This is a genomic window from Nonomuraea sp. NPDC049695 (assembly GCF_040674955.1).
GTDB classification, from domain to species: domain Bacteria; phylum Actinomycetota; class Actinomycetes; order Streptosporangiales; family Streptosporangiaceae; genus Nonomuraea; species Nonomuraea helvata.
The window spans coordinates 55607-112162 of sequence record NZ_JBFANV010000028.1; the positions used below are offsets into that span (position 1 = coordinate 55607).

Sequence of the window (56556 nt, forward strand, 5' to 3'; positions counted from 1 at the left end):
CCGGCCGGATGGTTCAGGACCGCCTGTTGGGATTGACGGTGAAGACCGGGCTGAAGTCGATCTTGTCGGGCACCTCCAAGAGCTTGCGCACCAGCTTCCCGGTGAAGTCGACCACCTGGACCTCGTCGTTGGTGCCGTTGTCCTGCTCCCAGCAGTAGAGGTGGGTCTCGTCGTAGAAGCCGAGGACCTTGTCGCAGTCGGAGGAGAACTTGCGCACCCGCTCGCCCGACCTGGAGTCCCAGACGCAGTGGTCGCCGTCGCCCCCGTTGGGGCAGTTGGTGACGAACGTCTTACCCGAGGGCGAGAAGATGTCCTGCGTGCCGGCGGACAGCGTGCCGATGCCCGTCGTGGAGTGCGTGGCCTTGCCCTCCGAGTCGAAGAAGCGCAGGCTGCGGTTCTTCTCGCTGCCGTAGACGTTGACCGCGCCGTCCTCGGCGCCGTCGAAGCCGAAGGCCGTCTGGCGCACCGAGGTGTCGGAGACGTTCACGGTGGTGGCGTGTTTCCTGGCCACGTCGATCAGGACGAATCCGAGGTAGTTCCAGTCGTCGCCGATCTTCTTCTCGACGTTGAGCAGGATCTTGGAGCCGTCCTTCGACCAGGCCCTGATGCTGCTGATCAGCGGCTCCTTGACGGTCTTGATCGTCGTACGGTCGCCGCTCTGCCTGTCGGTGATGACGACGAAGTCGAAGTCGTCCGAGCTGTAGCTCCTGCCCCTTGTCGCGAGATAGCGGCCGTCGGGGGAGACCATGGACTCCCAGTTGCCGGCGTACTTCGTGTACGACCCGTGCAGGGAGCCCCTGGCGAAGTCGATCCAGTCGTCCTTCTTCTTGTCGTAGACCTCATAGGACGTCAGGACGACGGCGTCGCGCGGATCCTCGTAGAGGTACATGCCGCTCGCGCCCGGGATCGACACCCTGTCGCCCGTCGCCGGCACGGCCGGCTGGCTGGGCGACTGGCTGGTGGTCGTCTTGGACCTGGTCGGGCCGGGTGCCGGGGTGCGCGCGGGGTCGGCCAGCGTGCCCTTGTCGGCCTGGATGTACACGATCACACCCGCCAGGATCAGCAGCGCGACCGCCACCGTGATGCCGGCGATGAGCGGGCCCCGGCTTTTCTTCCGCGGCGGGCGCGGCTGCTCCATCCAGCTCGGATGGGTGGGCTGCTGCCCGTAGGGGCCCGGAGGTTGCCACGAGGGCTGGGCGGACGGCGCGACGGAGCCCGTGTGCGGGACCGGGCCCGAGTACGGGTTGGGGCCGGACGGCGGTCCCAGCGGATAGGGGCCGGACGGCGGACCCGCGTACGGTCCCGACATGGGTCCTGACACGGGTCCTGACGGTGCGGAGAAGGGGGGCGCGGGCGTGGGGGCGGCCTCGGCCGCGGCCTGCGCGAGGATGCCGGGGTTCGGCGCGGAGCTCGGTGCGGAGCCGGGCGCGGGGTGCCGCAGCAGCCGCATGATGACCTGCTCGGCCGTCGGCCGCTGCGCCGGGTCCTTGGCCAGGCACGCGGCCGCCACGTCACGCAGCTGGCCGTCCAGCACGCTCAGGTCGGGATGGTGGTTGAGCACGCGGTTGATCACCGCGGGCATCGTGTCGCTGCCGAACGGCGCCTGACCGGAGGCGGCGAAGATCATAGTGCTGGCCCACGCGAACATGTCGGAGGCCGGACCGACCGTGTGGCCCATGATCTGCTCGGGCGACATGTACGCCGGCGTGCCCACGACCATGCTGCTGATCGTCGCGGTGGCGTTCAGCGCCCGCGCGATGCCGAAGTCGATCACTCGGGGGCCGTCGGCGCCGATGATCACGTTGGCCGGCTTGAAGTCGCGGTGCACGATGCCCGCCTGGTGGATCGCGGCGAGCGCGGTGGCGGTGCCGATGGCCAACCGGTGCAGGACGGAGCCCGTGCGCGGCCCCTCTTCCTGCACGACCCGGTGTAAGGAGGGCCCCTCGATGAACTCGCTGATGATGTACGGCCGATCCTGCTCGGCCCCGGTGCCGAGGACGGCCGCGGTGCAGAACGGCGCCACCTGCTGGGCCACCTGGACCTCGCGCAGGAACCTCTCGACGCTCACCTGGTCGCCCGACAGGTCGGGCCGTAGCCACTTGACCGCAACCCGTGAGTCATTGTGGCCTTTGGCCAGGTAGACGACGCCTTGACCGCCCTCGCCCAGCCGGCCGAGGAGATCCAGGCCCCCTAGCCGCTGTGGATCTCCTGGGCGTAGCGGAGCGAAGGTTGCCATGTAGGGATTCTGGCCCTACGGCGCGCATCCGCAAAAACTACCCGCCGGTAGCCGGGCGGAATATCCTTCTGCCATGCACGTGACGTCCAGCGGTAGGACACGGCACATCATCGCCCCCTTTACCGGCGAAACCCTCGCCGAGCTGCCCATATCGGACGTTGACGACGTCCGCCGGGCGTACGAGAAAGCCAGGGCGGCCCAGGCCGACTGGGCGGCCAGGCCCGCGGCGGAACGGGCGAAACCGTTCCTGCGGCTGCACGACGCGATCCTGGACCGGAGGGACGAGATCCTCGACATCGTCCAGAACGAGACCGGCAAGGCCCGCAAGCACGCCTTCGAGGAGGTGCTCGACGTCGCGGGCTGCAGCCTCTACTACGCCCGCCGCGCGCCCGGCCTGCTCGCCCCGCGCGCCCGCAAGGGCATCTTCCCCGTGGCCACCCGCGTGTCGGAGCTGCGCCGGCCCAAGGGCGTGGTCGCACTGATCTCCCCGTGGAACTACCCGCTCGCGCTCGGTGTCACCGACGCGGTGCCCGCGCTGCTGGCCGGGAACGCGATCGTGCACAAACCGGACACGCAGACCGCCCTGTCCGCGCTGTGGACCATCGACCTGCTGGCCGAGCTCGGCATGCCGCGCGACATCTGGCAGGTGGTGCTCGGCGAGCCGGCCGAGATCGGCGACGCGCTGCTCGACGACGCCGACTACGTGGGGTTCACGGGCTCGACGCGCGGCGGCAGGAAGATCGCCGAGGAGGCGGCCAAGCGGCTCATCGGCTGCTCGCTCGAACTGGGCGGCAAGAACCCGATGGTGGTGCTCGACGACGCGGACCTGGACGTGGCCGTACAGGGTGCCATCCGGGCCTGCTTCACGAACGCCGGCCAGCTCTGCCTGTCGATCGAGCGCCTGTACGTGCACGCGTCCGTGTTCGACGCGTTCGCCGAGCGCTTCGTCGCCCAGGCCAGGCAGCTCAAGCTGGGCGCGGGCCACGACTGGTCGGTGCAGATGGGCTCGCTGACCTCGCAGCGTCAGCTCGACACGGTCACCGCCCACGTCGAGGACGCCCTGGCCAAGGGCGCGACCCTGCTGACAGGCGGCAAGGCCAGGCCCGACCTGGGCCCGCTGTTCTACGAGCCGACCGTGCTCACCGGGGTCGGTGAGGACATGGAGCTGTGCCGCAACGAGACGTTCGGGCCGGTGGTGGCGCTCTATCCGTTCTCCACCGACGACGAGGTGGTCGAGCTGGCCAACGACACCATCTACGGCCTGAACGCCTCCATCTGGACCTCCAGCCTCTCGCGCGGCCGGGCGCTCGCCGCCCGCGTCAGAGCCGGCACGGTCAACATCAACGAGGGGTACGCCTCGGCCTACGCCTCCTACGACGCTCCCATGGGCGGCATGAAGGCCTCCGGTCTTGGCCGCCGGCACGGCGCGGAGGGGCTGCTGCGTTACACCGAGTCCAAGACGGTGGCCTCGCAGGCGGGCTGGCTGGGGTTCGAGCCGCCGTTCGGGCTGCCGTACGAGAAGTGGGCCGCCACCTTGGCCACCACGCTCAAGGCGATGCGGCGGCTCCACCTGAAGTGACGTCTGCGTGGAATAACCGGCCAGGGCCCGGTGTCGTTCACGACCATGGAGATTCGTTACGTCGGAGGGCCCACGGCGGTCCTGGAGCTCGGCGGGGTGCGCCTGCTGACCGACCCCACGTTCGACGCGCCCGGCGACTACCCGATCGGCAACAGGGCGCTCACCAAGACCGCGGGGCCTGCCGTGGAGCTCTCCTCGCTCGGTCCGGTGGACGCCGTGCTGCTCTCGCACGACCAGCACCCGGACAACCTCGACAAGACCGGACGGGAGTACCTGGCGTCCGTGCCGCTGATCCTGTCCACGCAGTCGGCGGCCACGCGGCTGGGCGGCTCGGTGCGTGCCCTGCCCAACTGGACGTCTGTCACGCTGGGCGACGGGCTGACGGTGACCGGGGTCCCGGCGCAGCACGGGCCGGACGGGACCGAGCACCTGGTGGGCGAGGTCACGGGGTTCGTGCTCAGCGGCGAGGGGCTGCCGACCGTCTACGTGAGCGGGGACAACGCCTCGCTCGACGTCGTACGGGAGGTCGCCGGGCGGGTCGGTCCGGTGGACGTGGCGCTGCTGTTCGCGGGCGGGGCCCGTACCCCGCTGGTGGATGGGTTCCTGACGCTCAGCAGCGATGACGCGGTCACGGCCGCCGAGATCCTGGGCGCGCGGTACGTGGTGCCGCTGCACTTCGAGCACTGGGCGCACTTCACCCAGGGGCGGGAGACGGTGGAGAAGGCGTTCGCCGGCTTCGGTGACCGACTGCGGCTGCCGGCTCCCGGCGAGACCATCCGCCTGCCCTGACGGCGCAGCCGGGCCGGTGCGTCACCAGGCGACGGGCAGTTCGTGCACCCCGTACGTGGCCAGGCCGTGCCTGAACCTGATCTGCTCGATCGGTGCCGCCGGCCGCAGATTCGGCAGCCTGCGCAGCAGCGTGGGCAGCGCGACCTGCAGCTCCACCCGGGCCAGCGCCTGCCCCGGGCACTGGTGGATGCCGTAGCCGAAGGCGACGTGCGTGCGGGCGTTGGCGCGGTCGATGTCGAGGGCGTCGGCCTGGGCGAAGACGGCCGCGTCCCGGTTGTCGGCGGGCAGGCTGACGATCAGCCCTTCCCCGGCCCGCACCAGCTGCCCGCCGATCTGTCGTGGCGGTGACGCTAGCACAACTGGCAGAGGACTGCCACTTGCTATCATGTGGTGGTGACCACCGACGCATCGCCGCGGCTGCGCGCCGACGCCGCGCGCAACGCCGAGCGCATCCTGCGCGCCGCCCGCGAGGTCTACGCCGACCTCGGCCCCGACGCGTCATTGGAGGAGATCGCCCGCCGCGCCGCCGTCGGCGCCAGAACGCTCTACCGCCGCTTCCCCACCAAGGCAGACCTCGTCCGCGCCGTCCTCGACCAGACCCTCGCCGAGGAGATCTCCCCGGCCATCGAGCAAGCGCTGAACGACGAGAACCCCAAACGTGGCCTGGCCACCTTGCTGGAAGCGGCACTGTCACTGGCGGCGCGCGAGCGCAACACCCTGGCCGCCGCGAAGCACTCCGGCGCCATCACCGCGGAGGTCAACGCCCCCTTTCACGAATCACTGACCCTGCTCATGCACCGCGGGCAGCAGGCCGGTCTCATCCGCGCCGATCTCGTCCCCGATGACATCACCAGGATGCTGGGGATGCTGGTCAGCGTGGTGTGGACCGTCGAGCCCGGAAGCGACGGCTGGCGGCGCTACGTCACCCTGACCCTGGACGCCCTGTCGCCAACCGGAGCCAGTCCCCTTCCGCCCGCGACTCCCCTGGGGCGGGTGCAGCAGCCCGACAACTGGCCCATCTGACGCATCGGCCCAGCGGTGCCGAGCCCCTGTGTCCAGCCAGACTCTGTGGCTCGGCTCATGGCGAAACGGGGCTGTCCGTCCGGCCAACGCCTGGCAGGGTGAAGGCGTGAGTTGGAACGCGCGAGCGCTCGACGTGCTGGCGGCGGGGGAGCCCACCCCGCTGATCGACTTCCCGGTGCAGGCGCCCGGGATCAGGCTGCTGCTGAAGGACGAGTCGGCGCAGCCCACCGGGAGCCTGCGGCATCGGCATGCCAGGGCGCTGTTCCGCCGGGCGATCCTCGACGGGCTGGTCGCCGAGGGCACGACCGTGGTCGAGGCGACCGGAGGCAACGCGGCAGTGGCGCAGGCGTGGTTCGCCCGGCGGCTCGGGCTGCCGTACATCGTGGTCATGCCGGGCGAGCGGAGCGAGGCGCGCGCCCGGGCGGTGGAGGCGCTGGGCGGGGAGTGCAGGTTCGTGACGCCGCCGCTGGCGATCTACGACGCGGCGCGCGGGATCCCGGGCCATTTCCTCGACCAGTTCGGGCGTGCGGCCGAGCACGACCTGGGGGAGGAGCTGTTCGGACAGGTGCGGCCCGACTGGGTGGTGACGGGGGCGGGCACGGGCGCCACGTCCGCGACGCTCGGCCGCTGGATCCGCGCCCACGATGGGGAGTGCCAGGTCGCGGTGGCAGATCCTGATAATTCGGCGTATTTCCCGGGGTGGACCCTCGACGTGCCCGACTACGCGACCGGGATGCCGTCGCGGATCGAGGGCATCGGACGGCCCCGCGTCGAGCCCGGGTTCCGGCCTGACCTCGTCGACCTCGTCATTCCCGTGCCCGACGCGGCGAGCGTGGCGGCGGCCAGGCACATCAGGGAGGTCACGGGGCTGCCGGTGGGCGGCTCGTCGGGCACGGCGCTTTGGGCGGCGCTGGAGCTGGTCGAGCGCATGCGCGCCAGGGGTGAGACCGGCACGGTGGTGTCGGTGCTCGGGGATGCCGCTGACCGTCATCTGGCGACATATCACGATGATGCCTGGGCCGCCGGAAAGGGACTGGACGCCGGGCAGTACGCGGAGGAGCTGCGGAGCCGTACCGGTGTCTGAAAGCTCACGCCAGGGGGTGGCTGACCCAGACGTTCGGCTCCACGTACACCGCGTGGTCGTGCTCCACGTCGCAGTGCACCGGGGTGAGCGCGCCCGGCACCTCCAGCGGCCCCGAGCGGTCGAACGGCAGGTTCGTCCACTTCCGCCACTCCGCCAGCGTGCCCGCCACCACCATCGAGCGGGGCGCGACCTTGATGATCTTTCCGCCCGCCCGTACGTGCACCCGTAACCAGGCGTCATGGGGCAGGCCGTCGGCGCGGTTTCTGTAGGCGTACTCGGACATGGGGGTGTGCGGTTCGAGATGCTTCCTGTTCGGCCGGACGGGCGCCACGAGCTCGGGGTAGCCGAGGCGGGCGGCGTGGTCGCGCATGCCCGCCAGCATCACCGAGGACAGGCCCGTCCCCTGCAGGTCGCGGCGGACGCTGATCTCCAGGGCGGAGATGCTGTCAGGTCGCGTGCCGCGCTCGCGGGCCAGCCAGCCCGACCTGATCACGCCGTCCCATCCGTCGTCGGGCAGCTCGGCGTCCTCCGAGAGGAACGGGATCATGCAGCCCCGCGCCACCAGCCGTCCCGGATCCGCCTCGTCGTCGGCCACCAGCACGTACTCGGCATAGGTCGTGGCAGCGAAGGGATAGAACAGGTCCGCGATCGGGTCCTGCAGCACGAACTCCTGCCACGTATGGTCCATCTCGAACAGCGACGACGCGAATTCCGGACGCTCCGCGAGCGTCGTGATCTTGATAGCCATGCGGATCATTTTCACATTACGGCCGACCGGTACGCGCACCAATAAACCGGGCGAGAAAGCGTGCGCTACCGTCGGCCGCATGACAGAACTTGACGCCAGGCTGCGAGCCATCACCGACCTGATCGTGGCCGAGGCGCGCGAGGGCGGCGGCAGGCACGAGTACGACGGCCGGATCCAGGACCTCTCACCCGAGGGCGTGCGGTCCGGGCTGGAACGGCTCGGCCAGGGGCCCGCGCCCGAGGACGCGCATGACGCCGAACACCTACAGGTGTTCGAGGAGAGCCTGCGTACTCAGTTCGGCGAGCTGGAGCTGCACCGCAAGAACCCGCTGATCCACCTCTCGAACCTCGACCTCGCCTGCTACGACCGCGACTACGCCCCCGAGGCGGAGCGCGTCGCGGCCAAGGCGGCCCACCTCGGGCTCTGGCCCGAGGCCGTGGACCAGGCGATCGCCTCGCTCGACCAGGTCCCGGCCCCCGTCGCGAAGTCCCTGCTCGCGGCGGTCAAGGGCCTGGCCGCCGGCGTCACGGACGAGGCCGCGCTCGAGGCCCACGGACGGCTCGTCGCACACGTCGAGCGGGCCGCCGCCGAGGGCGACCCCGACGCCGCGCTCGGCGGCGAGGCGCTGGCCAGGCTCATGGGTACGGCCGAGGGCCTGCCGGTCGACCTGGGCAGGCTGGCCGAGCGGGCCGACGCCGAGCGGGACCGGCTGATGGCGCTGCTCGCCGAGTCCTGCGCCAAGCTGGGAGAGACGGACCGGGCCCCGCTGGACGTCGTACGCGAGCTGGTCAAGGACCACCCCGACGCGGACGGCGTGATCGAGGCGGCGCGGATCGGCACGGAGAAGGCCATCGCGTTCACCCGCGAGAAGGATCTCGTGCCCTACCACGACGGCGAGTGCCTGGTGGGGCTGGCGCCCGAGTCGCGGCGCTGGGCGATGGCCATGATGGCGTGGAACTCGCCCGGCGAGCCCGAGGGACCGTCCTGGTACTACATCACGCCGCCGGACACCTCCTGGCCCGAGCAGGACCAGGAGGAGTGGCTGGAGGTCTTCAGCCGGACGACGCTGCCGGCGATCAACGTGCACGAGGTCGCGCCCGGTCACTTCTCGCACGCCCGCGCGCTGCGGCGGGCGAAGTCCGACGTGCGCAGGCTGCTGCAGTCGATGGCGTTCATCGAGGGGTGGGCGCATTACGCCGAGGAGCTCTGCGTGGAGGAGGGCTTCGAGGCGGACGACCCGCGGTTCGAGATCGGCGTGTGGGTGGAGGCGCTGATCCGTGTCACGCGGCTCGCCTGCGCGATCGGCGTGCACACCGGGCAGATGACGGTCGAGGAGGGGGCCAGGCGCTTCGAGGCCGACACGCATCTGGCCGGGCCCGCGGCGCTCTCGGAGGCCAGGCGGGCGTCGTTCGACCCGACGTACGGGCGTTACACCTGGGGCAAGCTGCTCATCCTCGACCTGCGGGAGCGGGCACGTAAGGAGTGGGGCGCGGGCTTCAGCCTGCAGCGCTTCCACAAGGAGCTGCTCGACCTCGGCTCGCCGCCCCTGGGCCTGATCGACCGCATCCTGTAGGGCCGCCGGAGAGCTCCCGCGCCGCGCGGTCGCATTCCCTGGAACGGCGACCACACCTCCGGTAGCGTCGGTCGCGAGCGAGGGAGGTCGGTCCTGTGCGGGAGCTCTCTGGCAAGACTGCCGTGGTGACGGGCGCGGCCAGCGGTATCGGGCGGGCGCTGGCGCTCAGGTTCGCGGCCGAGGGCATGACGCTGATGCTCGCCGACGTCGATCCCGGCGGCCTCGCGGAGACGGCCGCCCAGGCAGGCGACGGCAAGGTGTTCACGCAGATCACCGATGTCTCCGACGCGGCGGCCGTACGACACCTGGCCAACCGCTGCTTCGGCGAGCTCGGCGCCGTGCACGTGCTCTGCAACAACGCTGGCGTCTTCCAGGGCGGTCGCATGTGGACCCGCGGCGAGGAGGACTTCGCCTGGCTGCTCGGCGTGAACCTGTGGGGCGTGCTGCACGCCGTCCACGAGTTCGTGCCGCGCATGATCGAGCAGGACACCGAGGGGCACATCGTCAACACGGTGTCGGTGGCCGGGCTGTTCGCCACACCGGGGGCCGGCGGGTACGCGGTCACCAAGTACGCCGCGCTGGCCGCGTCCCAGGCTCTCGCCCAGGACCTGGCCGCCGCGGGCGCCAAGCTCCGCGTGACCGCGCTCTGCCCCGGCGCGGTCAGGACGCGCATCGCCGACTCGGCGCGCGTGCGCCCGTCCACCCTGGTCAGCACCCCCACCCAGGACGAGGTGGAGGTCCAGGAGGCCGTCAGCAGGTCGGCGGAGCGCGGCATCGAGCCGTCCCAGGTGGCCGACCTGGTCGTGGAGGCCATCAGGGAGGAGCGGTTCCTGGTGATGACCGATCCCCGGTACGCCGCTCGGCTGCGCCTGCAGACCGAGACACTGCTCAGCGGCAACCTGCCGTCCTACCAGTGACGTTCGTGGCCCAGCACCCGCTTCACCCTGCCGGTACGCGGCTTGACCAGCAGCCGGACGAAGTCACCCGGCAGCACGTCGTGGTAGACGCCCTCCTTGACCAGGTATGACGTGGCCTTCTCCGAGCTGCCGTCGTGGAGGGCGAGGTAGTGGCAGCGCCTGCTGCTCATCGAGCCGGGGTCCATGTCGATGACGGCCCAGCGCTTGACGACGTAACCGGAGACCTCCTGCCGGCCGGGAACGGGACCGGACGAGCCGGGATCCTCGATCTCGATGCCGCGCCAGCCGCTGCCGGTGTAGATCCACTCCTGCGCGGGGTCCATCGGCGCGCCCTCGGACCCGGCGATCTCCCGCCCGGCCTCGGTCAGCAGGAAGCCCCTTCCGGCCGTGAGCAGGCTCATGCCGGCCACGAACGACACCACTGTCGAGATCATCCCTGGCCACGACAGCCCGGCCGCCGAGAGGGTGGCGTACCAGGGGACCGCGAGCCCGACGGCCAGGAGCAGCGGCACGATCATGGTCCGCCAGCGCCTGCGCGCCAGGCCGAGCTCGATGGCCGTGCGCTGGACGAGCGGGACGAGGTCGCCGTCCAGGTCGGCCCCTTCGGGCATGACAGCCATCACCGGCGCGTACGGCCTGCCACCCAGGCGGGCGGCCACCCGTTCCAGGACCCACCCTTCGTAAGGGCGGAGCGGCTCCGGCCTTCTCGGCGCCATGGAGAGACGCTCGCCCTCGACCGTGACCCATCCGCGGCCCGCCAGGTCGAGCAGCGCCGAATGGAACACCTCCTGAGACCGCATCCCGCGTAAAAGCTCGGCCACGGGCGCGGGCACCTCGTACCGGGGCGCTTCCCGGGGTCGTTCGCGGCTGGACGCCTTGAAGGCGGCGACCAGCGCGGTCACCCACAGGGCCCACGCGGTCACCGGCCAGACAAGATCCATCGTTCTGTGTTAGCACGAGTGCCGCCTGCAGGCCAGGTGTAATGCACAGGGCCGATAGACTGTGGTCACCGCATTTCGCCTTTGGGGGGTTTCTCACGGTGTCTGAATTCGACACAGTGCTGGTGGTCGACTTCGGCGCGCAGTACGCGCAGCTGATCGCCAGGCGCGTGCGCGAGTGCCACGTCTACTCCGAGATCGTCCCCTCGACGATGCCGGTCGAGGAGATGATGGCGAAGAACCCCAAGGCGATCATCCTGTCCGGCGGCCCCTCCTCGGTCTACGCCGAGGACGCGCCGCCCGCGCCGCACGGGCTGTTCGACACGGGCGTCCCCACGTTCGGCATCTGTTACGGCTTCCAGGCCATGGCGCAGGCGCTGGGCGGCGAGGTGGCCCGCACGGGCGTCGCCGAATACGGCGGCACCGCGCTCGAGGTGCTCAACGAGGGCGTGATCTTCGCCGGCCTGCCGGGCGCCCAGACGGTCTGGATGTCACACGGCGACAGCGTCTCGGCCGCCCCCGAGGGCTTCACGGTGACCGCCTCGACGCGCGAGACGCCGGTCGCCGCCTTCGAGCACCCTGGTCGCGGTCTGTACGGCGTGCAGTTCCACCCCGAGGTGCTCCACTCCGAGCACGGCCAGACGGTGCTCAAGCACTTCCTCGACGCGGCCGGCTGCCGCCCGTCGTGGACGATGCTCAACATCGTCGAAGACTCCGTCGAGGCCGTACGCCGCCAGGTCGGCGACGGCCGCGCGATCTGCGCGCTGTCGGGCGGCGTCGACTCCGCGGTGGCCGCCGCGATCGTGCAGCGGGCCATCGGCGACCGGCTGACCTGCGTCTTCGTCGACCACGGCCTGCTGCGCAAGGGCGAGGCCGAGCAGGTGGAGCGCGACTTCGTGGCCGTCACGGGCGTGAAGCTCCGCGTGGTCGACGCCGCCGACCGCTTCATCAAGGCCCTCGACGGTGTCTCCGACCCGGAGGAGAAGCGGAAGATCATCGGCCGCGAGTTCATCCGCGTCTTCGAGGACGAGCAGCGCGCCATCATGGCCGACGGCCCGGTCGAGTTCCTGGTCCAGGGCACGCTCTACCCCGACGTGGTGGAGTCGGGCGGCGGCACCGGCACCGCCAACATCAAGTCGCACCACAACGTCGGCGGCCTGCCGGAGGATCTCCAGTTCAAGCTGGTGGAGCCGCTCAGGGCGCTGTTCAAGGACGAGGTCCGCCGGGCGGGCGAGGAGCTCGGGCTGCCGGCCGCCATGGTCTGGCGCCAGCCGTTCCCCGGCCCCGGCCTCGGCATCCGCATCGTCGGCGAGGTCACCCGCGAGCGCCTCGACATCCTGCGCGAGGCCGACGCGATCGCCCGCGAGGAGCTGTCCCGGGCCGGCCTCGACCGGCAGATCTGGCAGTGCCCGGTGGTGCTGCTGGCGGACGTGCGCTCGGTGGGCGTGCAGGGAGACGGGCGCACGTACGGGCACCCGGTGGTGCTGCGGCCGGTGACGTCGGAGGACGCGATGACAGCCGACTGGGCGCGGGTGCCCTATGACGTGCTGTCGCGCATCTCGACCCGGATCACCAACGAGGTCCGCGAGATCAACCGCGTGGTCGTCGACGTGACCAGCAAGCCCCCCGGCACCATCGAGTGGGAGTAACCCGGCTACCGGTGTGGTGCGGCCCGTAAGGGTGGCTCGTCGCCCGGGACGTCCACATGCTGGCCGATCAGGGGGACGAAGCGGGCGGGCGTCAGCAGGCGCTCCTGCACCAGGCGGCCGCGCCGCTTGCCGAAGAGCGTGACGATCTCGTTCAGGCCCTCCTGGATCGGCATGACCAGTCGCCCGCCTTCGGCCAGTTGGCCGGCGAGCGGGGCGGGCACCGTACGGGCCGTGGCGGACACGACGACGGCGTCGAAGGGCGCGTGTTCCGGCAGGCCGGCGGTGCCGTCACCGACCACGACCTCGGCGTTGGCCACCCCTGCCGAGGCGAGGTTGGCCCGTGCGTGCTCGGCCAGGTCGGCGTGGCGCTCCATCGAATACACCTGGCGGGCCAGGCGGGCCAGCAGGGCGGTCTGGTACCCGTACCCGGTGCCGATCTCCAGGACCGTCTCGGTGCCCGACAGCCTGAGGGCGTCGATCATCTGCGCGATCAGGGACGGCTGTGACGTGGGCTGCCCGTGGCCGATGGGGATGGGCTCGTCGCACGGAGCACGCGCGGCATAGCGTGGCGGCACGAACCGGTCACGTGGCGTGGTGGCGATGGCGGCCAGCAGTCGCGGATCATCGACCCCGGACCACTGGGCGGCCTCCACCAGCGGGTCGTACTCCATCAGCGGTCACCGGCCGCAGGCCCCCGTCGGCATGCTTCTCCGAGCCATGCCCACCTGCTTCCCCGCCGGACGGGGTTCGATGCCGCCTCGATGAGCATGGCTTTCGAGGCGGCACCGACGGGTGTCAGCAGTTCCTGCCGCTGTTGATGCAGCGGACGACGGTGCTCATGAGCTTCTCCGACATCACCCCGATGGAGCCGGCGTGGTCGGTGCCCGGGTCGTGCTGTTCGCTGGCGAACGCGTCCACCGCGAAGGGGACGTCCGCCGTGCTGGGCACGTTCTCGTAGGTCAGCGTCATCCGGAGCTGCGGTACGGCCTCGGTGCCGCTCGGGCAGGCGCCGGTCTCGTCAGGGAAGACGAGGTGCGTACGGTGGTTGGCGCTGTCGAGGTTCTGGCCGTCCCAGCAGCTCGGCATGTCGAAGACGCGGACCAGGTCGCTGCCGGAGGGGCAGATCGGATACTTGTCGGTCAGCCGGTCGGTGAAACCCGTGCAGGTCCACGTCGGCCGGGCGTTGGCGCCGCCGTTGGTGACCGCCCTGGCGTCGCCGGAGACCATCCTGAGGAACCTCGGTGCGGCCGTGACCTCCGATGTGAGGTTGCCGCGGTATTCGAGCCTGACCGACGACGGCTGTACGGGGGTGCCGACGTTGTTCGAGCCGGTCTCGTCATCGGACCCGCGTACGCGCAGGGTCGGCCAGAAGTAGGCGGACCGGTCGGCGGACGTGCGGCAGCTGGTGTCCGCTTCGGCCAGGGTCTCGTTGGTCGAGAAGGCGTCGGTGGACATGTTGCCCACGTAGTCCAGCTGGAGCTGGGCCCCGTCCGACATGCCCGGGGCGAGGATGAGGTCGTCGGCGTTGGAATGGCCTGAGCCGGTCGTGCCGCATTGAGAGACGAACGTGCCTGTTGAGCCGCTCTCGTCCGCCTGCGGCTGCTCTGCCTCGGGGACCTTTCGGATGTCGACGAAGTCGTCGGCCGAGGGGCCGACGTCCTGCGCTGAAGAGCCGCCGAGTGCGCAGGTGGCGAGCGCGTTCAGGCCGGTGGGGCGTTGGGCGACGCGCCCGATGGCTATGGCGATGCGGTCGAGGGTGGCGGCGCGTTTGTCGGCGAGTGGGCCGAGGATGGCGTTCTGGACGAAGTTGGGGCCGCCTTGTCCTGTTGATCGGGCGAGTCGGTTGTTGGCTTCCTGGAGTTGTTTGTCGAGTAGTGCGAGGTTCCGGTCGACTTCGGCCTTGGCGGCTGCGGGGATCTCGGGCAGCTTCCCGGCCACGCTGGGGCAGACGATGGACTGCGCCGCCGGATCCTGGCTCTCGCCGGGGTCCGCCGTGGGGGTGGCCTCGCTGGGCGGCGGGGTGGTCTCGGTGGGTGGTGGGGTGGTTTCGGCGGGCGCCGGGGTGTCGGTGTCGCCGAGTGTGCAGGTGGCGAGTTGGTTGAGGCCGGTGGGGCGTTGGGCGACGCGCCCGATGGCTATGGCGATGCGGTCGAGGGTGGAGGCGCGTTTGTCGGCGAGTGGGCCGAGGATGGCGTTCTGGACGAAGTTGGGGCCGCCTTGTCCTGTTGATCGGGCGAGTCGGTTGTTGGCTTCCTGGAGTTGTTTGTCGAGTAGTGCGAGGTTCCGGTCGACTTCGGCCTTGGCGGCTGCGGGGACCTCGGGCAGCTTCCCGGCCACGCTGGGGCAGACGATGGTCTGCGCCGCGGCCGTACCGAGGTAGACGTTCACCGTGCCTGCCTGCGCGGACAGCGGAGATCCCCACAGGACGACGGCGATGCTCCCGCCTAGGGAGGCAGCCCCCAACCAGGGTCTGAATCGTCTTCCCCCCGATGGACTTCGCATGCGACCACTCCCTCCGGTCTCGTGATGTGGGCAAGGAGTCCGATCTTCGAGAGGTACGCGGGTCCGAAGCGGGGGGTTCATCCGGCGGTGGTCGACTCGGACGCAGGGCGGCGGACGGGCCGCTCCTGACCAGCATGAATGCGTATTTATACACATTCGAGGATTGAACCCGGCGCGAGACGCGGGTCGTACAACCGTGCGACGAACACCGCTACCGAAAGGGTTGATCATGACGAAGCGCATCCTCACCGTCCCCGGCCTCGCGCTCGCCGCCACGCTGGTCGCCGCCTCCTTCAGCCCCGCCATGGCGCAGGCGGAGACGGGCACCGACGTGTACCTGGCGGCGACGCTGCTGGGCAGGAACGAAGTGCCGGCCCCTGGTGCCAAGGTCGGCGACAGGAACGGCAGCGCGATCGCCGTGTTCCGCATCCATGGGCAGCAGGTCGACTACGCGATCCGGTGGCAGAAGGTGGCCGCTCCGACCGCGTTCCACATCCACCAGGGCAAGGCCGGCAAGAACGGCGACGTCAGGATCCCGTTCTTCGGCGAGGCGCTGCCCGGCTCGCTCGACGCCGTCAAGGGCACCGTCACGGTCAAGGATTCGGGCCTGCTCGGCAGGATCGCGAACAACCCGATGCGCTGGTACGCCAACCTGCACACCGGCGAGTTCCCCGGCGGCGCCGTCCGTGCCCAGCTGTACCGGATCCACCCCGTGTCACTGGAGTCGGTGCTGGCCGGCGGCTCGCACAGCACACTCACCGCTCCGGCCGACGGCCGCCAGGAGGTGCCCGCGCCCGGTACGAAGGTCGGCGACAAGGACGGGCGGGCCGCCTGGCTCGTCTGGGTGCAAGGCACCAAGGTCCACTTCGCCACCGCCTGGAAGCGGATCGCCCAGCCGACCAACGGCCACATCCACCGCGGCGTGAAGGGCAAGAACGGCCCGGTGGTCGTCGACTTCTTCGCCGCCAAGAACGGCCTGCCCGCCGGCGTCAACGGCATCGCCGGCACCGGCACCACCACGGCCAAGGTCGCCGACGGCATCAGGCACAACCCCAAGGGCTGGTACGTCAACCTGCACACGAGCGAGTTCCCCGGCGGCGCGGTCCGCGGCCAGCTGCACCGGGGCGGCTGGTAACGCGTCAAGTCGCCGTACGGGGTTGCCGCACCCCGTACGGCGGCTCGGCGTGTGACGGGCAGTACCTACGTAGTCCGAAATAGGTACCTAAATGGGGATTTTTCACCTCTCATCCGGGGGTTCGCTGAGGCATTCTCAAGGTGTGAGCAATCCACGCTCACCTGCAGAGGGGACAGCAGGAACCGAAAGGCAGCATCAAGTCCTCAGCTGCCACTCGGGGTGCAGGACAATGAACAGGGTTTCGTGGAACAGGATCTGGACAGCGGCGACTGGCCGTCGCCCGGTGGCGGGCCGGACGGCCTCGTGGTGGCTGCCCGCTGACGACCTCGGCTCAGTGCGCAGCGCGCGCCGGCTCACCCGCGACAAGCTCGCCGACTGGGGCTTCAAGGCCCAGACGGAGGTCGCGGAGCTGCTCGTCAGCGAGTTGGTCACCAACGCCCTGGAGCACGCGTACGGACAGGTCCGCCTCAGCTTCTTCACCGAGGACGGCCTGCTGCGGTGCGAGGTCGAGGACGAGAATCCCGAGCTCCCGCACATGCGTACTGCCAACCCGGACGCGGAGAGCGGCCGCGGGCTGTTCCTGGTCGACGCGCTCTCCTGCTGCTGGGGCGGTGTCCGCACACCTCGCGGCAAGGCCATCTGGTTCGAACTGCCGACGTTCGCCCACGCCGAGGCCTGCCCCCTGAACGCTCTGGCGTTCGCCGCGTGAGCCCTGGCTGCTAGCTCTGATCGCCCCCCGGCCCGTCCGGATCGCCTGGCTCCTCCTGCGCCTGATCATTCGGTACGGTGTCGTCCGGCTCAGAACGTACGCGCCCGCCCCGCCGTACCGACGCCACCACCAGTCGCCCCACGCTCCCCAGGAGCAGCGGCACCAGCAGCACCCCGATGAAGATCGGCGAGGCCATGTACCGGAAGTCCTGCGCCGAGATGTTGGCCAGGATGGCCAGCTGCTGCCCGGCCACCACGGCGGCCACGCCCAGTACGTACCGGTTCCGCAGGGCCCAGGCCGCCAGCCCCACGGCCAGATACGAGAGGTACGCCCACAGCGCCCCCCGCCACAGCAGCCAGTCGTACTGCGGCGCCAGCGCGCCGGCCAGCCACGGGTCGGCTACCCGGTTCAGCTCCCACGACAGTGGGCGCAGCGAGTAGACCCAGCGCCCGGGGAAGTCGGGCACCTTGTTCGGCCCCACGTACGTGTCGGCGTTGGGCCGTCGCGAGAACCGGTAGGTCATCCCCCCGATCGTGAGATCGTCCTGCACGGGCCTCCAGGCGATCGCTCCCCGGCACAGGCGGGTGTCCAGGATCATGCGCGGCTCGGAGAGCAGCAGCCGCTTCCACAGGTCGAGCAGTTGGGAGGCGTGCGCGTCGGCCTGCTGCCAGCTGAAGTCCCGCCGCCAGATGAGCGGGTTGATCGTGGAGCAGGTCCCGCCCTCCTGCCACCGCGTCAGGGGCGCCACCGACGCCATCAGCGTCCTGTCCTGTTCGCTGAACAGCTCGGGATGGTCCCGGTACGCCACCGCGATGTCGCCGAACGCCGTGTGGTACACGTACGTCTTGGACGGGGCCACGATGCCGAAGTTCGGGAACACCAGGTTGGTGAGCACGAGCGGGAGGGCGGCGGCGAAGGTGCCGGCCAGGAGCAGTCGCACGCGCATGGTCCTGACGATCACCAGCAGCGCGACGACGGCGACGCCCACGACGAGGAAGCCGTTCGCCCGGAACAGGCCGAGCAGCGTGAAGAGCACGCCGAGTCCCGCCAGCGCGGGCACGGTGACAGCGCGCGTGGCCGCTATCCGCGCGCACACGCCCGCGATGGCGATCGCGCAGATTGTGAACGGCACGTCCTTCCACAACGTCACCGAGAACGCGCCCACGGGCGGCGCCAGCGGCATCAGCATCGCGACGAGAGTGGTCGGCAGGCGGGGCGCGCCGAGCGCCTTCAGAGACTGCGCCAGATACGTCAGCGCCGCCGCCATGGCGGTGGTCTGCGCGAACGTGACGGCGCCCAGGTCACCGGTCTTGGTGAAGCTCAGCCACACCAGCGCGTCGTAGAGCACCGAGTGGTCGCTCACCCAGGGCCCGACGACGGTGTGGCTGAGGTACAGGACCGAGTCGCGGCTGAACAGGCCCGGATAGAAAGCCGCCCACCAGCATCCGAGGACGGCCTGAACGACCACGAAAGTCGCGAGCGCGACCCATCGCCTCCGCTTACCCATGATCCTGATCAGGGGTAGCTGACTCCCGGCTTCGGTCCCTTGCCGCGTAGCAGCGTCGGGACCGTGACGAGGTGGTAGCCGCGTTTCTTGAGCTCCTTGAGGATCTCGGGCATGACCTTCACGGTCGCGGGGACCACGTCGTGCATGAGGATCACGCCGTCGCGCTTGGCCAGCCTGAGCACGGTGGCCTTGATCTTCTTGGTGTCACGCAGCTTCCAGTCGAGCGTCGTGCCCGTCCAGAGCACCTGCGCCAGGTCCAGCTCGTCGGCCAGCCCGAGCACGCGCTCGTCGGTCTCCCCGTAGGGCGGCCGGAACATCTTCGGCCGCACCCCCGTGGCCTGCTGGATCGCGCTCTGGGTGGTCTTGATCTCGTCGAGGATCTGTTCGTCCGACAGGGACGGCAGCGAGGCGTGGGAGTAGGTGTGGTTGCCGATCGCGTGCCCCTCCGCGAGCTCCTGCCTGGCCACCTGCGGGCGCTTCTCCACCTGCTTGCCGACCAGGAAGAACGTGGCCTTGGCCCCTGCCTGTCTGAGCGCCTTGAGCAGGGCGGGCGTGTTCGGGCCCGGGCCGTCGTCGAAGGTCAGGGCCAGGCATTTGACCCGGGCGCAGTCGACCGTTGTCGCCTGGGCGGGCAGCGAGGTCATGGCCAGCGTCACCGCGAGCAGGGCATGAAACACCACGGATCACAGCCTAGGGCCAATATCCCCAGACCGCGCATGCCAGCGCGTCTCGTTCTGAATACGCCCATCTCGCGAGCCAGGCCCGTGGGAACGGCGTCATCTGATGACGGTCACCAGTCGCGTGAACTCGGCAGGGAGATCGAACCCGTCCCACACCCGGTGGAAGCTCAACGCGCTCCCGACCGGCACCATGCGATCGACCCCGCGCCCGGCCAGCTTTCTGGCCAGCCTCTCCAGCTCGTCCTTGGCGAACCCGAAGTGCGTCATCGTCTGGTCCCGCCGCTCGACCAGCGTGACCAGCTCCGCCAGCGACCCGAGCCTCGCGTGCGCGAACGTTCCCGCCCCCAGCCACTGCCTCGGCGCCGTGGCCGCCGCCGCCAGCGTCACGTTGGCCAGCGCGTTCCCCCGGAACTCGATGCTCTCCGCCAGCCCGTCGGCGGCCAGGCCGTAGGTGGAGACCCGCTTCTCCACGGCCATCGCCGCATCGACCCCCCACCCGCGTACGGTGACCACCCGCGCCACGTGCTCGCAGAAGTCGGCCCGTGCCGTGTCGCAGTCGCCCTCCGCGCCCACCCAGAACACGGTCCTGGGCGAGGAGCAGGCGGCCTGGTCGAACCAGTAGGTGTCGTTGACGAACCCCTCGGCCACGGTGACCCGCGCCGCCCTCGGCGCGCACAGCCAGGCCGCCGCGCGCACGACGGCGAACGAGGAACGGTCGGGGAAGACCAGGTCGCGGGCGTGCGGGGCGAGCGGGTGGCGCCGCATCTCGCGTACGGTGCTGTCGCCGCCCCACACCACCCGCAGGTCGCAGGCGGCGGAGAGCGCGGCGGTGATGCCGTCGCTGCGGCCGTAGGAGACGATGCGCTGGGTGGCCGCTATCACCGGATCGGCGTCGGTCAGGGCCTCGTGCAGGGTGTCCAGGATGACCTCGGCGACCGCGCCGGAGCGGGGCGACAGGCGCACGATGTTGCGGTTGCCCATCAGGGCCGACAGGGCCCAGGAGTAGACGAAGACGGTGTCGACGTTCGCGGGCGGGATGTGGAAGACCAGACCGCGCGGCACGCGTACGTGCTCGGTCCCGAGGCTCTCCACGGTGCGGGCCAGCTCGCTGGGCCGCAGGAAGAAGCCGAGCGAGCCCAGCTCGGGGTGGCGCCGCGCCAGCGTGGGCCGCAGCAGCCGCCTGCCGAAGGCCGAGAGGAACTCGCGGACCCGCTCGTCACCCACGTCGAGCCCGCCGCCCAGCTCCCCGAGCAGCCCTTCGACCGGTATGTGGGCCCCGGCGGGGAAGCGCACATCGAGCTTCGGGTCGTCCAGCATCAGCCCTGCCCCATGGTGTCGCTGCAGCCGCGTGCCTCCGCCCTGGGCAGCCTGCCCAGGACCTCGAACCGCTTTCCCGGCCAGTGCCCGTCATCGACGCCCCGGACCACGCCCAGGTCCTCGGTCAGCAGCACGTGGCCGGGATACGACGTGGGCAGCGTGCTGACGACCTCGATCAGCCCCGGCTCGCCGACGGGCGCCTCCTGCCAGCTCTCCGGATCACGGATCACGACATCGGCGAAATCGGGGCAGTAGAGCCCATCGCCCTCGGGGCCTTCCAGGAAGACGGTGCCGATCTGCTCGACCATCCCGTAGAAGTTGTGGATCCGGCTCAGCCCGCACTCGGCCGCCAGCCGCCTCCGGAACTCGGCGTTGTCCACCGCCTGCTCGGCCAGCCGCTTCCACCCGCCGGAGTGGATCAGCACCCCCTGTGACAGGTCCACCCCGAGACCGCGCAGGTGGAGCCAGACCATGAACGTGAACCCGAAGACCAGGAACCGTTCGCCTCCATGACGCGCCAGGAACGCCTCGACCGCCTCCGCGTCCACCCCGCCCCTGTCGTCGAGCACGAACGTGTGGTCCCTGCCGAAGTTCATCATCCCGAGCACACCGGCGCCCCGGGCGCTCAGCGTGGGGTCGCGTACGACGGAGCGGCTGTCCACGATCAGCATCGGCAGCCGCCGCTCGCCGAGCACCTCCCTGAGCGTCGCCGCCAGCATCCGCGTCTGCGCCGCGGCCGCCTCGCGATCGAGATAGACCCGGCTGGGCTGCTGCCCGGTGGTCCCGCTGGAGGTCAGCACCCTGAACACCTGGTCCTCCCGCACGCTGCGCAGCTCGTGCGTCTTGAACAGCCGCACGGGCAGCCAGGGCAGCTCGACCAGCCGCTCGTACGGGGGCCGCGCGGCGATGGCGTCGAGGATCCTCCGGTACGGCGGGCATGCCTGCCTGTGCCGCTCGGTGAGCGCCGCCAGCTCGCTCGCCAGGGCCGCCTCCCGCTCGCGCTCGGCCAAGCTGAAAACGCTCACCCGCCCCCCTCCACCGCACCCCGGATTCGCACACCCGTCCCGGCCCACCGGCCCAGGGCGAACCCACCCACGCACCGCGCCCGCCATCCGGCCGCGCGCCCCGCCCGGCACCCGGCCACGTGGCGTCTGTCTGGCGCCGTGCGGCCGTTCACGTCGCGGGCGGTGCGGCGGCCGTTCACGACGTGTGCGGGCCGGCCGTCCGCGTCGTGTGACGTCCGGTGCGGGGTGCCCCGCGCCCCACGGTGAGCCCCGGGGCGCTCGCCGGACGTCATGTGCGCGACTCCAGCGCCCGGTAGTCCACCTTGCCGGTGGACAGCAGGGGCAGGCTGTCGATGCCGCGGACGTCGAACCCGCTCCAATGGACCCTCAGCTCGACCCCCAGCCGCCGCGCCAGACCCGCGCAGCCGGCCGCGTCGAGGCCCTCGGCCCACACCGTCACCCGGTCGTCTCCGCTGGTGGCCGCCACCGGGACCGGGCCGCGCAGCAGGCGCTCGACGTCGTCGAGGTTGACCCGCACGCCGAAGACCTTGGCGATCCGCTTGAGCCGCCCCGTGATGTAGAGGAACCCCTCGGCGTCGAGCCGCCCCAGGTCGCCCGTACGCAGGACGCCGCCCAGGTCGTCGCCCCTGGCCAGGTCGGCGGCCGTCTCCGCGTAGCCCATCATGACGTTGGGCCCGTGGTAGACGATCTCGCCCTCGTCGACGGTCAGCCGCCCGCCGGGGATGGCCGCCCCGGCGGAGCCCGGCTTGTCGGCCAGGCGGTCGGGAGGCAGGACGGCGATGCGGGCCGTGGCCTCCGTCTGCCCGTACATCACGAAGAACCGGTCGGCCTTGCCCGCGAACTCCGTGACCAGCTCCGGGCTGAGCCGCCCCCCGGCCTGGGTGAGGGTGGCGAGCGTCGGGTGCTCGGACCGCTCGTAGCGCAGCCGCCGCAGCATCTCGTACTGGTACGGTACGGCGGCCAGGGACGTGCACCGGTGCGCGTCGAGATGCGTCCAGAACGACCGTTCGAGCAGCCCGGCCTCCGTCAGCATCACGGTCGCCCCCGCCGCCAGATGGCTGTTGAGCACCGACAGCCCGTAGCTGTAGTGCAGCGGCAGGCTGGTGGGCGCGATCTCGTCGGGAGTGATGGACAGCGCCGCGGCGATGGCGGCGGCGTTGGCCTGCACAGCCTGGCGCGACAGGCGTACGAGCTTGGGATTGCCCGTCGAGCCGGAGGTGGCGAGGAGCACGGCCAGGTCGGGATGGGGCTCCGGGGCGTCGTGGCGTGGCGGCGGCGAGCCGTCGGCCGCGTGTGTGAAGCCGAGCAGCGCCGTCGGCCGGAACCGGCCCACCAGCTCGGCCAGCGCCCCCGGCGACAGGTCGGGATCGAGCAGCGCGACCGGCCGGCCCGACCGCCACGCGGCGAGATAGCGCAGGACCGACGTGAGGTTGTTGCGCATGCCGCAGAACAGCGGCCCGGGCCGCAGCCGGGCCAGGGCCTCCGCGGTGCGGTTGACGTGGTGCAGCAGCTCGTCGCCGCCCAGGCTCGCCGGCTCGCCCGCGACGACGAGGCGGGCCTGTGGGTGCGGGAACATCACAGCACCAACCCGCCGTCCACGCCGATGACCTGGCCGGTGATGAAGGCGGCGGCCGGCGCGAGCAGGAACGCGACGGCGCCGGCGACGTCGGCCGGCGTGCCGAGCCGCCCGAGCGGGGTCGCGGCCACGGTGGCGGCGCGGGCCTCCTCGTCGAGCGTGGCGAGCATGTCGGTCTTGATGTAGCCGGGGGCCACGGCGTTGACCCGGATGCCGGTGGGCCCCAGCTCCTTGGCCGCGGCCAGGGTCAGGCCGATCAGGGCCGCCTTGGTGGCGGAGTAGACCGCCTGGCCCGCTCCGCCCATGCGGCCCATCATCGACGAGACCAGCACCACGGCCGGCGAGGTGCCGCGGCGCAGCAGCCTGAGCGAGGACTGCAGCGTGTACGTCGCCCCCACGGCGTTGACCTGGAAGAGCCGGTCGACCGTGTCGTGGCGGGTCATGCCGAGCGGGCCGCCGGCGTGCACCCCTGCGTTGACCACGAGCGCGTCGAGACGGCCGTGCCGCTGGTAGATCTGCCGCATCACGGCCGACACGGCCCCGGCGTCGGCCACGTCGCAGGCGACCGAGTCGGTGACCCCGCCGGTCTCCGCGGCGACCTCGGCGGCGGCCTTGGCGGCCCGCTCCTGGTCGCGCCCGTGGAGCACGACGTCGTGGCCGGTCGCGGCCAGCGTGGCCGCGACGGCTCGGCCGATGCCCGCCGTCGAGCCGGTGACGAGGACGACCCTGCGCTCAGACGGTGGCGCCGACGCCATGCTTCTCCAGCAGCTCGGCCGCCTTGGCGAACGAGCTCATGTCGATCATTTCGTCAGTGTCGATCATGATGGAGAACTCGTCCTCCATCGCGGCGATCAGTGCCATGTGGGCCAGTGAGTCCCACTGGGGGATGGCGCGGTATTCGAGCCCGTCGACGTCGGCGTCGGCCGGGAGGTTGAGCGCGCCGCGGAAGACGGCCCGCAGGCGGTCGAGATGACTCATGATCACTCACTCTCTGTCCTCAAGCCGCGACACAGTGTAGCGGGATCTGCGGGATGAGGAAAAACCAAGCCCCCGTCTCCAGTAATGGAACCGTATAACGGCGGGTGGCGCCCGTTGAGGACTGGGAATGTCGGACGGACACGGTCCACCGTACGGGGGGAATGATGGACGAATCCAATCACTGGTACGGCCACTCGCGCATACTCAGCAGATACTGCGGCCTGCCGGAAGAGTCGCCGAAACGCATCCAGGGTTTCCTCCAGCACGGCTGGAACTATCTCCACGGATTTCCGCCCGACGACCACTGGTGCAGCCCCGGATATCCCCGTTTCATCTGGTCTGACGTGCTGCGCCGCCGGGGCTGGTCCATGGGCCGCAGGGGACACTACCTCATCGGCGCTCCCTGGATTTACCTGCTCCACCTGGAGCCTGAGTTGGGCACGGTGCCCGAGCGCAAGGGTACGATCTGGTATCCCTTTCATGGCTGGGAAAAGCATTCCGTCATTGGCGACCATGCCCGGCTGGCCGACGAAATCCGAAATGTCGAGACCGGGCAGGTCACGGTCTGCCTTTATTGGTTGGAATTCGCGAATCCGGACATTCGGCGAGCGTACGAATCGAGGGGGTTCCGGGTCATCTGCCACGGCGAGCGCGGTTCCCGCTGGGAGGGAAAGGGCCGCGACTTCCTGCGCAAGCAGCTGGTCCAGTTGCGGCGCCACCACAGGGTGGCCTCCAACCGGCTCGGCAGCGCGCTGTTCTACGGCGCCTCGGTGGGGTGCGAGGTGGCCGTGTACGGGGATCCGATGCAGTTCGAGGACGAACGTCCCGAGTACGGCGGGACGGCGCGCCGCATGCGCCTCTGGCCCGAACTGCACGGCACGCACGTCGACCGCGAGCTGGCGGCGGAGGTGGCGCGGCGCGAGCTGGGATTCGAATATCAGGCGACACCGGAGGAGCTACTGCGAATGTTCGGATGGAAGCGGGCGCGGGCTGTATGAACACGACTGATTCGCCCGAGAATGTTCGGTTGATCGGCGGCGAGATGCTGCTGTGGTCCGACATGTCCAACATGGGCGGCATCACGGACTGGCGGGGCGCGGCGCTCGAGCTGATCAGGCGGCTCATCCCGGCGAGCGGCCGGGTGCTGCTGGTCGGGCCGCATCCACAGGGGCTGGTGGACGAGGTGGTCTCCCAGGCCCCGTCGGCCGCCGTGCTGCTGCGCTCCTACCCCGACGCCTGCGCTCTCGGCGAACGGCATCCGGGGCTGGCGGTCTACTGCGGGCGGCTGGAGGTGTTCGCCGCGGACGAGCCGTACGACCTGGTGCTGGCGCTGGACGGGCTGCTGCGCACGCACTCCGCCGAGGCGCCCGCGGCGGCCTGGCGCGAGTCGCTCGGGGCGCTGGCCGGGTTGATCGCGCCCGGGGGCCGGCTGGTGCTCGGCGTACGCAATGACCTGGGCGTCGATCGGTTCCTCGAGGCCAGGCCGGCGGACCGGGAGGGCGGCGACGACCAGTGGGCGCCGCACGGCTTCGACCCGACCTACCCCAGCGGTCCCGCGGCTCTCGACAGGGGGCTGGAGTCGGCGGGGCTGAGCGTGCGGCGGTGCTACGCGGCGTATCCGGCCAGGCAGGCGCCCCGCGCGCTGCTGTCCCGCGAGGCGCTGGCCGCCGACCTCCCGGACGCGCTCACGTTCCCGCTGAGCGCGCGGGTCGGCGAGCGCATGCTGGTGGCCGACCCGCTCCAGCTGACCCGCCTGGTGTTCCGGCACCGCCTGGGGGAGGAGCTCGCACCGCTGTGGCTCGCGGTGGCGACACGCCTGCCGGATGACGCCGAAACGGTGGCGACCCGCCCGCCGCATGACGCCGAGGCCGCCACCGTGGCGACACGCCTGCCGCATCATGACGCCGAGGAGCTGCCGCTCGGGCTCGTCGAGGAGGGCGCCGCGCTGTACGAGCTCACCGGCGACGGCGCCAGGCGCCTCCCGGACGGCGAGGAGCGCCCCATCCCGGCGGGCCGCGTCGTGGAGGAGATCCTCGTCGAGGCCTGCGCCCGCGAGGACGTCCGGGCCGTACGCGAGCTGCTGCGCGAGCTGGCCGCATGGCTGGAGGCGGGCGGCGACGTGTCGGCCGCGACGGACAGCCTGGTGTACGACGGCGAGCGGTTCGCGGCCACCAGCCCGGCCGCGGGCCCGTCCACCCCGCCCGAGCCGAAGATCATCCTGTGCAGGATCCTGTGGCGGTTCGCGGTCAGGCTGCTGGCGGCCGGCCATCACCACCCGTGGCCGTGGCCGCTGGAGGCCGACCAGCTCGCGCTGACCCTGTGCGGCATGGCGGAGCGTCCCTGCGGCCAGGGCGACCTCGACCGCGCCCGCAAGCTGGACGCCGAGCTGGGCTGCCCCGGCGAGGAGCACGTGCCCACGTACCGGGACCTGCTCGGCGTCCGCGACCGCCTGGCCGACCAGCTCACCGGGGCCCTGGCCAGGATCTCGCGCCTGGAGACCAAGCTCTCCTACCGGGAGCGTGAGCTGGTGCGGGCGAAGGCCAAGCTGCGCAGGAGCCAGCGCAAGGCCTCCGCCTACCGCAAGACGCTCGGATACCGCCTCTCCCGCCGCCTGGCCCGCCCACGCAAGGTCGCCCGCAGGGTCATCCGGCTGCTGTCCGGATAGCCATGGAGAAACGGATAACCACCCAGAAAGAGGAGAGCGTGTGCCGGTTCTTTCGGTGATAGTCCCGTTCCACAACGTCGAGAGGTACATCGGGCCCTGCCTGGACTCCATCGCCGCCCAGACGCTGGACGACCTGGAGGTCATCTGCGTCGACGACGGCAGCCGCGACGGTGGCGCGGCCGTCGTCGGGTCCAGGCTGGCCGATGACCACCGGATCAGCCTCATCAGGCAGGACAACCAGGGCGTGGGCCGCGCCCGCAACGTCGGGGTGGGCCGGGCGACCGGCCGCTACCTGGCCTTCGTGGACGGCGACGACACCGTGCCGCGCGACGCGTTCAAACGCATGGTGTCCTCGCTCGAGTCCACGGGCTCCGACCTGGCCTGCGGAAACGTCATGCGTCTCTACCGCAACCTGCTCATGCCGTCGTGGGCCCACAGGGAGGCGTTCGCCCGGCCGATCAGAGGCACCCACATCACGCGCCACCCGCTGCTGGTCCGCGACCGCATGCTGTGGAACAAGGTCTATCGCCGCTCGTTCTGGGACCGCCTCGGCCTGAGCTTCCCCGAGCGCATGTACGAGGACCAGCCTGTCGCCATGGCGGCCCACGTGGGGGCGGAGAAGGTGGACGTGCTGGCCGCGATCGTCTACCACTGGCGGCAGCGCGACGAGGAGGCCGCCTCCATCACCCAGCGCCGCCTGGAGCCCGGCAACCTGCGCGACCGCCTCCTTTCCGTGCTGGAGACCGCCGCCCTGCTGGATAGGGGGGCGCCGGGCCTCAAGACGGACTTCGACCGCGACACGCTGGACATCGACATGTCCGTCGCCGTGGAGGCCATGGCCGCCATGGGCGCGGCGGCGGACCCGGCCCTGCTGGACCTGGCCGCCCGATACCTCGACGGCGTGTCGCGCGAGGCCTGGCGGAGCATCCCGTACCCGCTGCGCCTCCAGGTCCACCTGCTGCACCAGCGCCGCCTGTCCGAGCTGGCGTACGTCTTCGCCCAGGCCCGCTGCGGGCACCTGCAGCCCCGGGTGGGCTCGGCCGGGCTGCTGCGCAAGCGCTGGTACGGCAGGCACCCGATGATGCCGGAGCGCCTGTCGGAGGTCTCAGAAGAGCTGGCCGTGACCGCCAGGCTGGTCAGTCTCGACTGGCGCGACGGCGTGCTCCACGGCGTGGGCCGCGTCGGGTTGGGCAGGTTCGAGGTGGGAGAGCTGCGCCGGATGCGGGTCAAGGTCTGGCTGGAGGAGCGCAGGACCGGCGAGAAGGTGCTGCTCTCCGACAAGGAGAGCGTGCCGACCTGGGAGAGCGTCGCGCAGGAGGACGGCGGCCCGCTGCCGGAGCACGCGTTCCCGTTCAGGTTCGCGTTCGACCCGGCCGCGCTGACGCCCGCGCAGCTGGCCAGGCATGGCCGCTGGGACCTGTGCGTGCGCCTCCGGGGCCACGGGCTGAAGCTCGACGGCCGGGTGGCGGGGCCGCGCTGGCTGCCGCCGCTGATCCCCGCGCCGCGCCTCAGCAGGGGCGTGTGGCTGGTGCCGGTACGCAGCCCCAGGGGCGCGTGGGGCCTGCGTCTTCGCACGGCGGAGGCGATCATCCGCGAGTGCCGGGTGGACGGCGGCGACCTGGTGTTCTCGGGGCAGCTGTCCGACCTGGGAGACGGGGAGCCGGTGGTCAGGCTGCGGCGCAGGAGCGACGGCGAGGAGATGTACTTCCCTGTGACGCTCGCGGGCCAGGACTTCGAGGCGCGGGTGCCGCTGGCCGACATCGACGAGTGCGTCGGCCACGAGTCGTGGTGGGAGGTCGTCATCGACCAGGGCAGACCCATCCGGCCGCTCGTACGGACCAGGCAGCGGCCCGTCGCGACCGTCGCGGACAGGCGCTTCCTCGTCGACCGGGGCGAGGACGGCTGCCTGCTGCTGGCCGAGCGCTGAGTCAGGCGGCGCCGGTCAGGTGAGGATGCCGGCGAGCGTCTCCACGACCCGGTCCTGCTGGGCGTCGGTCAGATCGGGGAACAGCGGCAGCGACAGCTGCTCGGCGTAGTAGGCCTCGGCCTGGGGGCAGAGCCCGCGCCGGTAGCCGAGGTCCGCGAACACCGGGTGCCAGTACACCGGCAGGTAGTTGACCTGCACGCCGATGCCGGCGGCCCGCATGCGCTCGTAGACCTCGCGACGGCGGCCGTCCTGGACCCTGACCGGGTAGAGGTGCCAGCTCGGCCGCACGTACGCGCGCTGGGCCGGCAGCGTCAGCCCCGGCACGTCACGCAGCAGCGCGTTGTAGCGCGCGACCAGCTCCCACCGCCGCTCGCGGAAGGCCACGAGACGCCCGAGCTGGCTGAGCCCGAGAGCGCACAGCACGTCGGGCAGGCGGTAGTTCAGCCCGAACTCGTGCACCTCCTGATGCCATCCGCCCACGTCCGGCTCGCGCTGGCCGGCCGGGTCCCTGACCAGGCCGTGGTTCCTGAAGCGGTCGGCCCGCAGCAGCAGCGTGGGGTCGGCCGCCGCGACCGCGCCGCCCTCGGCGGTCGTCACGGTCTTGGTGGGGAAGAAGGAGAACGTGGTCAGGTCGGCGAGCGCGCCCACGGGCCGGTCCTTGTACGCGGCCCCGATCGAATGCGCGGCGTCGCCCACCAGCACCGCCCCGGCCGAGTCGGCGACCGCGCGCAGCTCGTCGTAGTCGGCCGGATGGCCCGCGTAGTCCACCGCCGTGACCGCCCGCGTCCTGCCGCCGACCAGCGCGGCGACGGCGTCGGGATCGAGGTTGCCCGTGTCGGGCTGCACGTCGGCGAAGAGCACCCGCGCGCCCAGCAGCACGGCCGTGGCCGCCGTGGCCACGAACGTCAGCGGCGACGTGACCACCTCGTCGCCCGCCCGCACCCCGGCCGCCACGTAGGCGACGTGCAGCGCGGCCGTCCCCGACGTGACGGACACGCACGGCACGCCGCCCGTCCAGCGGGCCAGCTCCGCCTCGAACCGGCCGACGGCGGGCCCGGTGGTCAGCCAGTCGCCGCGCAGCACCTCGGCGACGGCCTCGACGTCGGAATCGGCGATCGACTGCCGCCCGTAGGGGAGCATCAGCCGGCCGCCATGGCGCGCAGGTCGGCGACCGAGAGCCACCGGTCGTTGGTGTCGGAGCGGTAGGTGAACCCCTCCGGCAGCACCTCTCCGCCCGGCGGCGTGTAGCCCCAGGTGGCGATCGTGGGCTGGACGATGTACCGGTCGGGCAGGCGCAGCGTCCTGCGGCCGTCGTCGGGCGCGATCATCTCCTCGTGCAGCTTCTCGCCGGGCCGGATGCCGATCTCGTAGATCGTGCTGTCGGGCGCCAGCGCCTCGGCCAGGTCGGTGATGCGCATGCTCGGGATGCGCGGCACGTAGAGCTCGCCGCCCCGCATGAGATCGAACGAGTCCACCACGAACCTGACGGCCTGGTCGAGCGTGATCCAGAACCTGGTCATGCGCTTGTCGGTGATCGGCAGGCTGGCGCCCTGCTCCGCCAGGCGCAGGAAGAACGGCACCACCGAGCCCCTGCTGCCGATCACGTTGCCGTAGCGGACGACGGAGAAGCGCGTCTCGTGGGCGGCGGCGTAGTGGTTGGCCGAGACGAAGAGCTTGTCGGCGACCAGCTTCGTGGCCCCGTACAGGTTGACCGGGCTGGAGGCCTTGTCGGTGGAGAGCGCGACCACCTTGCGCACGCCGCAGTCGATGGCGGCCTCGACGACGTTCTGGGATCCGGCGACGTTGGTGCGGACGTACTCGAACGGGTTGTACTCGGCCGTGTCCACCTGCTTGAGCGCCGCCGCGTGGACCACGTGGTCGATGCCGTGCATGGCGCGGGTCAGCCGCTCGCGGTCCCTGACGTCGCCGATGAACCAGCGCAGGCGGTCGTCGTCGCTGAAGAGCTGCCTGAGCTCGTACTGCTTGAGCTCGTCGCGGGAGAAGACCACCAGGCGGCGCACCCCCAGCGAGTCGAGTGCGTGGCGGATGAACGCCTTGCCGAAGGACCCCGTGCCTCCGGTGATCAAAATCGACGATCCACTGAGAATGCTCACGTGGCCCCCTGAAATCGCGCTGACGCGCTGTAGTCGTTCGAGCAGTTCGGTAGCATAGCGCGATCGATTGATCACGCAGAGGCACACGGGGGAATGGGGCTTCGATGCGTATTGTCGGGATTGTCCAGGCACGCATGGGCTCGACCCGCCTGCCGGGCAAGGTGCTGCGGGAGCTGGGCGGCAGGTCGGTGCTGGGGTGGGTGGTCCGCGCCGTACGCGAGGCCGGCGCGCTCGACGATCTCGTGGTGGCCACCACGACCGAGGAGGCCGACGACGCGGTGGTCGCCGAGTGCCGCCGTCTCGGCGTGGCGTGGCACCGTGGGCCCGTGGACGACGTGCTGACGAGGTTCATGGAGGCGCTGGCGGGGCGGCGCGGGGACGCGGTGATGAGATTCACGGCGGACTGCCCGCTGCTGGACCCCGCCGTGATCAGGGAGGCGGCTCTGGTGTTCCGCGCCGTGCGCGGGCTCGGCTACCTGAGCACGAGTCTGGCGCGCACGCTGCCGCGCGGGCTCGACGTGGAGATCGTGAGCAGGGCCGCGCTCGAGCGGGCCGACGCCGAGGCCGCGGGGTTCCACCGCACGCACGTGACCTCCTACGTCTACTCGCACCCGGGCGAGGCGCGGCTGCTCGGGCTCGCCTACCAGCCGGTCGCCGACGACCTGCGGATCACGCTCGACACGGAGGACGACTGGCGGCTCATCTCCCGGGTGGTGGACGCGCTGGGCGACCGGTGCCTGCCGTTCGGGACGGTGGTGGGCTGGCTGCGCGAGCGGCCGGAGGTGTGCGGGCTCAACGCCCACGTACGGCAGAAGGCCCTCCAGGACGCGTGAGCGGGGTCGGCTTCCGGTGCGACGCCGGCGTCAGGAGCGGCGTCGGCCACCTGGTGAGGTGCGTGGCGCTGGCCGAGGAGCTGTGCGCGCGGGGCGTGCCGGTGGTGTTCCTCGGCGAGGTGCGCGGCTCGGACTGGGCGCGGGCGCAGCTCAGCGAGCGTGGGCTGCCGCTGGTGCCCGCTCCGGGGCAGCCGGCACGTCTGGCGGGGCTGGCCCGCGAGCTCTGTCTGGATGCCGTGGTCCTTGACTCGTACGAGCTGCCGGACGGCACGGGGGCGGCGCTCAGGGAGGCGGGTCCGCGCGTGCTGGCGATCGTGGACGGCGACCCGCTGGGCCAGGAGGCCGATCTCTACCTCGACCAGAACCTCGGCGCCGAGCACCGCCACTTCCCCCGGCCCGCCCCGCGCCTGGCCGGGGCGCGCTACGTGCTCCTGCGGGACAGCGTGCGGCGGCGCAGGCGGACCAGGAGTGCCGGTCCGGTGCCGCGCGTGCTCTGCTTCTTCGGCGGCACCGACAGCGCGGGAGTGGCCTCTGCCTGGGCCGGGGCCCTGCGAGCGACCGGGGCGGCGTTCGAGGCCACGGTCGTCAGCCCGGAGCCGTTCGAGGCGGACGGGCCGATCACCGTGATCCCGCCGACCGACCGGCTGCCGGACCTCATGGCCGAGGCCGATCTCGTGGTCACCGCCGCCGGGTCGGCCATCTGGGAGCTGCTCTACCTCGGCGTGCCCACCGCCCTGAGCTGGGTGGCCGACAACCAGCTCATCGGCTATGAGGAGCTGGTGGGCCGCGGCGTCGCGGCCGGGCTCGGGCGCGTGGCCGACGCACGGGCCGTCGGCGTGCTGGCCCGCCTGCTCACCGACCCCGCCGCCCGCGAGGAGCACGGGCGGCGGGGCAGCGGACTCGTGGACGGCCGGGGCAGGGAACGCGTCGCGGACGCCCTCCTCAGATCAGCTCCCAGCTGAGCGGCGTGCCGAACGGGACATCGCGGGTGAAGTGCCGCCCCATCACCTGTCCGGCCGTGTCGGGAGGCAGGCCGCCCGCGGGCCGGATCGAGCGGACGTTCTCCGGGGTCACCTCGTCGTCCGCGCGCACGTCACGCACCACGTACAGCGATCGGCGGAACCGCAGCCCTTCTTGCTCGGACGGCCGGGGCCCGATGCCCACGCCCCCCAGCGACTGCCACGCCCGCTCGCTCTCCACCACGAGCGCGGCCAGCTCGGCGGGCTCCAGCGAGAAGGCCGCGTCCACCCCGCCCTCGGCACGCGACAGGGTGACGTGCTTCTCGATCAGGCGCGCCCCCAGCGCCACCGCCGCCAGCGGCACCCCGATGCCCGGCGTGTGGTCGGAGACCCCGACCACCGCGCCCGTGAGCGCCTCCAGCCGCGGCAGTGACCGCAGGTTGCTCTCGGAGGGAGGGGCCGGGTAGGAGGCCGTGCAGGACAGCACGGCGAGCTCGGTGCAGCCCGCCTCCCGGGCGGCGTCCAGCGCGGCCTGGATCTCGCGCATCGTCGCCATCCCCGTGGAGATGATCAGGGGCTTGCCGGTGGCGGCCGCGAGCCGGATCAGCGGCAGGTCCACGATCTCCGAGGAAGCGATCTTGTACGCCGGCACGCCCAGCTCCTCCAGGAACTCGACGGCCGTGGGGTCGAAGGGCGAGGAGAACGCGATGAGCCTGTGCTCGCGGGCCCGCTCGAAGATCGGCTCGTGCCACTCCCAGGGCGTGTGGGCGCGTTCGAATAGCTGGTAGAGGGTCTCGCCGCCCCACAGCTCGTGCCCGTCGCCCACGCGGAAGGCGGGCCCGTCGCAGTCGATGGTCAGCGTGTCGGGCCGGTAGGTCTGCAGCTTCAGCGCGTGCGCCCCACTGGCCGCCACCGCGTCCACGATGGCCAGCGCCCGCTCCAGGCTCCCGTTGTGGTTGCCGGACAGCTCGGCGACGACGAACGGCGGTTGATCGGCCCCGATCAACCGTCCCGCGATGGAGATCATGCGTGCTCCTTCCTGAGCCTGATGGTCACAACGTCTCGCGGCACGCCGTCGACGTCCCGCCGGTAGGCCCCGGCCTCCACGAACCCGAACCGCCTGTGCAGCCGCCTGGCCGCCTCGTTGCAGGCCAGCACCTCGCCGCGGAGCGTCGTCAGCCCGAGCGGCCCGAAGGCGTACTCGATGGCCGCCTGCTCCAGGCCGACCCACACCCGAAGCAGCGCCCCCGACTGATCCAGCCCGTCAAGGTCGAGGTAGAAGCCCCAGGTGGCGCTCTCGGACGACAGGCCCGAGTAGGTGACCACGCCCGCGGCCGCCTCCTCGTGGTCGTAGATCAGCACAAGCTTGCGCGCGTCGGCGCGGGTGGTCTCCCACCAGCGGGCGTGCTCGTCCTCGGAGATCTCGTGCGTGGTGAAGCTGGCCGCCCGCACGCGTGGATGGTTGCGCCATCGGCGCATGACCGGCAGATCGTCGTCCCGGACGCTTCTCAGCACCACTCCCCCTACCGCTCGTGCTCGACTCACTGCACAACGTAGCGGATTATGCGTCCGGTAAAGAGCTGATCAGGGCTGCGGAATCCGCCGGGCGGCCGGGGCATGCTGCCCCTGAACCCGTCCCGAGAGCCAAGGAGCAATTCGGAATGATCCCCCTGCTCAGCGTGGTCGTCCCGGTCTACAACGTGGAGCCGTACATCACGGAATGCCTGAAGTCGCTGGCCGCGCAGACGCTGGACGACATCGAGGTCGTCCTGGTGGACGACGGATCCTCCGACGGCAGCAGGCGCATCGCCGAGGACTTCGCCGCGAAGGACGACCGCTTCGTCCTGCTCGGCCAGCGGAACCTGGGGCCGGGGCCGGCCCGCAACGCGGGGCTCAGGCAGGCCCGGGGCACGTACCTGGCCTTCGCCGACAGCGACGACGTCGTGCCGCCCGACGCGTACCGGCGGCTCGTGGACACGCTCGCGGAGACCGGCTCGGACCTCGCGTGCGGCGCGGTGGGGCGGCTCGTGGACGGCGTGCTGGAGGAGTCGATCCTGCACGAGAAGGCGTTCAGGCGGCCGGAGCTGTGCACGCACATCACCGACAAGCAGGTCCTCATCAGGGACCGCACGGTCTGGAACAAGGTCTACCGGCGCGACTTCTGGGAGCGCGGCGGCCTGGTGTTCGCCCCGGGCATCTACGAGGACGTGCCCGTCGCCATGCAGGCGCACGTCCTCGCCACCAGCGTGGACATGATCGGCGACGTGGTCTACCACTGGCGCAAGCGCGACGCGGGGGAGACCTCGATCACGCAGCGCCGGGCCGAGCTGCCCAACCTGTACGAGCGGCTGGCGGCCATCCGCGCGGTCCGCGCCTTCCTCGACGAGCGGGCGCCCGAGCTGCTCGACGGCTTCGACGCGCTGGTGCTGGAGAAGGACATCATCTTCCTGTTCCAGGCGCTGGAGGCGGGCGAGGAGAGCGGGCTGCTGCTGCAGCTGGCCGACGCGTGGCTGACCACGCTGAGCCCGAAGGCGCTGGCCACCGCGCCGTCGCTGCGCCGCCTGGAGCTGCACCTGATCAGGCGCGGCATGGTGGACGAGCTGCGCCAGGTGCGAGAGTTCCGGCGCGCCTGCGAGGACGGCACCCGCATCGTTCCGCGCGGCCGGCGCACCACGAACTGGTACGGCGACTACCCGTTCTTCCGCAAACGCCGCCGGCTCCGCATCCCCGACGAGGTGTTCGACGCCCGCGACGAGATCAGGCTGGTCGCCAGGGTCGAGGAGTGCACCTGGACCGGCGCCGAGTACCACCTGCGCGGCCAGGTCGCCTTCCACCGGGTCGACCGCAAGGTGAGCAAGGTCGACCTGTGGCTCAGCGACGGCCGTCGCCGGGTGCCGCTGGAGGTGCGCCGGACGGGCCGCCACGGCATGGCCGCGACCGTCGATCCCGAGCGGCTCCAGGGCGGCGGGCCGAGTTGGCGCCTCCAGGTGCGCGGCGAGGTCCGCGGCCTCGTGCTCAAGAGCTGGGCCAGGGACGGCGACGCGAACTCCGCGTGGCGGCTGTCCGTGCCGGGTTGGTCAAGAAGCGGCATGGACATGCCCCAGTAGTTCCAGAGAGTAATCACTCCGGCGCGTCGCGTGGTCATGCTTGGGTCCATGAGGACCTATTCGCTCGATGACGTCTACGAGACACGCAAGCGGAGAGACTCCTGGTGGACCGTGTATTTCGTCGATCCGGTCGCCTGCCGGGTCGCCCTCCAGGTCGCCAACCACACCCGGCTGACGCCCAACGGCCTCACCGTGTTCTCGCTGGTCCTCGGCGCTGTGTCGGCCGCCTGTTTCGCGACGAACCAGCTCATAGCGGGCGCCATCGTCTTCTATCTGAGCTTCATGATCGACTGCGTGGACGGCAAAATCGCCCGGCTCAAGGGCACGGGCACGCCGTTCGGCCTCTGGCTCGACTATGTGGGGGATCGGGTCAGGGTGATCCTGTGTGCCGGGGGGCTGGCATACGGGCAGTACGCCCTCACCTCGGATGTGCGTCACATCCTGCTCGGGGCGGGCGTCGCCGTGCTGGACCTGTTCAGGTACGTCAACGCGCCGCAGATGAAGCGCGTACGCGAGGTCGTCAGGGAGGAACGGGGGGAGCGGGAGCCCGACGAGGACCTCATCGAACCCCTGGAGCGGGTGCCGCTCGCCGAGAGGACGCGGCGGCCGCGCAGTTTCCCCAGGCGGTTCAACAGGTTCCTGGCGCGGCACCGGGTCCGCTCGCACCTGATCAGCGGCATCGAGTTCCATGCGGCGGTGTTCGTGGTCGCGCCCCTTGCGGGGGCATGGGCGCTGATCCCGCTCGCCGCGCTCGCCGGGGCGCTGCTGCTGGTCAACGAGGTCTTCCTGGTCTACCGGCTGTGGCGCTTCACGCGCAGGCACGACGTCGCCTCCGCTCAGGAGAGCCGAGAGCACGTTCTCGTCTAAGTTTTCGGGGGTTACTACGAAATGTCCGACCGTCCAGTCTTCGTCATCGGATGTCCGCGGTCCGGCACCACGATGCTCCAGCTCATGCTCCACTCGCACCCCCGCATGGCGGTGCCACCGGAGACGCGCTTCCTCATTCCCGCCTACTACCGCCGCCGCACGTGGGGCGACCTGAGGGTCGTCTCCCGCCGCCGCGCGCTCGCGCAGTGGATCGCGACCGACCGCAGCACGAAGTTCCGCGAGCTCAAGATCGACAAGGACGAGTTCGTCCGGCAGGTCGTCGAGGGGCCCGGCTCGCTGGGCTCGGTGTTCGGGACGGCCTTCCGCATGTACGCCGACCGGTTCGACAAGATCCGCTGGGGCGACAAGCGGCCCAGCTACGTCAAGCAGGTGGACCTGCTGCTCAGGCTCTTCCCCGACGCGCAGTTCGTCCACCTCATCAGGGACGGCCGCGACTGCGTGGCCTCGCTGAAGGAGATGCCCTGGTACACGCTCGACTCCTTCCACGCCATCTCCACCTGGGCCGAGGCCATCGACGCGGGCGGCCGGCTCAGGCGCACGCTGAGCGATGACACGTACTACGAACTGCGCTACGAGGACCTCACCGACGATCCGGCGACCGAGCTGAAGAAGCTCTGCCACTTCCTGGACGAGGACTACTCGCCCGCGATGATCTCGCCGCGCGAGGCCGCCGTCGTGGCGGTGCCGCAGCACAAGGTCTGGCACAGCAACACCCACGGCGAGGTCACCCGCAGCCGCGTGGGGAGCTGGGCCACGCGGCTGGACGACTGGGAGATCGCGCTCGCCGAGCACATGCTCGGCGACCGCCTGGAGTCCATGGGGTACGAGCTCACCGGCGCCCCCAGGCCGAGCAAGGAGCACGTGACGGCCTGCCAGAAGACGATGCAGAAGCGCAAGGCGAGCCGCCTGCGCAAGCACATGCGCGACCGGCTGAACCGGCTGCGCGAGCCCAGCCCCGTGGCCGCGATGCTCACCTCGGGCCAGCGGTCCCTGGCGGGCGTGCCCCAGCAGCGCACGGAGCTGACGGAGACCGTCTGACTAGCGCTCGATGTGGGCGAACAGCCGCTCCCAGCCGTCCAGCACGTGGTCGAGGCGGAACGCCTCGGCCCGTGCGCGCGCGTCGGCCCCCAGCCGCCGCCGCTCGCCCAGGGAGCCGGCCAGTTCGGCCAGCACGGCGGCGAACGCGTCCACATCCCCTGGCGGCACCAGCACGGGCCCCGCGCGGCGCACGCCGCCCGACACGTCGAACGCCACCGACGGCACTCCGTGCGCGGCCGACTCCAGCAGCACAATGGGCAGGCCCTCGTGCTCGCTGGTCAGGCCCAGGACGGAGGCGTCCAGGTATTCGGCGGGCATCCGGGCCGCCGCCACCGGCCCCCTGAAGACCACCCGGTCTCCGACGCCCTCCCGGCGCGCGTGCTCGCGCAGCCGACCCAGTTCGCCGCCGTCGCCGATGAGGTGGAGCTCCCACGGTGGCGGCATGCGCGAGCGGGCGAACGCGCTGATCAGCCGGTCGAACCGCTTGACCCCTTCCAGGCGGCCCACGCCGAGCACGCGGGGCGCGGTGAGCGTGGAGAGCCGCTCCGGCCACCAGGGCAGGGGGTTCGGCAGCGTCCAGGCGTTGGGCAGTAGCGCGTGCTCGGAGAAGAGCCGGGCGTCGTCCTCGGTGAGGAAGACCGCCTGGTCGAGGTGGAGGTAGTGGCGCCTGATCGAGGCGAGGTGCCAGCAGCCGCGGGCGTGGTCGTACGAGCCGTGGTACTGCCCGATCGGCCGGAACTCCGGGGGCAGCAGCTCCGACAGCCGGGCCACCACGGACGGCGAGGTCATGACGGCGTAGCCCGGCTCGATCGCGCCCAGCAGCCTCCTCAGCCGCCGCCCCGCCCCGATCACATGGCGGTGGTACAGCGGCCGGTCCACGTAACGGAACGGCGAGCGGGACCGCTCCAGCCCGATCACGTGCACCTCGTGCCCGCGCCCGGCCAGCCCCTGGGCGAGCGTGTGGGTCACCTGCTGCACGCCGCCCAGGGTGTCGGCGTCCAAGCAGGCGAACACAACACTCATGAGAAGAAGTCCTCCACGATGCGCGCGGACGCGTCGCCGCGCTCGTCGGCGCACCACAGGGCGCGGAAGGCCGCGTACCGTCCGGCGTAGGCCCGGTGGGTCTCGGGCAGCCGCCTGATCGCGGCCACCAGCTCCTCGGTGGTCGTGACGCACGGCCCGGGGGCGATGGCGGGCAGGTCGTGGTAGACGCCGCGTTCCGACAGCCGGTAGTCGTCCCAGTCGTCGATGAAGAACACCATCGGCTTGCCGGTGATCGCGTAGTCGCACATCACCGACGAGTAGTCGGTCAGCAGCGCGTCCGAGGCCAGCATCAGGTCGTTGATCTCGGGATACGACCCGGCGTCCCGTACGAAGTGCTTGAGATGCTCGGGCGGGGACCAGCGCTCGACCGGATGCGTACGCAGCACCAGCACCCATTCGCCGGCCAGCTCGGCGGCCAGCAGCTCCAGATCCACCCGGACGGAGGTGCCGCCGCCCATCTCCCGATCCCGGTACGTGGGCGCATAGAGCAGGATCTTCCGCCCTCGCGGGATCTCCAGCAGCTTCCGGACATCACCGGTCGTCTCGCCCTTGACCAGCGCGTCGCAGCGCGGCGTCCCGTACCGGTAGACCTTGCCCGTGTAGCCGTTGGCGGGCAGGAACAGCCGCGAGAACTCCGCGCTCGGCGCGACCAGCGCGTCCCACCGTGCGACGGCGGCCCGCCACTGCGCGCGCGGCCGGTCGAAGTCGGCACGCAGGTCGGGCGCGTCGAACCCGATCGACTTGATGCCCTGCCCGTGCCAGGTCTGCAGGTAACGGGTGCCGCGCGGCTTCGGGTGGTCGAGCGGGAAGCCGTGGCTGTCCACCCAGATCCCGGCCCTGGCCATCGTCCAGATGTAGGCCCAGCTGCCCCTGCGTACGGGCCGCGCGCCGGGCGGAAGGGCGCCGCGCCCCTTGGCCACCGACCAGACCACGTCGATCGGCAGCCCGCGTCGCCGCAGCTCCTCGTAGACGGCCCGCGGGCTGCCGCCGCAGCTTTTGCCGACGTCCGACTCGAACAGCGCGAGGTTCCGCCGCGGCGGCAGCACCTTGATGAGCAGCTTGTAGGCACGCAGCTTGTTCTCCGGCGTGCTGAACCGCCTCATCAGCGCCCGCGCGGCCCGCCGCAGGAGCGGGCGGGGGCCGGGCCGCACGCACAGGTACCCGGCGTACCCCTCGACCGCCACCGTGCATCCGGGCAGCTCGATGGGCTCGGTACGCGGATCGGCGATGATCCGGTCCGTCGTGGTGTGCCCGTCGGAGGCTCTGGTGAAGCCGACGCGCGGCTCGCACTTGCCCGTAGGGGTGAAGACGACCTCGCCGACGTACCCGCCCTCGCCTGACGGCTCCAGCCTCATCGGGATCTTCCGGGTTCCGAGCTGGAGGAACGCCGTCCAGTCCAGCGGCAGCGCCCCGAACGGGTCATAGGTACGCACGACCATCCGCACCCGCTCGCCGTCCGAGGACAGGTCCGACGCCTCGTGCCGCAGCCTTGACTCGGAGAAGGGCAGCTCGGCCAGGCGCAGCTTCGTGATGTCCATGCCGGGCGAGACCGACGTCCCCCAGTACGTACGCCCGTTGAGCTGCACCGCCGCCCGCGGCGCGGCCCTCGTCCCGGTGAGCGAGCCCGCCGCCACCAGCAGCTCCTCGGCCCGGTCCGCCAGGATGAGCCGGCAGCAGACCCGGTCCAGCGGCTCCATCCCGCCCAGCACGCGGCCGGGGATCTCCTCCAGGTACGGCCGCACGATCGAGGCGAACTCCTTGACCCACACCAGATCCCGCGCGGGCAGCGGATTGAGATAGACCCGCAGGTCCTGCCGGAGGAAGCGGCGCTGCCTGTGCGGCACCAGGTCCGCGGCCCCGCGTTCCCGCAGGATGTCGTCGCTCAGCCGGGCGGCGAGGACCCGCTGCCGCACGTTGTCCAGGTCGTCGACGCGCTGCGAGATCGAGTCGCTCACCGGTGCCCGGCGCCAGTGGTAGACCACCCAGGGCACGATCGCGAACCTGCGCGCGACCGCGTACAGCTCGGCCGTGAAGACGTGGTCCTCGTAGAGGATGTCCTCGGGGAAGCGCACGGCGTGCTCCCGCAGCAGGCGCGTGTCGTAGAGCTTGTTCGTGCTGAAGCAGTCGAGGAAGAGCTCGGGCTCCCGGCGGATGCCCGCCACCACCCGCCGCGGGGCGAAGAGCGAGGGATAGTACGGCTTCAGCCGCCCGTCCGGCTCGATCAGCCGCGAGATCTGCCCCGACACGAAGCCGGCCCCGGTCCGCTCGATCTCGGTGAGCAGGCTCTTGCACGCGTGCCTGGGCAGCTCGTCGTCGCTGTCGAGGAACATCACGTACGGCGAGGCCGCGGCGTCGAGCCCGTCGTTCCTGGGCGCGCCGCAGCCCCCGCTGTTGGCGAACCTGCGCAGGTACCGGACTCGGCGATCGCGCACCATGAGCCCGGCGACCACGTCCGGCGTGCCGTCCGTGCTGGCGTCGTCGACGACGATCACCTCGAGGTCGCGCAGCGACTGCCCGAGCACGGAACGCACGGCTCTGGGCAGGCGGGCCGCGTCGTTGTAGGAGATCACGACAACGGTGCAGTCCGGCATCCCAACCTCCCGCGGCTCCATTCACCTGCGGGAATGGCACTTCCCCCAGGCCGGGGGAAGTGTCCGGACTTGATGGACTTTTGTCCGAAAATCAGCGTGCCGGAAAATCAGCGCATAAGTCGACGAATCACCCAAGCGATGACAACCAGGGCGGCGAGCGCGCCCGCGATGGGCGCCAGGCGCTTCAGCAGCGGCTGGCCCGCGACCTCCAGCAGGTCGAGCGCCTCCTCCTCGGGCGTGAGCGAGGTGCGTAGCGTGCCCGCGGGCCGCGACTCCTGCTCGGGCGGCGGCACCGCGCTCAGGTGCCGTTCCTCCTCGTGGCTCGCCGCGAGGGCGGGGGCGGGCTCGGGCTCGGACAGCGACCCCGCGGGGGCGGGCTCGGGCGCGGACAGCGGCCCGGCCGGGGCGGGCTCGACCGTGGACTCGGAGAGCAGCCCGGCCAGGTTGGCCGCGAACTTGTCGATGAGCTTGCCGCCGACCTCGGCCATCACGCCGCGCCCGAACTGGGCCGGTCGCCCGGTCACGTTGAACGTCGTCTCCACGGTCACCGTCGTGTCCTCGTCGCTCGGCGTCAGCCGCGCCTTGACCGTGGCCGAGGCCGTGCCGGAACCCCTGGCCTCCTTGCCCGACGCCTGGATGGTGAGCGAGAAGGAGTCCTTGTCCACGTCCTCGAACCTGGCCGAGCCCTTGTACGTCACCATGATCGGGCCGACCTTGACCTTCATCCTGCCGGTGAACTCGTCGCCCTCGAAGATGTCCAGCGTCGCCCCCGGCAGGCACGGCGCGACCCGCTCGACGTCGAGCAGCACCGCCCACGCCTGCTCGATCGGGACTGGAACAGTGAACTCGTGCTCGAACCGCATCGCCATCGATACGCTCCTTCCCGGTGGTTGCGACACTATGTCCGGTCGGGGGCGCCCCGGAAGAGGCGCCCCCTCTTACCGGCTCAGGGTGTTCCGGCCGCGGCGCGTACGGCTCGGTGGGTCAGGACCTTGGCCAGGTGCCGGCGGTAGTCGGGCTGGGCGTGCAGGTCGGCCGGGGGCGAGGCGCCGGCGGCGGCCTCCTGGCACGCCTGGCGTACCTGGTCGCCCAGCTCCACGCCCTCCAGCGCGACCTCGGCTGCGCGGGCGCGCAGCGGCGTCGGGCCCATGTTCGTCAGCCCGATCCTGGCCTCGGCGATCGACCCGTTGGAGCGCTTGACGGCGGCGGCCACGCCGACGATGGCCCACGCCTGCGCGGTCCTGTGGAACTTCTCGTAGTGGAAGCCCCAGCCCGCGCCCAGCTTCGGGATCTTCACCCCGACCAGGATCTCCCCGGCGTCCAGCGACGACTCCAGGTAGTCGACGAAGAACTCGGCGGCCGGGATCTCCCGCTCGCCCCGTTCCGACCTGGCCACGAACACGCCGTCCAGCGCCAGCACCACAGCGGGCAGGTCGCCCGCCGGGTCCGCGTGGGCCAGCGAGCCGCCGAGCGTGCCCCGGTGCCTGATCGCCGGATCCGCCACCGTGGCGGCGGCCATCGCCACCAGCGGGCAGTCGGCCCGCACCACGCCGGAGCGCACGACCTCGTCGTGCGTGGTCATCGCGCCGATGAAGACGTGGTCGCCGCGGTCGTGGATGCCCTTCAGCTCGGGCAGCCGGCCCACGTCGACCAGCGTCGACGGGTACGCCAGCCGCAGCCGCAGCAGCGGCAGCATGGACTGGCCGCCCGCCAGCACCTTGGCCTCCTCGTCGGAGGCGAGCGCCCGGCAGGCCTCGTCCAGCGAGTCCGGACGCACGTAGTCGAACTGCGCGGGGATCATTGCCGCACCCCTTCCTGTGCCCGCTCCTGCAGGGCCCGCCAGACGCGTTCGGGCGTGCACGGCATCTCGACGTCGTGGACGCCGTGCGGGCGCAGGGCGTCCACGATGGCGTTCACGACGGCCGGGGTCGAGGCGATGGTGCCCGCCTCGCCCACCCCCTTGGCGCCCAGCGGGTTGCTGGTCGCCGGGGACTCGGTCCTGTCGAGGTTGAACGTCGGCAGGTCCGCCGCCGACGGCATCAGGTAGTCGGCCATCGTGGTGGTCAGCAGGTTGCCCTCGGCGTCGTAGACGGCCTCCTCGAACAGCGCCTGCGCGATGCCCTGCGCGATGCCGCCGTGCACCTGCCCCTCGACGATCAGCGGGTTGACGACCCTGCCGACGTCGTCCACCGCCACGTACGAGCGGATCTTGACCATGCCCGTCTCGGTGTCCACCTCGACCGCGCACAGGTGGGTGCCGTGCGGGAAGGAGTAGTTCTCCGGGTCGAACGTGGCGTCGGAGTCGAGCCGCGCCTCCACGCCCTCCGGGAGGTCGTGCGCCGTGAACGCGGCGTAGGCCAGCTCCTGGATGGTCTTCTGCTGGTCCGTGCCCCGCACTTTGAACGCCCCGGCCGCGAACTCCAGGTCGTCGGGCGAGCACTCCAGCACGTGCGCGGCCAGCTTGCGGGCCTTCTCCTTGACCTTGTCGCACGCCTTGAGCACGGCCACGCCGCCGACGACCAGCGAGCGGGAGCCGTACGTGTCCATGCCCTTGTGCGCGATGGCCGTGTCGCCGTGGAGCACCGTGACGTCCTCGAACGGCACGCCGAGCGCGTCCGCCGCGATCTGGCTCCACGAGGTCACGTGCCCCTGCCCGTGCGGCGAGGTGCCGGTGATGACCTCGACCTTGCCGGTGGGCAGCATGCGTACCGAGCCGTGCTCCCAGCCGCCCGCGCCGTAGTTGGACTCGCCGAGCATCCTGGACGGCGCCAGGCCGCACATCTCCGTGTACGTGCTGACCCCGAGGCCGAGCTGCACCGGGTCGCCCCTGTCACGCCGGTCGGCCTGCTCCGCGCGGAGCTTGTCGTAGCCGAACAGCGCCAGCGCCTTCTCCGTGGCCGCCTCGTAGTTGCCCGAGTCGTACGTCAGGCCCGAGATCGTGGTGTACGGGAACTCGTCGTGCTTGATCCAGTTGCGCCTGCGCACCTCCACCGGGTCCATCTTCAGCTCGGCGGCCAGCTCGTCCATCACGCGCTCGATGCCGAACGTGGCCTCGGGGCGGCCCGCGCCCCGGTAGGCGTCCGTGGGCATCTTGGTGGTGAACACGCCCGTGCAGCCGAACTCGTACGCGTCCATCTTGTAGATCGCGTTGAACATCGACGCGCCGAGCAGCGGGATGCCCGGCGTCACCAGCATCAGGTACGCGCCCATGTCGGCCAGCAGGTCGACCTGCAGCCCGCGGACGCGTCCGTCGGCGTCGGCGGCCAGCCGGATGTGCTGGATCTGGTCGCGGCCGTGGTGCACCGTCAGGTTGCCCTCGGAGCGGGACTCGGTCCACTTGACCGGTCTGCCGAGCTTGCGGGCGAGCAGCAGGCAGAGCACCTCTTCCGCGGTGACCTGCAGCTTCGAGCCGAACCCGCCGCCCACGTCGGGGGCGATCACCCGGAGCCTGTGCTCGGGGATGCCGGTCACCACCGCCAGCATGACCCGCAGCACGTGCGGGATTTGGGTGGACGACCAGATCGTGAACGCCTCGCCGTCGGTGTCGGCCAGCACCGCCCGCGGCTCCATCGCGCTGGGGATGAGCCGCTGCTGCCGGTACGTACGGTCGATGACGACGGGAGCGTCCCTGAACGCGGCCTCGATGTCACCAGAGTTGATCTTGACGCTGAACGCCTTGTTGCCCGCCTCGTGCACCTTCGGGCTGCCCTCGGCCAGCGCCTCGTTCATGTCGAGGATCGCGGGCAGCTGCTCGTACTCGACGTCGATCGCCTCAAGGGCGTCGGCCGCGCGGTAGCGGTCGGTCGCGATCACACAGGCCACGGCCTCGCCGACGTACCGGACCTCGGACACCGCCATCGGCGGGTGGTCGGGGATGACGACGTCCTCGCTCACCGGCCACGCGCACGGCAGGCTGCCCTGCTCGGCGGCGAAGTCCTGCCCGCTGAACGCCGCCACGACCCCGGGCAGATCGCGCGCCCCCGACACGTCGACCCTGGCGATCCTGGCGTGCGCCATCGGGCTGCGCAGGAACATCACGTGCAGCGTGCCCGGGCGGGAGAGGTTGTCCGTCCACTGGGTACGCCCCGTCAGCAGCCTGGCGTCCTCCTTGCGGCGACGCGGCCTGCCCACCTCGGACGTGGCCGCGGGCTCGTGGAGCTGATCGCTCTCCGCTATCCGCTCGGCCACCATGCCGACGTCTAGCTCGCTCATGGCGTGGTCACCGCCCGCCCCATCTCCTGCGCGCCCCGGCGTACGGCCTTGACGATGTTGCAGTAGCCGGTGCAGCGGCAGAGATTGCCTTCCAAGCCCTCCCTGATCGCCTCCTCCGACGGCTCGGGATTCTCCCTGAGCAGGTCTATCGCGGCCATGACCATGCCCGGCGTGCAGTAGCCGCACTGCAGGGCGTGCTCTTCGTGGAAGGCCCGCTGCATCGGGTGCATCGACCCGTTGGCGCCCAGGCCCTCGATCGTGACGACGTCGCAGCCGTCGGCCTGCACAGCGAGCACGGAGCAGCTCTTGACGCTCTTGCCGTCGAGCATGACCGTGCAGGCGCCGCAGTTGCTGGTGTCGCAGCCGACCGGTGTGCCGGTCTTGCCCAGCCGCTCTCGTAGCAGGTGGACGAGGAGGAGCCGCGGCTCCACATCCTCCTCGTAATTGATCCCGTCGACGGTGACGGTGATTCGGGGCATACGTCCTCCCTCAGGAGCAGGGGATCGGCGGACACACCCGAACCTACGCCGGTGTTTATCCCGGTCAAGGGTTACTTACCGCGGAACACCCTCGCGATGATCGCCACCAGCCCGGCGAACGCCAACCCCAGCACCAACACCCCGAGCAGGACCAGCGGATCCGTGATCGCGCGTGTCACAATCAGGATGCCCAGAACGACGAAGAGCACACCGCTGAGCAGGGCCATCCAGTCGGTCCGGTGAAGGCGTCGCGTCCTTTCGACGTCACGCGGCACGCCGCACCTCCATGTCGCTGAGGCCGCCGCGCAGGTTGAGCACGATGGTGGAGACCTTCTCGTCCGGCCTGACCTCGGGCTCCAGGACCTTGTCGCAGCGCACGTCCACGCCGCCCTTCACCGAGTGGTCGAGCTTGATGTCGCCGACCTTGTTGGTCGCGTGCACCTCCACCCGTGCCGTCGGCGGCACGATCACCACCAGTTCGCCCACCGTGACCGACGCCTTGAACGTGACCGTGCTCCCCGGGTTCAGCGGCAGGTCAGACAGGTCCAGCCGGCCATCGCCGACGCCCACGTCGTACAGCATGCTCGCCTCCGCCACGCTGGTCGGGGCCCATGCCGACTCGCCGACGTTCCGGGGCACGCCGCCGAGCATCAGGCCGACGGCCACGATGACCGCGACCATGGTGCCCCAGGCCACCAGACCGGCGCCGCGTCCCCACCAGGCGGCGATCAGCAGCCCGGCGCCGATCGTGATGAGCATGGCGCCGCCGACGATGGTCGGGCTCACTCCGGCGGCCGACCTGGCTTGGACCGCCACGACGATCCCTCCAATGATGAATGCCAGCAGGATGGTGATGCCGCCGATGAACGACCTCGGGCGCGGCTTCCGCTCCGTCTTGGGGATCGGGCGGCCGTACAGAGCGGGGTCGTACGGCGAGTGGCCGGCCCGCTTGGCCGGGTCGAGCGGCCGGTAGGGGCCGTTCGGCGCGAAGGGCTCGCCGTACGGGGTGTAGTCGACGCGGGTCCTGGGCTGCGGCCGGTACGGCGGGACGGGGTGCTGGGCGGTCGCCTTGACGTCCTCGTCCGCCTTCACGTCGGCGGCTCTTGCTTCTGCGGCCCTTGCTTCGGAGGCTCTTGCTTTGGAGGCTCTTGCTTCGGCGGCGTGCGCTTGTTCGGTGGCCTCGTCCACCCCGATCGGCGGCTCCTGGGCCTGGGCGGGGCTCTCAGCCCGCTCGACCCGCTCCTCGACCCGCTCCTCGACTGGGTTCTGGGCCGGCTCGGGTGCCCTGACCGGCGGCGCCTCCGAGGCGGAAGCGCTCGCGGGGGCACTCGCAGCGGTGCTGACAGAGGTGGTGCGTCTCCGGCTCAGGCGTTCGGGCATCGAGCGGGCCAGCCCCAGCAGATCCACTCCGTTCGAGTGGGCGGCGAGCAGGGAGACGGCCAGGAAGACGCCCACCACCAGGGTGCCGGTGTCGAGCCAGACCGTGGCCAGGTTGAGCGCCAGCCCGAACGCCAGCACCGCCGTCAGCAGCGCCATCACGGCCTCGGCATCGAAGTCGCGGCGCGTCCACTGCTCGATGATCCCCGGCTTGCCGTTCGGCTCCTTCATCAGCAGGAACGCCGCCAGGTAGAGGAACAGCCCGATGCCGGAGCCGACCAGGAGCACGACGAAGCCCACACGGAACACCACGGGGTCGATCCCCGTGTGCCGCCCGAGACCGGCGCAGACGCCCATGAGGAAGCGCCCCTCGCTGCTGCGTCGCAGCGCCCGGGGCGGGGCGGCCGGTTCTCTGGGTGGAGCCTCTGTCATGGAACCATCGTGGACCCACGCGTGGTGTGCTCGCATCCGGGACACCCCTGACCCGACCCGGGGGTTGTTCCCTGATGCCCGCACTGGCCCCGACATGTGACTATGGCCATGTTATGGCTGACCAGAAGACTCTCGCCGAGCCGACCGGCGACGCGCCTTACCGGCGCATGTTGCGCCCCATGGAGGGCCGCCTGCTCGGCGGTGTCGCCCAAGGGCTGGCCGCGCAGCTCTCGCTCGATCCCGTGGTGATCAGGCTGATGTTCGTGCTGCTCAGCGTGGTCGACGGCGTCGGCGTGGTGGCATACGCCGTGCTGTGGATGATCACGCCGCGGCAGCCGTACGAGGGGCAGCCGCCGCAGCGGGACTGGAGCCAGCTCGCCGCCTTCAGCGCGATCGGGGTGGCGCTGTTCGCGTTCGGCTGGCTCACGGGGGCCTCCAAGGGCGGGATCGGCATGCTGCCGTTCGCCGTGGGCGGCATCGGCGCGTTGATCCTCTGGCAGCAGGCAGATCCTGAACGCCGCAAGAACTGGGTCCGCGGGGCCACCACGAGCATCAGGAAGAACCGGGTTCGCACGCTGCTCGGCGTGGCGCTCGTGGTGATCGGCGCGGCCGGCTTCCTGTACGTCCAGGGCGAGCTGGCCCAGGCGAAGCCCGGTCTGCTCTTCACCGCCGTGGTGGTCGGCGGCCTGGCGGTCATCGCCGCGCCCTGGCTCGCCGGTCTGTGGAAAGAGCTGCAGCTGGAGCGGCGTGAGCGCATCAGGCAGGAGGAGCGGGCCGAGGTGGCCGCCATGGTGCACGACTCGGTGCTGCACACGCTCACCCTCATCCAGCGCGTCGCCCACGACCCGCGTGAGGTCGCCAGGCTGGCCCGTTCGCAGGAGCGCGAGCTGCGCAACTGGCTCTACCAGCCCGCCCAGGACGCCGACGCCACGGTGGCGGCCGCCGTACGCAGGATCGCGGCCGAGGAGGAGGACGCGCACGGGGTGCCCATCGAGGTCGTCTGCGTGGGGGACATCGACCTGGATTCGACCGGCAGGCTGGCCGCCATGCTCAAGGCGTCGCGGCAGGCGATGGTCAACGCGGCCAAATACTCTGAGAGTCCTTCCATTTCCGTCTATGCGGAAGTAGAGGGTGAAGAAGTCACGATTTTCGTGAAGGATCGGGGCAAGGGCTTCGACCTCGAGGCGGTGCCGCTCGACAGGATGGGCATCAGGGAGTCCATCATCGGGAGAATGGAGCGTCACGGGGGCGTGGCAAGGGTGCGCACCTCGGTCGGCGAGGGCACCGAAGTGATGTTGACGATGAAGGTGGAGAAGGCATGACGCGCGTGTTGATCGTCGACGATCACCGGCTGTTCCGTTCGGGCGTACGCGCGGAGCTGGGCGACTCGATCGAGGTGGTCGGCGAGGCCGAGGACGTGGAGACGGCCGTCAAGGCGATCGCCGAGCACCAGCCCGACGTGGTCCTGCTGGACGTGCACATGCCTGGGGGCGGGGGCCAGGAGGTCCTGCGCCGGGTGCTGGGCGCGGGCTCCCAGGTGCGCTTCCTCGCCCTGTCGGTCTCGGACGCCGCCGAGGACGTCATCGGCGTGATCCGGGGCGGGGCCCGGGGCTACGTGACCAAGAACATCAGCGGCAAGGAGCTCACGGACGCCATCCGGCGGGTGGCCGAGGGCGACGCGGTCTTCTCGCCGCGGCTGGCGGGTTTCGTCCTGGACGCGTTCGCCTCGTCGGAGGCGCCGTCCATCGATCCGGAGCTCGACTCGCTGACGCAGCGGGAACGCGAGGTGCTGCGGTTGATCGCGCGCGGGTACGCGTACAAGGAGATCGCCAAGGAGCTCTTCATCTCGGTCAAGACCGTGGAGACCCACGTCTCGTCGGTCCTCCGCAAGCTCCAGCTCTCCAACCGCCACGAACTCTCCCGCTGGGCCACCGCCCGCCGCCTGGTCTGACCCCCGTTTCCCTTTTGGGCGGTCGGTCACCCATGTGGAGAGTGGAACGTTACGCGATAGTTATCACTGATCCGCCCACAAAACTCCTGTCTCAGTTGTCACACATGAAGGAGAAAAACTCATAGTCCAGGAGTGCCCCCTTGAATCGCGTCCCCCGGATGCTGCCGGCCCTGGTCGCATTGGCCGCTCTGACGGCATGTGCGGCCGAAAGCGGCCACGTCCCGCAAGTGCAAGCCCCGGTGGTGAAAGCCGTCGGTGCGGCAGGCGTCACGGCACCGGCGAAGAAGATCAAGCTTGATATAGCCGACATAACCCCGATGGGGGAGAAGTCCGAGAAGGTAGGCGTCGGCTTCCCGATCATCGTCACGTTCGACCACGACGTCGAAGACAAGGCGGCCGTGGAGGGCCTGCTGGAGGTCCAGGCGGAGAGGCCGACCGAGGGCGCGTGGCGCTGGGTGTCGGCCCGCAAGGTCATCTACCGTACGAAGACGTACTGGAAGCCCCACCAGAACGTGCTCTTCACCGCCCGCCTGTCGCAGCTCCCCGGCAACACCGGCGCCAAGGACGTGTCCCGTCGCTTCGCCGTCGGCACGAAGAACATCTCCGTCGTCAACACCCGCAGCCACCAGATGAAGGTGTACCGCGACGGCAAGCTGGCCAAGAAGATCCCGATCAGCGCCGGCCGGGGCGGGTTGGTCAGGAACGGCGTGGACGTCTACCTCACCACCAGCGGCGTCCACCTCACCATGGGCAAGAAGCCCATGGAGACCATGACCTCCTCCTGGATGGGCGTGACGGATCCCAAGGACCCGCGCTACTACAAGGAGGAGATCCCGTGGGCGGTACGCATCTCCGACAGCGGTGAGTACGTCCACCAGAGCGCCGGCTACTACCAGTTCCTGGGCCGCTCCAACCAGAGCCACGGCTGCGTGCGCGCCACCCCGGCCGGGGCCAAGTGGTTCTACGGCATCGCCCAGCGCGGCGACGTCGTCAAGATCACCGGAACGAAGCGCAAGCTGCAGTGGAACAACGGCTGGAGCTACTGGCAGCTCAACTGGACCGAGTGGAAGAAGGGCAGCGCGCTGAAGAGCTGACCTCACCGGCCCACCATGCCCCGCCCCCTCCCTCCCGGGGGCGGGGCACGAAGGGTCAGAGCTTCTCGAGCGGGGCGTACGCCAGCAGCAGCGTCTTCTCCCCGCCACCGCCAAAGTCGATCTTCACCTTGGTCTTCTCCGCCACCCCGTCCACGGACACCACCGTGCCCAGGCCGAACGCGTCGTGCGTCACCCGGTCGCCGGGGGCCAGCGAGGGCACCTTGCGCCCACCGCTCTTGGCTGGGGCGGGGCGGGCGGCGGGCTCCCGTCGGGTGGCCGCGCTCCAGGCGGACTTCTCCGGGTCCGTACGCCAGTCGATGAGCTGCCCCGGCACCTCGTTGACGAACCGCGAGGCCGGGTTGAACGAGGGCGCCCCCCAGGAGCTGCGCACGGCCGCCCGCGTGATGTAGAGCCGCTGCTGCGCCCGGGTGATCCCGACGTACGCCAGCCGCCGCTCCTCCTCCAGCTCCTTGGGCTCCCCGAGTGAGCGGATGTGCGGGAACACCCCGTCCTCCATGGCCGTCAGGAAGACGACCGGGAACTCCAGCCCCTTGGCCGTGTGCAGGGTCATCAGGGTGACCACCCCCTGCCCGCCGTCCGCCTCGGGGATCTGGTCGGCGTCGGCCACGAGCGACACCTGCTCCAGGAACTCCACCAGCGTCCCCTCCGGATTGGCCTCCTCGAACTCGGAGGCGACGGAGATGAGCTCGTTGAGGTTTTCCAGCCGCGACTCGTCCTGCGGATCCTCGGACGCCTCCAGCTCGGCGCGGTAGCCGGTGGCCACCAGCACCTCCTCGGCCAGCGCCGACGGCGGCACGCCCGCGCCCTTGGCGATCAGCTCCTCGATCAGCGCGACGAACTCGCGTACCGCGTTGAGCGAACGCGTGGCCATCCCGTACGCCTCGTCGGCCCGGCGCAGCGCGTCCCAGAACGAGATGCGCTCGCGCGACGACAGCGCCTCGATCATCGCCTCGGCGCGCTCGCCGATGCCGCGCTTGGGCACGTTGAGAATGCGGCGCAGCGACACCACGTCGGCCGGGTTGGCGAGCACCCGCAGGTAGGCCAGCAGGTCCTTGACCTCCTTGCGCTCGTAGAAGCGCACGCCCCCGACCACCTTGTACGGCAGCCCGGTGCGGATGAAGATCTCCTCGAACACGCGGGAGGCGGCGTTGGTGCGGTAGAAGACGGCGACGTCGCCCGGCCTGACGTCTTCCTCGTCGCTGAGCCGGTCGACCTCCTGGGCCACGAACATGGCCTCGTCGTGCTCGTTGTCGGCGACGTATCCGACGATCTTGGGCCCGTCGCCCTGGTCGGACCAGAGGTTCTTGGGCTTGCGCGACTCGTTGCGGGCGATGACCGCGTTGGCGGCGGCCAGGATGTTCTGGGTTGAGCGGTAGTTCTGCTCCAGCAGGATCGTGCGCGCGTCGGGGTAGTCGCGCTCGAACTCCAGGATGTTGCGGATCGTCGCGCCGCGGAAGGCGTAAATGGACTGGTCGGCGTCGCCCACCACGCACAGCTCGGACATGTCGGCACCCGACCGGACCAGCTCGCCGTCGGTCGTGCGCAGCTCGGGATGCCCGACCAGCTCCCTGATCAGGATGTACTGGGCGTGGTTGGTGTCCTGGTACTCGTCCACCAGCACGTGCCTGAACCGCATCCGGTAGTGCTCGGCCACGTCGGGGAAGAGCTGGAACAACGTCACCGTGTTCATGATGATGTCGTCGAAGTCCATCGCGCCGGCCTCGGTCAGCTTGAGCTGATAGGCCTTGTACGCCTGCGCGAGCGTCTTCTCCAGGTGCGAGCCCGCCTTGTCGAGCGCGGTCTCGTAGTCGATCAGCTCGTTCTTGAAGTTGCTGACCTGGGCCGAGAACGAGCGCGGCGGGTAGCGCTTGGGGTCGAGCTCCATCTCCCTGCAGACCATCGCCATGAGCCGCTGCGAGTCGGCCTGGTCGTAGATCGAGAAGCTCGACGGGAACCCCAGCCGCTTGGCCTCCCGCCGCAGGATGCGCATGCAGGCGCTGTGGAACGTCATCACCCACATCGCCTTGGAGCGCGGCCCGACCAGCTTGTCGATGCGCTCCTTCATCTCGCGGGCGGCCTTGTTGGTGAACGTGATCGCCAGGATCTCACCCGGATGCACGTCGCGCTCGGCCAGCAGGTATGCGATGCGATGCGTGAGCACCCGCGTCTTCCCGGATCCCGCCCCCGCGACGATGAGCAGCGGACTGCCATGATGGATCACGGCCTCGCGCTGCTGCGGGTTGAGGCCGTCCAGCAGGGGGTGGTCTACAGAGACTTGGGTGGGCACCTACCTAGGTTAAGACGCCTCACCGACAATCGTTGACCGGAATGCCATCCGAGGGGCGCGCGGTTGTCCTTCGTAGAACATCAGAAAGGGGAGCCATGCTGCCGGAAGCCGAGATCAACAGGGTCCTTGTGGTGACCGCCCACCCAGATGACGTCGATTTCGGAGCGGCGGGCAGCGTGGCGCTGTTCGTCGACAAGGGTGTCGAGGTCACGTACTTGCTGGTCACGGACGGGGATGCGGGCGGCAACGAACGTACTCTGGACAACTCCGGCATGGCCGAGCTCCGCAGGACCGAGCAGCGCACCGCCGCCAAGGCGGTCGGCGTCACGGACGTGCGCTTCCTCGGCTACTCCGACGGGCAGGTGGTGCCCTCGCTGGAGCTCAGGCGCGACATCTCACGCGTCATCCGCCAGGTACGGCCGGACCTGGTCATCACCCACCACCCGGATCGCAACTACCAGCACGTCGCCCCCAGCCACCCCGACCACCGGGCGGTGGGCGGCTGCGCCCTGGACGCCGTCTACCCGGACGCCCGCAACCCCTACGCCTACCCTGAGCTGGTCAAGGACGAGGGCCTGGCGGCGTGGACCGTACGCGAGGTGTGGCTCACCGGCGGCTCGTCCCCCAACCACTGGGTGGACATCACCGAGGCCATGGACCGCAAGCTCGCGGCCTTGCAGTCACATGTGAGCCAGGTCGCCCACGTGGAGGGCTTCATCGACTTCGTCAGGACCCGCTTCGCCGCCTGGGGCCAAGAGGCCGGCCTCCCCGCCGGCCACTACGCGGAGGCGTTCCAGGTCGTCGCCACGGCCTAGGGCACCGAGCCTGGGGGCACGACCCAGAGCGACGGCTGCCCGGTGCATTCGGAGATGACGTCGAAGTCGCGGTCGTAATGCAGGATCGTCGCCCCGTGCACCTCCGCACAGGCGGCGATCAGCAGATCGCTGGGCCCGGCTGCGCGGTGGTGCGACTTACGGGCGAGCATCGCCTGAACGTCCAGCGCCCGGGCGGCCACACCCTCTTCGTGGATGGACAGGAGACGGAAGCCCTCGCGCAGGTAGTACGCGTCACGCTCGTAGCCCTCCGGGTCACGTGCGCTGTAGAGCACCTCGAGCTGCGTGACCTCGCAGACGGCCAGCATCTTGTCGAGCATGAGCGGCTCGAGCGCCTGATGGACCGCTGGGTGCGGCATGCGCGCCAGGGCGCTCTTGTCGATGAGGTAGACCACGCCGGTGGTTACCACGCATGCTTCATGATCTCCGGATCCAGCAGATCGGTATTGTCCCGGGTCCGCCAGTACTCGAAGGCTTCGCGGAGCTTTGCCCTTTGGGCGACCTCCTGCAGGGCCGCGTTGACCGTCTCCTTCATGGTCGAAGTCCCCAATTCGTGCTGGGCGACTTCCAGAAGGTCCTTGTCGATGTCGATGACTGTACGCATACACCATCACCTCTCTGCTCCCTATCGTATATCAGAATTGATGATCTTGATATACGCACTTCCCAGGGCGGCACCGGCCCTGAGAAGCCCGCGGCAGAGACGTTAAAGCACGAGGAGAGGGCGTGTATGGAACGCTCCAGGGAGTGGTGAAGGATCTTAGATCGGCGGAGGAGAAAGCTCACGCCCGACATGCCAAAGCTCCACCGGACGTCACTCACTCTCTGTAGCCATCCGGGCAAAAGCCTTACTTTCGCTTGGCGGCGATCCGGGCGAAGAGGTAGCCGAAGGAGTTGGTGGCGACGTGGAGCATCGAGGGGGCCAGCAGACCGCCGTGGCGGCGCAGCTCGCAGAAGAGCACCCCGGCCGCCGCAGTGGACACCACGCTCCCCGCCACCACCCGAGCGGTGTCGAGGTGGGTGGAGGACTCGGCGGACGTCAGGGCGCCCAGTGCGGGGTTGGCGCGGGCCATGTCGATCGCGGGGAGGATGTGCCACAGGCCGAACAGCGCCGAGGAGGTCGCCGTGGCGGCGACCGTGCCGTGACGCCGGCGCAGCATGGCGTACAGGGCGCCCCTGAAGCCCACCTCCTCCAGCAGCACGGTGCCCATCGGGACCTGGAGCAGGGCCTCCTCCAGGGCGCGGGCGCGCGAGAGCGACAGGGCGCGCTCGTCGAGGAAGAGCGGCCTGGTGCAGGGGTTCGCGATGCCGACGGTGTAGACGGCCGCCACCGCCGCCGCCAAGGCACCTCCCGTCACGGCGCCCTGGCGGCCGTGCTCGAACCCCAGCTCCTGCCACGACAGGCCGGACCGGCGCGCCATCGCGACCAGGGCGGCGGTCGCGGCGGCCGAGGTCAGGGGCGCCAGGCGGGGGGCGACCTTGTTGTTCATGATGTTGGCGGCGGTGAGTATGGCGATCGAGCGGAGCAACACCCTTGCAGGCTACGTCGCGCCCCTCCTTTCCACGCCGCCGCAGAGGCGAAATCCAGGCGCGTGCACGCGTCCGACCGGTGACGCGCCAGGCCGTGACACCAACGTCGACGGCGGCGACGAGGTGCCTCCGCCCCGGTCGGGGGCGGGGCGGGGGAGCTACGAAGCGGCGGGGCGGCGCCAGCCGGTGGGGAAGCGGGTGCGGCGGCGTTCCTCCGGGGTGAGACCGCCCCAGATGCCCTCCGACTCGCCCGCACGTAACGCGTACGAGCGGCACTCCTCGATGACCTGGCAGCGCGCGCACACCGCCTTGGCGCGGGCCTCCTGCAAGGGGGTGGGGGCTAGGGGGAAGAAGAGGTCAGGGTCGCTGGACCTGCACGCACCCCTGCGCAGCCAGCCGATCTCCTCCAAAGACATGGGTCAAAGGTAGAGCGTGGCCATGATCAGACACATCATCCTCTGGGTTGACCCATGCGTACATCCCCGAGTCGTACCCAGGCGCATCCCAGGAGGGCGATGCTCAGCAGGCGTCCACCCCGCTCCTCCAACCCGCCGCGAACGACGCCTGGCGCTGCTCGGCCGTCCCGTGCGCGGACGGGTTCAGCCAGTCGTCCGTCGGGTCGCCGGCGGCCTCCAGGCTCAGGAGCAGCTCGTCCTCGTCACCCGGTTGAGTCTCCAGCGCGCCCGAGCTGACCAGGGACGAGAGGGTGCCGCCCGCGTAGCAGTCGGCCTGGAGCTCCATTTGTACGTTCAGCTGGAAATCGGTCTGGAGCTGCGCCTGCACGGCATGCCCGAACTCATGCGGAATGATCACATAGACCGACCCGTCGCCCATCTCGTTCCAGAGCGACTCCATCCAATCCTGGTCGTAGGCGATGAAGTGTCCGACCGGGCAGTAGAAGGCGTTGTTCGGGGCAGCAGGCTCATTGCCGCATTTAGGGCCAGATTTCCCGGAATAGGGGACGAAATCGGCGATAGGCCGATAAGTGGTCCCGAGTCGCCGCTGGAAGTACTGCTTCCAGAACTCCTCCGTCAGCGTACGAGCGGTCCGCACGTCGTCCTCGAACGAGTCGGCCCCCCTCGCGTCCATGGACCGCGGCCTCGCGAGGCCGCACGCGCCCAGGAGCAGGACCAGGCCGATGATCAGGATGCGCTTCACGGAAGTCACACGTCCCACGTGTGCACGGGCTCATTCGAGTGCATCCGCTCG

At 70.7% G+C, this 56556-nt stretch carries 53 protein-coding genes (1 of these 53 running past the window's edge); 21 read left to right on the plus strand and 32 right to left on the minus strand.

Going from position 1 to position 56556, the window contains the following annotated elements; translation table 11 throughout:
• Positions 1 to 13 precede the first annotated feature (13 nt).
• Positions 14 to 2236 carry a protein kinase gene (locus AB0J64_RS24290; protein ID WP_364030717.1) on the minus strand — a complete coding sequence of 741 codons (2223 nt, stop codon included), beginning with the start codon at positions 2234 to 2236 and terminating at the stop codon, positions 14 to 16.
• Positions 2237 to 2309: 73 nt separating this feature from the next.
• On the opposite strand from AB0J64_RS24290, the gene AB0J64_RS24295 reads away from it, so the two are divergent.
• The gene (locus AB0J64_RS24295; protein WP_364030720.1) at positions 2310 to 3815 is read left to right on the plus strand and encodes a succinic semialdehyde dehydrogenase; all 1506 of its coding nucleotides are present in this window, start codon (positions 2310 to 2312) and stop codon (positions 3813 to 3815) included.
• A 45-nt stretch (positions 3816 to 3860) separates the two neighbouring features.
• Positions 3861 to 4604: an MBL fold metallo-hydrolase gene (locus tag AB0J64_RS24300; RefSeq protein ID WP_364030723.1), complete on the plus strand. Its 744-nt coding sequence runs from the start codon at positions 3861 to 3863 to the stop codon at positions 4602 to 4604.
• Positions 4605 to 4625: 21 nt separating this feature from the next.
• Here AB0J64_RS24300 and AB0J64_RS24305 read toward each other — a convergent pair whose 3' ends face one another.
• Positions 4626 to 4961, minus strand: a complete 336-nt coding sequence (locus AB0J64_RS24305) for a cytochrome P450 (protein ID WP_364030726.1) — start codon at positions 4959 to 4961, stop codon at positions 4626 to 4628.
• 36 nt (positions 4962 to 4997) lie between these two features.
• Between AB0J64_RS24305 and AB0J64_RS24310 the strand changes: the two genes are divergently transcribed.
• Both AB0J64_RS24310 and AB0J64_RS24315 read left to right on the plus strand, forming a co-directional pair.
• Positions 4998 to 5627, plus strand: a complete 630-nt coding sequence (locus AB0J64_RS24310; protein WP_364030729.1) for a helix-turn-helix domain-containing protein — start codon at positions 4998 to 5000, stop codon at positions 5625 to 5627.
• A gap of 106 nt (positions 5628 to 5733) precedes the next feature.
• Positions 5734 to 6711 carry a pyridoxal-phosphate dependent enzyme gene (locus tag AB0J64_RS24315; RefSeq protein ID WP_364030732.1) on the plus strand — a complete coding sequence of 326 codons (978 nt, stop codon included), beginning with the start codon at positions 5734 to 5736 and terminating at the stop codon, positions 6709 to 6711.
• A gap of 4 nt (positions 6712 to 6715) precedes the next feature.
• Here AB0J64_RS24315 and AB0J64_RS24320 read toward each other — a convergent pair whose 3' ends face one another.
• Entirely contained in the window at positions 6716 to 7459 is a 744-nt protein-coding gene (locus tag AB0J64_RS24320; protein WP_364030735.1) for an N-acetyltransferase, read from the minus strand.
• A 79-nt stretch (positions 7460 to 7538) separates the two neighbouring features.
• Here AB0J64_RS24320 and AB0J64_RS24325 point away from each other — a divergent pair, with 79 nt between their 5' ends.
• On the plus strand, positions 7539 to 9032 hold the full coding sequence (locus AB0J64_RS24325; protein WP_364030738.1) for a DUF885 family protein: 1494 nt from the start codon (positions 7539 to 7541) through the stop codon (positions 9030 to 9032).
• Between the two features lie 95 nt (positions 9033 to 9127).
• Positions 9128 to 9949, plus strand: a complete 822-nt coding sequence (locus tag AB0J64_RS24330) for an SDR family NAD(P)-dependent oxidoreductase (RefSeq protein ID WP_364030741.1) — start codon at positions 9128 to 9130, stop codon at positions 9947 to 9949.
• Here the strand turns inward: AB0J64_RS24330 and AB0J64_RS24335 are convergent.
• Positions 9940 to 10890, minus strand: a complete 951-nt coding sequence (locus AB0J64_RS24335) for a hypothetical protein (RefSeq protein ID WP_364030744.1) — start codon at positions 10888 to 10890, stop codon at positions 9940 to 9942. The genes AB0J64_RS24330 and AB0J64_RS24335 overlap by 10 nt on opposite strands.
• 41 nt (positions 10891 to 10931) lie before the next feature.
• Here AB0J64_RS24335 and guaA point away from each other — a divergent pair, with 41 nt between their 5' ends.
• A complete protein-coding gene (gene guaA, locus AB0J64_RS24340) occupies positions 10932 to 12536 on the plus strand; it encodes a glutamine-hydrolyzing GMP synthase (RefSeq protein ID WP_364030747.1) in 1605 nt (534 codons plus the stop codon).
• Between the two features lie 5 nt (positions 12537 to 12541).
• Here the strand turns inward: guaA and AB0J64_RS24345 are convergent, their stop codons facing one another.
• Together AB0J64_RS24345 and AB0J64_RS24350 are read right to left on the minus strand one after the other, a co-directional pair.
• Positions 12542 to 13207, minus strand: a complete 666-nt coding sequence (locus AB0J64_RS24345; RefSeq protein ID WP_364030750.1) for a protein-L-isoaspartate(D-aspartate) O-methyltransferase — start codon at positions 13205 to 13207, stop codon at positions 12542 to 12544.
• A 124-nt stretch (positions 13208 to 13331) separates the two neighbouring features.
• On the minus strand, positions 13332 to 14924 hold the full coding sequence (locus tag AB0J64_RS24350) for a DUF1996 domain-containing protein (RefSeq protein ID WP_364030753.1): 1593 nt from the start codon (positions 14922 to 14924) through the stop codon (positions 13332 to 13334).
• 343 nt (positions 14925 to 15267) lie between these two features.
• On the opposite strand from AB0J64_RS24350, the gene AB0J64_RS24355 reads away from it, so the two are divergent.
• Positions 15268 to 16173, plus strand: a complete 906-nt coding sequence (locus AB0J64_RS24355; RefSeq protein WP_364030756.1) for a CHRD domain-containing protein — start codon at positions 15268 to 15270, stop codon at positions 16171 to 16173.
• Between the two features lie 229 nt (positions 16174 to 16402).
• Entirely contained in the window at positions 16403 to 16882 is a 480-nt protein-coding gene (locus AB0J64_RS24360; RefSeq protein WP_364030759.1) for an ATP-binding protein, read from the plus strand.
• Positions 16883 to 16892: 10 nt separating this feature from the next.
• Here the strand turns inward: AB0J64_RS24360 and AB0J64_RS24365 are convergent, their stop codons facing one another.
• From AB0J64_RS24365 to AB0J64_RS24395, 7 genes are all read right to left on the minus strand, one after another.
• Positions 16893 to 18389, minus strand: a complete 1497-nt coding sequence (locus AB0J64_RS24365; RefSeq protein ID WP_364030762.1) for a hypothetical protein — start codon at positions 18387 to 18389, stop codon at positions 16893 to 16895.
• Positions 18390 to 18397: 8 nt separating this feature from the next.
• The gene (locus AB0J64_RS24370; RefSeq protein ID WP_364030765.1) at positions 18398 to 19069 is read right to left on the minus strand and encodes a polysaccharide deacetylase family protein; all 672 of its coding nucleotides are present in this window, start codon (positions 19067 to 19069) and stop codon (positions 18398 to 18400) included.
• Between the two features lie 96 nt (positions 19070 to 19165).
• Positions 19166 to 20386: an acyl-CoA reductase gene (locus tag AB0J64_RS24375; RefSeq protein ID WP_364030768.1), complete on the minus strand. Its 1221-nt coding sequence runs from the start codon at positions 20384 to 20386 to the stop codon at positions 19166 to 19168.
• The gene (locus AB0J64_RS24380; RefSeq protein ID WP_364030771.1) at positions 20386 to 21411 is read right to left on the minus strand and encodes an acyl-protein synthetase; all 1026 of its coding nucleotides are present in this window, start codon (positions 21409 to 21411) and stop codon (positions 20386 to 20388) included. Before AB0J64_RS24380 ends, AB0J64_RS24375 begins: the two co-directional genes overlap by 1 nt.
• Before the next feature lie 268 nt (positions 21412 to 21679).
• The gene (locus AB0J64_RS24385) at positions 21680 to 22987 is read right to left on the minus strand and encodes an AMP-binding protein (RefSeq protein ID WP_364030774.1); all 1308 of its coding nucleotides are present in this window, start codon (positions 22985 to 22987) and stop codon (positions 21680 to 21682) included.
• Positions 22987 to 23742: an SDR family oxidoreductase gene (locus AB0J64_RS24390; RefSeq protein ID WP_364030777.1), complete on the minus strand. Its 756-nt coding sequence runs from the start codon at positions 23740 to 23742 to the stop codon at positions 22987 to 22989. The genes AB0J64_RS24385 and AB0J64_RS24390 overlap by 1 nt, the downstream gene beginning before the upstream one ends.
• The gene (locus tag AB0J64_RS24395; protein ID WP_364030780.1) at positions 23720 to 23965 is read right to left on the minus strand and encodes an acyl carrier protein; all 246 of its coding nucleotides are present in this window, start codon (positions 23963 to 23965) and stop codon (positions 23720 to 23722) included. The genes AB0J64_RS24390 and AB0J64_RS24395 overlap by 23 nt, the downstream gene beginning before the upstream one ends.
• Before the next feature lie 161 nt (positions 23966 to 24126).
• On the opposite strand from AB0J64_RS24395, the gene AB0J64_RS24400 reads away from it, so the two are divergent.
• Genes AB0J64_RS24400 through AB0J64_RS24410 form a run of 3 tightly spaced genes read left to right on the plus strand, consistent with a single transcriptional unit; the run spans position 24127 to position 28557 of the window.
• Entirely contained in the window at positions 24127 to 24963 is an 837-nt protein-coding gene (locus AB0J64_RS24400) for a hypothetical protein (RefSeq protein WP_364030783.1), read from the plus strand.
• Positions 24964 to 24992: 29 nt separating this feature from the next.
• Positions 24993 to 26630: a hypothetical protein gene (locus AB0J64_RS24405; protein WP_364030786.1), complete on the plus strand. Its 1638-nt coding sequence runs from the start codon at positions 24993 to 24995 to the stop codon at positions 26628 to 26630.
• A gap of 40 nt (positions 26631 to 26670) precedes the next feature.
• Complete coding sequence (locus tag AB0J64_RS24410; protein WP_364030789.1) at positions 26671 to 28557, plus strand: glycosyltransferase family 2 protein; 1887 nt, start codon at positions 26671 to 26673, stop codon at positions 28555 to 28557.
• A 15-nt stretch (positions 28558 to 28572) separates the two neighbouring features.
• Here the strand turns inward: AB0J64_RS24410 and AB0J64_RS24415 are convergent, their stop codons facing one another.
• Together AB0J64_RS24415 and pseB are read right to left on the minus strand one after the other, a co-directional pair.
• Positions 28573 to 29697: a DegT/DnrJ/EryC1/StrS family aminotransferase gene (locus AB0J64_RS24415; RefSeq protein ID WP_364030792.1), complete on the minus strand. Its 1125-nt coding sequence runs from the start codon at positions 29695 to 29697 to the stop codon at positions 28573 to 28575.
• Positions 29697 to 30671 carry a UDP-N-acetylglucosamine 4,6-dehydratase (inverting) gene (gene pseB, locus AB0J64_RS24420; protein ID WP_364030795.1) on the minus strand — a complete coding sequence of 325 codons (975 nt, stop codon included), beginning with the start codon at positions 30669 to 30671 and terminating at the stop codon, positions 29697 to 29699. Before pseB ends, AB0J64_RS24415 begins: the two co-directional genes overlap by 1 nt.
• A 104-nt stretch (positions 30672 to 30775) precedes the next feature.
• On the opposite strand from pseB, the gene AB0J64_RS24425 reads away from it, so the two are divergent.
• Positions 30776 to 31504, plus strand: a complete 729-nt coding sequence (locus tag AB0J64_RS24425) for a glycosyltransferase family protein (protein WP_344997414.1) — start codon at positions 30776 to 30778, stop codon at positions 31502 to 31504.
• Complete coding sequence (locus AB0J64_RS24430; RefSeq protein ID WP_364030799.1) at positions 31501 to 32466, plus strand: hypothetical protein; 966 nt, start codon at positions 31501 to 31503, stop codon at positions 32464 to 32466. The genes AB0J64_RS24425 and AB0J64_RS24430 overlap by 4 nt, the downstream gene beginning before the upstream one ends.
• Here the strand turns inward: AB0J64_RS24430 and pseI are convergent.
• Positions 32447 to 33490, minus strand: a complete 1044-nt coding sequence (gene pseI, locus AB0J64_RS24435) for a pseudaminic acid synthase (RefSeq protein WP_364030802.1) — start codon at positions 33488 to 33490, stop codon at positions 32447 to 32449. The two genes, AB0J64_RS24430 and pseI, sit on opposite strands and share 20 nt — an antisense overlap.
• Positions 33487 to 33978, minus strand: a complete 492-nt coding sequence (locus AB0J64_RS24440; RefSeq protein ID WP_364030805.1) for a GNAT family N-acetyltransferase — start codon at positions 33976 to 33978, stop codon at positions 33487 to 33489. Before AB0J64_RS24440 ends, pseI begins: the two co-directional genes overlap by 4 nt.
• Before the next feature lie 146 nt (positions 33979 to 34124).
• On the opposite strand from AB0J64_RS24440, the gene AB0J64_RS24445 reads away from it, so the two are divergent.
• From AB0J64_RS24445 to AB0J64_RS24455, 3 genes are read left to right on the plus strand one after another with little or no spacing between them, the layout of a single operon-like run.
• On the plus strand, positions 34125 to 35570 hold the full coding sequence (locus tag AB0J64_RS24445; RefSeq protein WP_364030808.1) for a glycosyltransferase family 2 protein: 1446 nt from the start codon (positions 34125 to 34127) through the stop codon (positions 35568 to 35570).
• A 48-nt stretch (positions 35571 to 35618) separates the two neighbouring features.
• A complete protein-coding gene (locus AB0J64_RS24450; RefSeq protein ID WP_364030811.1) occupies positions 35619 to 36437 on the plus strand; it encodes a CDP-alcohol phosphatidyltransferase family protein in 819 nt (272 codons plus the stop codon).
• Between the two features lie 21 nt (positions 36438 to 36458).
• Positions 36459 to 37496 carry a sulfotransferase gene (locus AB0J64_RS24455; protein WP_364030814.1) on the plus strand — a complete coding sequence of 346 codons (1038 nt, stop codon included), beginning with the start codon at positions 36459 to 36461 and terminating at the stop codon, positions 37494 to 37496.
• Here AB0J64_RS24455 and AB0J64_RS24460 read toward each other — a convergent pair whose 3' ends face one another.
• The 8 genes from AB0J64_RS24460 to AB0J64_RS24495 form a co-directional block, all read right to left on the minus strand.
• Positions 37497 to 38519: a glycosyltransferase gene (locus AB0J64_RS24460; protein WP_364030817.1), complete on the minus strand. Its 1023-nt coding sequence runs from the start codon at positions 38517 to 38519 to the stop codon at positions 37497 to 37499.
• Entirely contained in the window at positions 38516 to 41131 is a 2616-nt protein-coding gene (locus tag AB0J64_RS24465; RefSeq protein ID WP_364030820.1) for a CDP-glycerol glycerophosphotransferase family protein, read from the minus strand. Before AB0J64_RS24465 ends, AB0J64_RS24460 begins: the two co-directional genes overlap by 4 nt.
• A gap of 107 nt (positions 41132 to 41238) precedes the next feature.
• Positions 41239 to 42000: an SRPBCC family protein gene (locus tag AB0J64_RS24470; protein WP_364030823.1), complete on the minus strand. Its 762-nt coding sequence runs from the start codon at positions 41998 to 42000 to the stop codon at positions 41239 to 41241.
• A 77-nt stretch (positions 42001 to 42077) separates the two neighbouring features.
• On the minus strand, positions 42078 to 42932 hold the full coding sequence (locus tag AB0J64_RS24475) for a xanthine dehydrogenase family protein subunit M (RefSeq protein ID WP_364030826.1): 855 nt from the start codon (positions 42930 to 42932) through the stop codon (positions 42078 to 42080).
• A complete protein-coding gene (locus AB0J64_RS24480) occupies positions 42929 to 45343 on the minus strand; it encodes a xanthine dehydrogenase family protein molybdopterin-binding subunit (protein ID WP_364030829.1) in 2415 nt (804 codons plus the stop codon). The genes AB0J64_RS24475 and AB0J64_RS24480 overlap by 4 nt, the downstream gene beginning before the upstream one ends.
• Positions 45340 to 45822: a (2Fe-2S)-binding protein gene (locus tag AB0J64_RS24485; protein WP_364030832.1), complete on the minus strand. Its 483-nt coding sequence runs from the start codon at positions 45820 to 45822 to the stop codon at positions 45340 to 45342. Before AB0J64_RS24485 ends, AB0J64_RS24480 begins: the two co-directional genes overlap by 4 nt.
• 71 nt (positions 45823 to 45893) lie before the next feature.
• On the minus strand, positions 45894 to 46097 hold the full coding sequence (locus tag AB0J64_RS24490; RefSeq protein ID WP_364030835.1) for a hypothetical protein: 204 nt from the start codon (positions 46095 to 46097) through the stop codon (positions 45894 to 45896).
• Positions 46087 to 47631 carry a PspC domain-containing protein gene (locus AB0J64_RS24495; RefSeq protein WP_364030838.1) on the minus strand — a complete coding sequence of 515 codons (1545 nt, stop codon included), beginning with the start codon at positions 47629 to 47631 and terminating at the stop codon, positions 46087 to 46089. Before AB0J64_RS24495 ends, AB0J64_RS24490 begins: the two co-directional genes overlap by 11 nt.
• 113 nt (positions 47632 to 47744) lie before the next feature.
• Between AB0J64_RS24495 and AB0J64_RS24500 the strand changes: the two genes are divergently transcribed.
• The 3 genes from AB0J64_RS24500 (at position 47745) to AB0J64_RS24510 (ending at position 50676) form a co-directional block, all read left to right on the plus strand.
• Positions 47745 to 48953: a PspC domain-containing protein gene (locus AB0J64_RS24500; protein ID WP_364030841.1), complete on the plus strand. Its 1209-nt coding sequence runs from the start codon at positions 47745 to 47747 to the stop codon at positions 48951 to 48953.
• Positions 48950 to 49582 (plus strand): response regulator transcription factor, encoded by a 633-nt coding sequence (locus AB0J64_RS24505; RefSeq protein ID WP_185070757.1) that lies wholly within the window; start codon positions 48950 to 48952, stop codon positions 49580 to 49582. The genes AB0J64_RS24500 and AB0J64_RS24505 overlap by 4 nt, the downstream gene beginning before the upstream one ends.
• A gap of 242 nt (positions 49583 to 49824) precedes the next feature.
• Positions 49825 to 50676 (plus strand): L,D-transpeptidase, encoded by an 852-nt coding sequence (locus AB0J64_RS24510; RefSeq protein ID WP_364030844.1) that lies wholly within the window; start codon positions 49825 to 49827, stop codon positions 50674 to 50676.
• 55 nt (positions 50677 to 50731) lie between these two features.
• On the opposite strand, the gene pcrA is transcribed toward AB0J64_RS24510, so the two are convergent.
• Complete coding sequence (pcrA, locus tag AB0J64_RS24515; protein WP_364030903.1) at positions 50732 to 52954, minus strand: DNA helicase PcrA; 2223 nt, start codon at positions 52952 to 52954, stop codon at positions 50732 to 50734.
• Between the two features lie 125 nt (positions 52955 to 53079).
• Here pcrA and AB0J64_RS24520 point away from each other — a divergent pair, with 125 nt between their 5' ends.
• A complete protein-coding gene (locus AB0J64_RS24520; protein ID WP_364030847.1) occupies positions 53080 to 53799 on the plus strand; it encodes a PIG-L deacetylase family protein in 720 nt (239 codons plus the stop codon).
• Here the strand turns inward: AB0J64_RS24520 and AB0J64_RS24525 are convergent.
• The 6 genes from AB0J64_RS24525 to AB0J64_RS24550 form a co-directional block, all read right to left on the minus strand.
• Positions 53796 to 54227: a PIN domain nuclease gene (locus AB0J64_RS24525; protein ID WP_364030850.1), complete on the minus strand. Its 432-nt coding sequence runs from the start codon at positions 54225 to 54227 to the stop codon at positions 53796 to 53798. The two genes, AB0J64_RS24520 and AB0J64_RS24525, sit on opposite strands and share 4 nt — an antisense overlap.
• A complete protein-coding gene (locus AB0J64_RS24530) occupies positions 54221 to 54421 on the minus strand; it encodes a type II toxin-antitoxin system VapB family antitoxin (RefSeq protein ID WP_364030853.1) in 201 nt (66 codons plus the stop codon). Before AB0J64_RS24530 ends, AB0J64_RS24525 begins: the two co-directional genes overlap by 7 nt.
• Positions 54422 to 54665: 244 nt before the next feature.
• Positions 54666 to 55349: a CPBP family intramembrane glutamic endopeptidase gene (locus AB0J64_RS24535; protein ID WP_364030856.1), complete on the minus strand. Its 684-nt coding sequence runs from the start codon at positions 55347 to 55349 to the stop codon at positions 54666 to 54668.
• Between the two features lie 156 nt (positions 55350 to 55505).
• Entirely contained in the window at positions 55506 to 55763 is a 258-nt protein-coding gene (locus AB0J64_RS24540) for a WhiB family transcriptional regulator (protein ID WP_364030859.1), read from the minus strand.
• A gap of 103 nt (positions 55764 to 55866) precedes the next feature.
• A complete protein-coding gene (locus AB0J64_RS24545; protein ID WP_364030861.1) occupies positions 55867 to 56505 on the minus strand; it encodes a neutral zinc metallopeptidase in 639 nt (212 codons plus the stop codon).
• A gap of 5 nt (positions 56506 to 56510) precedes the next feature.
• A protein-coding gene (locus tag AB0J64_RS24550; RefSeq protein ID WP_364030864.1) for a glutamate--cysteine ligase crosses the window boundary here: on the minus strand, positions 56511 to 56556 show its final stretch. It continues 1355 nt past the right edge of the window; the window shows 46 of its 1401 coding nt (coding positions 1356-1401); the start codon falls outside the window, past its right edge; its stop codon occupies positions 56511 to 56513.

Coding starts and splice junctions, on each gene's coding strand:
- AB0J64_RS24290 (WP_364030717.1), bottom strand. CDS start 2,236: ATGGCAACCTTCGCTCCGCTACGCCCAGGAGATCCACAGCGGCTAGGG.
- AB0J64_RS24295 (WP_364030720.1), top strand. CDS start 2,310: ATGCACGTGACGTCCAGCGGTAGGACACGGCACATCATCGCCCCCTTT.
- AB0J64_RS24300 (WP_364030723.1), top strand. CDS start 3,861: ATGGAGATTCGTTACGTCGGAGGGCCCACGGCGGTCCTGGAGCTCGGC.
- AB0J64_RS24320 (WP_364030735.1), bottom strand. CDS start 7,459: ATGGCTATCAAGATCACGACGCTCGCGGAGCGTCCGGAATTCGCGTCG.
- AB0J64_RS24325 (WP_364030738.1), top strand. CDS start 7,539: ATGACAGAACTTGACGCCAGGCTGCGAGCCATCACCGACCTGATCGTG.
- AB0J64_RS24335 (WP_364030744.1), bottom strand. CDS start 10,890: ATGGATCTTGTCTGGCCGGTGACCGCGTGGGCCCTGTGGGTGACCGCG.
- guaA (WP_364030747.1), top strand. CDS start 10,932: ATGCACAGGGCCGATAGACTGTGGTCACCGCATTTCGCCTTTGGGGGG.
- AB0J64_RS24345 (WP_364030750.1), bottom strand. CDS start 13,207: ATGGAGTACGACCCGCTGGTGGAGGCCGCCCAGTGGTCCGGGGTCGAT.
- AB0J64_RS24355 (WP_364030756.1), top strand. CDS start 15,268: ATGACGAAGCGCATCCTCACCGTCCCCGGCCTCGCGCTCGCCGCCACG.
- AB0J64_RS24360 (WP_364030759.1), top strand. CDS start 16,403: ATGAACAGGGTTTCGTGGAACAGGATCTGGACAGCGGCGACTGGCCGT.
- AB0J64_RS24365 (WP_364030762.1), bottom strand. CDS start 18,389: ATGGGTAAGCGGAGGCGATGGGTCGCGCTCGCGACTTTCGTGGTCGTT.
- AB0J64_RS24375 (WP_364030768.1), bottom strand. CDS start 20,386: ATGCTGGACGACCCGAAGCTCGATGTGCGCTTCCCCGCCGGGGCCCAC.
- AB0J64_RS24385 (WP_364030774.1), bottom strand. CDS start 22,987: ATGTTCCCGCACCCACAGGCCCGCCTCGTCGTCGCGGGCGAGCCGGCG.
- AB0J64_RS24390 (WP_364030777.1), bottom strand. CDS start 23,742: ATGGCGTCGGCGCCACCGTCTGAGCGCAGGGTCGTCCTCGTCACCGGC.
- AB0J64_RS24395 (WP_364030780.1), bottom strand. CDS start 23,965: ATGAGTCATCTCGACCGCCTGCGGGCCGTCTTCCGCGGCGCGCTCAAC.
- AB0J64_RS24400 (WP_364030783.1), top strand. CDS start 24,127: ATGATGGACGAATCCAATCACTGGTACGGCCACTCGCGCATACTCAGC.
- AB0J64_RS24415 (WP_364030792.1), bottom strand. CDS start 29,697: ATGCTCCCCTACGGGCGGCAGTCGATCGCCGATTCCGACGTCGAGGCC.
- AB0J64_RS24425 (WP_344997414.1), top strand. CDS start 30,776: ATGCGTATTGTCGGGATTGTCCAGGCACGCATGGGCTCGACCCGCCTG.
- pseI (WP_364030802.1), bottom strand. CDS start 33,490: ATGATCTCCATCGCGGGACGGTTGATCGGGGCCGATCAACCGCCGTTC.
- AB0J64_RS24445 (WP_364030808.1), top strand. CDS start 34,125: ATGATCCCCCTGCTCAGCGTGGTCGTCCCGGTCTACAACGTGGAGCCG.
- AB0J64_RS24450 (WP_364030811.1), top strand. CDS start 35,619: ATGAGGACCTATTCGCTCGATGACGTCTACGAGACACGCAAGCGGAGA.
- AB0J64_RS24455 (WP_364030814.1), top strand. CDS start 36,459: ATGTCCGACCGTCCAGTCTTCGTCATCGGATGTCCGCGGTCCGGCACC.
- AB0J64_RS24460 (WP_364030817.1), bottom strand. CDS start 38,519: ATGAGTGTTGTGTTCGCCTGCTTGGACGCCGACACCCTGGGCGGCGTG.
- AB0J64_RS24465 (WP_364030820.1), bottom strand. CDS start 41,131: ATGCCGGACTGCACCGTTGTCGTGATCTCCTACAACGACGCGGCCCGC.
- AB0J64_RS24470 (WP_364030823.1), bottom strand. CDS start 42,000: ATGGCGATGCGGTTCGAGCACGAGTTCACTGTTCCAGTCCCGATCGAG.
- AB0J64_RS24475 (WP_364030826.1), bottom strand. CDS start 42,932: ATGATCCCCGCGCAGTTCGACTACGTGCGTCCGGACTCGCTGGACGAG.
- AB0J64_RS24480 (WP_364030829.1), bottom strand. CDS start 45,343: ATGAGCGAGCTAGACGTCGGCATGGTGGCCGAGCGGATAGCGGAGAGC.
- AB0J64_RS24485 (WP_364030832.1), bottom strand. CDS start 45,822: ATGCCCCGAATCACCGTCACCGTCGACGGGATCAATTACGAGGAGGAT.
- AB0J64_RS24495 (WP_364030838.1), bottom strand. CDS start 47,631: ATGACAGAGGCTCCACCCAGAGAACCGGCCGCCCCGCCCCGGGCGCTG.
- AB0J64_RS24500 (WP_364030841.1), top strand. CDS start 47,745: ATGGCTGACCAGAAGACTCTCGCCGAGCCGACCGGCGACGCGCCTTAC.
- AB0J64_RS24505 (WP_185070757.1), top strand. CDS start 48,950: ATGACGCGCGTGTTGATCGTCGACGATCACCGGCTGTTCCGTTCGGGC.
- AB0J64_RS24520 (WP_364030847.1), top strand. CDS start 53,080: ATGCTGCCGGAAGCCGAGATCAACAGGGTCCTTGTGGTGACCGCCCAC.
- AB0J64_RS24530 (WP_364030853.1), bottom strand. CDS start 54,421: ATGCGTACAGTCATCGACATCGACAAGGACCTTCTGGAAGTCGCCCAG.
- AB0J64_RS24540 (WP_364030859.1), bottom strand. CDS start 55,763: ATGTCTTTGGAGGAGATCGGCTGGCTGCGCAGGGGTGCGTGCAGGTCC.